Source organism: Bacteroidales bacterium (assembly GCA_035342335.1).
In the GTDB taxonomy this organism is placed as follows: Bacteria; Bacteroidota; Bacteroidia; order Bacteroidales; family JAGONC01; genus JAGONC01.
The window spans coordinates 1-57,671 of sequence record DAOQWY010000008.1 but is presented as its reverse complement, the minus strand read 5'-3'; the positions used below and the strand labels follow the sequence as shown (position 1 = coordinate 57,671).

46 protein-coding genes and 1 tRNA gene are annotated in these 57,671 nt (G+C 49.2%); 34 read left to right on the top strand and 13 right to left on the bottom strand.

All coding sequences use genetic code 11. The annotated features are described in order from the left end of the window. The first annotated feature begins 8 nt into the window (after positions 1–8). From PKI34_05810 to PKI34_05765, 10 genes are all read left to right on the top strand, one after another. The gene (locus PKI34_05810; GenBank protein HNS17318.1) at positions 9–797 is read left to right on the top strand and encodes an ABC transporter permease; all 789 of its coding nucleotides are present in this window, start codon (positions 9–11) and stop codon (positions 795–797) included. Next, positions 784–1,851 (top strand): ATP-binding cassette domain-containing protein, encoded by a 1,068-nt coding sequence (locus tag PKI34_05805; protein HNS17317.1) that lies wholly within the window; start codon positions 784–786, stop codon positions 1,849–1,851. The genes PKI34_05810 and PKI34_05805 overlap by 14 nt, the downstream gene beginning before the upstream one ends. Before the next feature lie 54 nt (positions 1,852–1,905). Beyond that, a complete protein-coding gene (locus PKI34_05800) occupies positions 1,906–3,231 on the top strand; it encodes a hypothetical protein (GenBank protein HNS17316.1) in 1,326 nt (441 codons plus the stop codon). 142 nt (positions 3,232–3,373) lie between these two features. Then, entirely contained in the window at positions 3,374–5,026 is a 1,653-nt protein-coding gene (gene ggt / locus PKI34_05795; GenBank protein ID HNS17315.1) for a gamma-glutamyltransferase, read from the top strand. A 90-nt stretch (positions 5,027–5,116) separates the two neighbouring features. Further along, on the top strand, positions 5,117–6,601 hold the full coding sequence (gene araA / locus PKI34_05790; protein HNS17314.1) for an L-arabinose isomerase: 1,485 nt from the start codon (positions 5,117–5,119) through the stop codon (positions 6,599–6,601). Positions 6,602–6,628: 27 nt separating this feature from the next. Further along, positions 6,629–8,293 (top strand): sodium:solute symporter, encoded by a 1,665-nt coding sequence (locus PKI34_05785; protein ID HNS17313.1) that lies wholly within the window; start codon positions 6,629–6,631, stop codon positions 8,291–8,293. 24 nt (positions 8,294–8,317) lie between these two features. After that, positions 8,318–9,001, top strand: a complete 684-nt coding sequence (locus tag PKI34_05780; GenBank protein ID HNS17312.1) for an L-ribulose-5-phosphate 4-epimerase — start codon at positions 8,318–8,320, stop codon at positions 8,999–9,001. After that, positions 8,991–10,670, top strand: a complete 1,680-nt coding sequence (locus PKI34_05775) for a ribulokinase (GenBank protein HNS17311.1) — start codon at positions 8,991–8,993, stop codon at positions 10,668–10,670. The genes PKI34_05780 and PKI34_05775 overlap by 11 nt, the downstream gene beginning before the upstream one ends. A gap of 82 nt (positions 10,671–10,752) precedes the next feature. Beyond that, positions 10,753–11,529 (top strand): hypothetical protein, encoded by a 777-nt coding sequence (locus PKI34_05770; GenBank protein HNS17310.1) that lies wholly within the window; start codon positions 10,753–10,755, stop codon positions 11,527–11,529. Then, positions 11,526–12,125: a hypothetical protein gene (locus tag PKI34_05765; protein ID HNS17309.1), complete on the top strand. Its 600-nt coding sequence runs from the start codon at positions 11,526–11,528 to the stop codon at positions 12,123–12,125. The genes PKI34_05770 and PKI34_05765 overlap by 4 nt, the downstream gene beginning before the upstream one ends. Positions 12,126–12,210: 85 nt before the next feature. Here PKI34_05765 and PKI34_05760 read toward each other — a convergent pair whose 3' ends face one another. From PKI34_05760 to PKI34_05750, 3 genes are all read right to left on the bottom strand, one after another. Beyond that, positions 12,211–12,528: a hypothetical protein gene (locus tag PKI34_05760; protein ID HNS17308.1), complete on the bottom strand. Its 318-nt coding sequence runs from the start codon at positions 12,526–12,528 to the stop codon at positions 12,211–12,213. Positions 12,529–12,696: 168 nt separating this feature from the next. Beyond that, complete coding sequence (locus tag PKI34_05755; GenBank protein HNS17307.1) at positions 12,697–14,058, bottom strand: sigma-54 dependent transcriptional regulator; 1,362 nt, start codon at positions 14,056–14,058, stop codon at positions 12,697–12,699. Next, the gene (locus tag PKI34_05750) at positions 14,055–16,646 is read right to left on the bottom strand and encodes an ATP-binding protein (protein ID HNS17306.1); all 2,592 of its coding nucleotides are present in this window, start codon (positions 16,644–16,646) and stop codon (positions 14,055–14,057) included. The genes PKI34_05755 and PKI34_05750 overlap by 4 nt, the downstream gene beginning before the upstream one ends. Positions 16,647–16,763: 117 nt before the next feature. Here PKI34_05750 and PKI34_05745 point away from each other — a divergent pair, with 117 nt between their 5' ends. The 10 genes from PKI34_05745 (at position 16,764) to PKI34_05700 (ending at position 25,490) form a co-directional block, all read left to right on the top strand. Further along, positions 16,764–17,012: a hypothetical protein gene (locus PKI34_05745; GenBank protein HNS17305.1), complete on the top strand. Its 249-nt coding sequence runs from the start codon at positions 16,764–16,766 to the stop codon at positions 17,010–17,012. 87 nt (positions 17,013–17,099) lie between these two features. Next, a complete protein-coding gene (locus tag PKI34_05740; GenBank protein ID HNS17304.1) occupies positions 17,100–17,318 on the top strand; it encodes a hypothetical protein in 219 nt (72 codons plus the stop codon). A gap of 43 nt (positions 17,319–17,361) precedes the next feature. Further along, positions 17,362–18,849 carry an FGGY family carbohydrate kinase gene (locus tag PKI34_05735; protein HNS17303.1) on the top strand — a complete coding sequence of 496 codons (1,488 nt, stop codon included), beginning with the start codon at positions 17,362–17,364 and terminating at the stop codon, positions 18,847–18,849. 33 nt (positions 18,850–18,882) lie between these two features. Beyond that, positions 18,883–20,208: a xylose isomerase gene (xylA, locus tag PKI34_05730; GenBank protein HNS17302.1), complete on the top strand. Its 1,326-nt coding sequence runs from the start codon at positions 18,883–18,885 to the stop codon at positions 20,206–20,208. Positions 20,209–20,345: 137 nt separating this feature from the next. Continuing rightward, positions 20,346–20,555, top strand: coding sequence for a DUF2892 domain-containing protein (locus tag PKI34_05725; protein HNS17301.1), 210 nt, complete (start codon positions 20,346–20,348; stop codon positions 20,553–20,555). 49 nt (positions 20,556–20,604) lie between these two features. Then, entirely contained in the window at positions 20,605–21,627 is a 1,023-nt protein-coding gene (fbp, locus tag PKI34_05720) for a class 1 fructose-bisphosphatase (GenBank protein HNS17300.1), read from the top strand. A 99-nt stretch (positions 21,628–21,726) separates the two neighbouring features. Beyond that, positions 21,727–21,818, top strand: a tRNA-Sec gene (locus PKI34_05715). A gap of 14 nt (positions 21,819–21,832) precedes the next feature. Further along, positions 21,833–23,269 carry an L-seryl-tRNA(Sec) selenium transferase gene (gene selA, locus PKI34_05710; GenBank protein HNS17299.1) on the top strand — a complete coding sequence of 479 codons (1,437 nt, stop codon included), beginning with the start codon at positions 21,833–21,835 and terminating at the stop codon, positions 23,267–23,269. Beyond that, entirely contained in the window at positions 23,266–23,445 is a 180-nt protein-coding gene (locus tag PKI34_05705) for a hypothetical protein (protein HNS17298.1), read from the top strand. The genes selA and PKI34_05705 overlap by 4 nt, the downstream gene beginning before the upstream one ends. A gap of 311 nt (positions 23,446–23,756) precedes the next feature. Beyond that, positions 23,757–25,490, top strand: coding sequence for an aromatic amino acid hydroxylase (locus PKI34_05700; GenBank protein ID HNS17297.1), 1,734 nt, complete (start codon positions 23,757–23,759; stop codon positions 25,488–25,490). Between the two features lie 76 nt (positions 25,491–25,566). Here the strand turns inward: PKI34_05700 and PKI34_05695 are convergent, their stop codons facing one another. Then, on the bottom strand, positions 25,567–27,066 hold the full coding sequence (locus tag PKI34_05695; protein HNS17296.1) for an ATP-binding protein: 1,500 nt from the start codon (positions 27,064–27,066) through the stop codon (positions 25,567–25,569). Positions 27,067–27,206: 140 nt separating this feature from the next. On the opposite strand from PKI34_05695, the gene PKI34_05690 reads away from it, so the two are divergent. The 4 genes from PKI34_05690 to PKI34_05675 all read left to right on the top strand — a co-directional run bounded on the left by PKI34_05690 (position 27,207) and on the right by PKI34_05675 (position 35,246). Continuing rightward, positions 27,207–30,854, top strand: coding sequence for a PKD domain-containing protein (locus PKI34_05690; GenBank protein ID HNS17295.1), 3,648 nt, complete (start codon positions 27,207–27,209; stop codon positions 30,852–30,854). Between the two features lie 81 nt (positions 30,855–30,935). Then, a complete protein-coding gene (locus tag PKI34_05685) occupies positions 30,936–33,845 on the top strand; it encodes a PKD domain-containing protein (GenBank protein ID HNS17294.1) in 2,910 nt (969 codons plus the stop codon). Positions 33,846–33,865: 20 nt separating this feature from the next. Further along, on the top strand, positions 33,866–34,567 hold the full coding sequence (locus PKI34_05680; protein ID HNS17293.1) for a 16S rRNA (uracil(1498)-N(3))-methyltransferase: 702 nt from the start codon (positions 33,866–33,868) through the stop codon (positions 34,565–34,567). A 4-nt stretch (positions 34,568–34,571) separates the two neighbouring features. Next, positions 34,572–35,246 (top strand): DUF4159 domain-containing protein, encoded by a 675-nt coding sequence (locus PKI34_05675; GenBank protein ID HNS17292.1) that lies wholly within the window; start codon positions 34,572–34,574, stop codon positions 35,244–35,246. 36 nt (positions 35,247–35,282) lie between these two features. Here PKI34_05675 and PKI34_05670 read toward each other — a convergent pair whose 3' ends face one another. From PKI34_05670 to dnaE, 4 genes are all read right to left on the bottom strand, one after another. Then, positions 35,283–37,925, bottom strand: a complete 2,643-nt coding sequence (locus PKI34_05670) for a valine--tRNA ligase (protein HNS17291.1) — start codon at positions 37,923–37,925, stop codon at positions 35,283–35,285. 137 nt (positions 37,926–38,062) lie between these two features. Continuing rightward, complete coding sequence (locus PKI34_05665; protein HNS17290.1) at positions 38,063–38,998, bottom strand: DUF58 domain-containing protein; 936 nt, start codon at positions 38,996–38,998, stop codon at positions 38,063–38,065. A gap of 42 nt (positions 38,999–39,040) precedes the next feature. After that, complete coding sequence (gene trxA, locus PKI34_05660) at positions 39,041–39,358, bottom strand: thioredoxin (protein ID HNS17289.1); 318 nt, start codon at positions 39,356–39,358, stop codon at positions 39,041–39,043. 50 nt (positions 39,359–39,408) lie between these two features. After that, positions 39,409–42,876 carry a DNA polymerase III subunit alpha gene (dnaE, locus tag PKI34_05655; GenBank protein HNS17288.1) on the bottom strand — a complete coding sequence of 1,156 codons (3,468 nt, stop codon included), beginning with the start codon at positions 42,874–42,876 and terminating at the stop codon, positions 39,409–39,411. Positions 42,877–43,145: 269 nt separating this feature from the next. Between dnaE and rpsP the strand changes: the two genes are divergently transcribed. Together rpsP and rimM are read left to right on the top strand one after the other, a co-directional pair. Further along, positions 43,146–43,712 carry a 30S ribosomal protein S16 gene (gene rpsP / locus PKI34_05650; GenBank protein ID HNS17287.1) on the top strand — a complete coding sequence of 189 codons (567 nt, stop codon included), beginning with the start codon at positions 43,146–43,148 and terminating at the stop codon, positions 43,710–43,712. Positions 43,713–43,741: 29 nt separating this feature from the next. Continuing rightward, positions 43,742–44,266 (top strand): ribosome maturation factor RimM, encoded by a 525-nt coding sequence (gene rimM / locus PKI34_05645; GenBank protein ID HNS17286.1) that lies wholly within the window; start codon positions 43,742–43,744, stop codon positions 44,264–44,266. Here rimM and prmC read toward each other — a convergent pair whose 3' ends face one another. Next, a complete protein-coding gene (gene prmC / locus PKI34_05640; protein HNS17285.1) occupies positions 44,267–45,160 on the bottom strand; it encodes a peptide chain release factor N(5)-glutamine methyltransferase in 894 nt (297 codons plus the stop codon). A 73-nt stretch (positions 45,161–45,233) separates the two neighbouring features. On the opposite strand from prmC, the gene PKI34_05635 reads away from it, so the two are divergent. The 8 genes from PKI34_05635 to PKI34_05600 all read left to right on the top strand — a co-directional run bounded on the left by PKI34_05635 (position 45,234) and on the right by PKI34_05600 (position 52,370). Next, complete coding sequence (locus PKI34_05635) at positions 45,234–45,377, top strand: hypothetical protein (protein ID HNS17284.1); 144 nt, start codon at positions 45,234–45,236, stop codon at positions 45,375–45,377. 322 nt (positions 45,378–45,699) lie between these two features. After that, a complete protein-coding gene (locus PKI34_05630) occupies positions 45,700–46,401 on the top strand; it encodes a protein-L-isoaspartate(D-aspartate) O-methyltransferase (protein HNS17283.1) in 702 nt (233 codons plus the stop codon). Positions 46,402–46,448: 47 nt separating this feature from the next. Next, positions 46,449–47,066, top strand: coding sequence for a YigZ family protein (locus tag PKI34_05625; GenBank protein HNS17282.1), 618 nt, complete (start codon positions 46,449–46,451; stop codon positions 47,064–47,066). Between the two features lie 408 nt (positions 47,067–47,474). Next, a complete protein-coding gene (gene dnaA, locus PKI34_05620) occupies positions 47,475–48,911 on the top strand; it encodes a chromosomal replication initiator protein DnaA (protein HNS17281.1) in 1,437 nt (478 codons plus the stop codon). Between the two features lie 46 nt (positions 48,912–48,957). Continuing rightward, entirely contained in the window at positions 48,958–49,920 is a 963-nt protein-coding gene (locus PKI34_05615) for a pyridoxal-phosphate dependent enzyme (GenBank protein ID HNS17280.1), read from the top strand. Positions 49,921–49,937: 17 nt separating this feature from the next. Continuing rightward, on the top strand, positions 49,938–50,648 hold the full coding sequence (locus PKI34_05610) for an SAM-dependent methyltransferase (GenBank protein HNS17279.1): 711 nt from the start codon (positions 49,938–49,940) through the stop codon (positions 50,646–50,648). Positions 50,649–50,661: 13 nt separating this feature from the next. Then, positions 50,662–51,561 carry an ABC transporter ATP-binding protein gene (locus PKI34_05605; protein HNS17278.1) on the top strand — a complete coding sequence of 300 codons (900 nt, stop codon included), beginning with the start codon at positions 50,662–50,664 and terminating at the stop codon, positions 51,559–51,561. After that, the gene (locus tag PKI34_05600) at positions 51,558–52,370 is read left to right on the top strand and encodes an ABC transporter permease (protein HNS17277.1); all 813 of its coding nucleotides are present in this window, start codon (positions 51,558–51,560) and stop codon (positions 52,368–52,370) included. Before PKI34_05605 ends, PKI34_05600 begins: the two co-directional genes overlap by 4 nt. Positions 52,371–52,461: 91 nt before the next feature. Here PKI34_05600 and PKI34_05595 read toward each other — a convergent pair whose 3' ends face one another. From PKI34_05595 to PKI34_05580, 4 genes are all read right to left on the bottom strand, one after another. After that, the gene (locus tag PKI34_05595) at positions 52,462–53,721 is read right to left on the bottom strand and encodes a M48 family metallopeptidase (GenBank protein ID HNS17276.1); all 1,260 of its coding nucleotides are present in this window, start codon (positions 53,719–53,721) and stop codon (positions 52,462–52,464) included. 87 nt (positions 53,722–53,808) lie between these two features. Beyond that, positions 53,809–54,576 carry a YdcF family protein gene (locus tag PKI34_05590; protein ID HNS17275.1) on the bottom strand — a complete coding sequence of 256 codons (768 nt, stop codon included), beginning with the start codon at positions 54,574–54,576 and terminating at the stop codon, positions 53,809–53,811. Positions 54,577–54,623: 47 nt separating this feature from the next. After that, entirely contained in the window at positions 54,624–56,720 is a 2,097-nt protein-coding gene (locus PKI34_05585) for a hypothetical protein (GenBank protein HNS17274.1), read from the bottom strand. A gap of 36 nt (positions 56,721–56,756) precedes the next feature. Beyond that, positions 56,757–57,455 (bottom strand): hypothetical protein, encoded by a 699-nt coding sequence (locus tag PKI34_05580; protein ID HNS17273.1) that lies wholly within the window; start codon positions 57,453–57,455, stop codon positions 56,757–56,759. Between the last annotated feature and the right edge of the window lie 216 nt (positions 57,456–57,671).

Genomic DNA, 57,671 nt, shown 5'->3' with positions numbered 1-57,671 from the left:
TTGATTTCATGAAAACCACCGGTCTCTTCCAACTCATCCTCATCATCCTCGGGGGACTGGTTTTGCTTTTCATCATCGCTCCCCTTCTGGGGATGTTTCTAAAGACGACACCCGGCAATCTGTTTGAGACCAGCCAGGATCCGGAGGTCATGAGGAGTGTTTGGCTGACCCTGTGGACCAGTATGGCCGCAACCCTGATCTTTGCCATTGGGGCCATTCCTCTTGCTTACCTGCTCGTCAGAAGGAATTTCCGGTTCAAGCCAATGGTGCTTGGCATCATCAACCTGCCTGTGGTCATCCCGCATTCTGCTGCCGGGATCGCCATCCTGGGTTTCATTTCAAGGGACACCGTGATCGGAAAGGCCGCATCGCTGGCAGGATTCGATTTTGTAAGCACTCCTGCAGGCATTGCACTGGCCATGGCATTTGTGAGCCTACCATTTCTGGTCAATTCGGCTATGGATGGCTTTGCGGGTGTGCCCGTCAGACTTGAAAATGCAGGCCTCAACCTGGGAGCATCCCCCGCGCGGGTTTTTTTTACGGTTTCACTGCCTCTGGCCTGGAGGAACGTAGTCACTGGCCTGATCCTGATGTTTGCACGCGGGATGAGCGAATTTGGCGCGGTGGTCATCGTGGCTTATCACCCCATGATCACGCCGGTGCTTATCTTTGAGCGTTTCGGAGCATTCGGACTCAAGTATGCACGGCCTGTGGCCGTACTGTTCATTCTGGTCTCCCTGGCGGTATTTATCGTCCTTCGCCTGCTAACGAAAGATAAGAGCCATGCTAAGAATTGAGCGGCTTTCGGTGAATCTGGGAGAATTCTCTCTGCAGAATATTGAGATGCAGGTGGACCGCGGTGATTATTTCGTTGTCCTGGGGATTTCAGGCGCCGGCAAATCGGTGCTTCTGGAAAGCATTGCGGGCATTGTCAGGCCCATCAGCGGGCATATCTATCTCAACGATAGGGAGATCACCCGGCAAAAGATCCAGTCCAGGGGGGTTGGTCTTGTTTACCAGGATCATGCCCTTTTCCCACATCTCACTGTACACGAAAATATTGCCTATCCCCTGAAAAGCCGGGGCGTGAATAAAGCATCGGCAGAGCCTGTCATTTCGAAACTCGCCGTGCAAATGAACATCAGCCATCTATTGCACCGCAAACCAGGCACATTGTCCGGAGGAGAGCAGCAACGTGTAGCCCTGGCCCGGACGCTTGCCCTGAATCCCTCCGTGCTCCTGCTGGATGAACCGCTGGCCTCTCTCGACGTTGAACTGAAAAAGGAACTGCGGAAACTTCTCCGGAAGATCAACCAGGATGGGATGACAATTCTGCACGTGACACACGACTATGAAGAAGCCATCACCCTGGGCAACAAAGTGGCAGTTCTGAATGATGGTGAGATCATCCAGTCAGGTACCATTGCCGATGTATTTCAACATCCACGGAATGCGTTTACCGCAAGCTTCATCGGAATCAAGAACTTTTTTTCTGTCTACGTGACCCCCCCGGGTGATCAGGAAGGGAGCACGCTATGCAGGGCCCGGATTACGGATGAACTGTGCTTCTTCATCCAGGATCAGGAACGGACAGGAAGCGGTTTTGTCATCCTCCGTGCGGAGGACGTCATCCTGAGCCGCATACAGACCGATTCCAGTGCACGGAATAATTTTGCGGGCATTGTACTGGACATCTCACCGTGCATCAGGGGGTTTGAGGTCACCGTGGATATCGGGGTCCATATTCTTGCAGTCATCACCCAGGATGCGCTCTCCAGCCTTCAACTGCGTGAAGGCGACATCTTGTGGGTGTCTTTCAAAGCATCAGCTGTGAATTTCATTGAAGGATAGCATCAGCCTCCACATTTGGCAAAAATGACGTAATTTTACGAGAAAATCCAGGGCATGCATTTCAGGATATTCATTTGCATTACCGTTGTCATCATCTCCCTTACAGGAAGAAACCTGCATTCTCAGCCCGAAACGTATCCCTACTTAGCCCCTGGAGCCCAGCCTCTTAAGGACACCATAAAGCTTCTTGACTCCCTGTATTCCTATTTCTGGAGAACCAACATCGGATACTGGGTCAATGAGGATCTGGATCTGTTTTATTACGACAACAACACGGATCTGATCAAACTGAACAGAAAGCACTGGGACGAGTCATACGGATATTTTTGGTATGACGATTCCAGGGTTCTGTACACGCTAAAAAACAGCCTGCGGATCGAAGAACTGAAACAGGAATATGAACTTATAGCACAAAAGTGGAATAATTATACGCTGTTTACCTTTGTTTACGATGATCAGGGAAAAAGGACCGAGTGGAAATGGCAAAGATGGTCACCGGACATCAGCGACTGGGTCAATTTCCGTTTGAATCAATACCTCTTCGATAGTGCTGACAAGCAGATTCAATCCATCTCCTTGACCTGGGATCCGGAATCGTCAGGATGGCTTTTCTCTCAGAAAATTGAAACGCTGTATAACAGCACCGGAAATGACTCCATTATCCTGACCTCCTACTGGAAATCATCTGATTCAGCCTGGTTGAACCTTAGCAAGAAGACAAGCCTGTACGATCTTTCAGGCAACCTGGTCAATGAGCTCATGCAGGTTTGGGATGATGGTTCAGAGAAATGGATCCCTTCCAGCAACAGCCTTTCCCTGTATGACAATGATCATCACATTCTGGAAACAGTCTACCAGCACTGGAATGTCAATCAGTCTGGCTGGGAGAATAAAACCCGGACGGAATACATTTACAATGAGCTCGGATTGATCAGTTATGCCGTAAACTCTTTATGGAATCCTCCCGACTCAGTCTGGGAAAACACATCGAGAAATATCTATTCGTACGATTTGGAAGGCGACCAGGTGGATTACGTCCTGCAAAACCGGACACAGGACCAGAAATGGGAAAATTCTCTACGGAAACAGTTCGTTTACAAGAAAGTTCTTTCCATTCCGGAAGTCATGACTGCCGACTGTATCTCCTGCAGATGGGAAACCATTTCTTCTTCAGCCAGATCCATCAGCTGTATTGGATTGAAGGATAATGCGACTTATTTATTTTCCCTTTACTCAATGCAGGGGAGCCACATTTCATCGCAGGTGATCAGTGGGAATCAGCCCATCAGGATCAGGGGAGAAATCCCCGCAGGAATCTATTTGATGACCATAGCCAGCAAAGATCACCCGGTGCATCAGGAAAAAGTCTTCATTCCCTGATCTTACAGCAGGTCAACTGCTTCAATGGGGATCATTAACAAAACTGTTAAATTGCATAAAAACCTTGATTAATTTATAAATTTGCTAAAATTGAAAGTTGCTTCTCATGAAGCAGAAGGTTGTTATTTCATTCTACTTGTTTATGAATCTGTTTGGACATGCCCAGGACAGGATCACCGGGCTGCCTTTTGCTACCCGTTCGGAAGTCATAGCTCAGCATGGAATGGCAGCCACGAGTCAGCCGTTGGCAACCCAGGTCGCACTGGATATTCTAAAAGCGGGTGGAAATGCAGTTGATGCAGCCATTGCCGCCAACGCTGTCCTCGGCCTGATGGAACCGACAGGGTGCGGAATTGGCGGTGACCTGTTCGCTATCATTTGGGATGCAAATTCCAACCAGCTGTATGGGTTAAATGCCAGTGGCCGTTCCCCGGCTTCTTTGTCCCTTTCCTATTTTAAAGAAAAAGGTCTCGACAAAATACCCTCCCTGGGCCCCCTTCCGGTATCGGTGCCGGGCTGTGTGGACGGATGGTTTGAGATGCACGACCGTTTCGGTTCCCTCCCCATGACCCATATCCTTCAACCTGCCATTGCTTATGCCCGAAATGGATTTCCTGTCTCGGAACTGATTGCCTATTACTGGGGAAAAAATGGTGAAATTTTAAAAAGCTTCCCGGGCTTTGCCGAAATATTCCTGCCTGATGGAAGGGCCCCTAAAAAAGGAGAGGTTTTTAAAAATCCCTGCCTGGCTGCTACACTCGAAAAAATAGCGGTCCTCGGCCGGGAAATTTTCTATACAGGTGAGATTGCAGACAGCATTGAAGCCTATATGAAACGTCACGGAGGTTTCCTGACGAAAAAGGACCTGGAAAGTCACACGTCAGAGTGGGTTCAACCGGTATCGGTCAATTACCGTGGGTATGATGTTTGGGAATTACCTCCAAATGGTCAGGGCATTGCCGCTTTGCAGATACTGAATCTCCTTGAGGGCTACGACCTGCAATCGCTGGGATTCGGAAATTCCGCCTATGTTCACCTACTGGTGGAGGCTATCAAGCTTGCTTTCGAGGACCGCGCAAACTTCTATGCAGATCCCTCCTTTGCCGATATCCCTGTCGGATGGCTTATTTCAAAGGAATATGCATTTAAAAGAAGGAAGTTGATTAATTTAGATTCAGCCGCACGAAGTGTAGCACCGGGTGATCCTGAACACGGCAACACGATTTACCTTACGGTGGCCGACGAACAGGGGAATATGGTATCCCTGATTCAGAGCAACTACCGGGGCATGGGAAGTGGCATGACTCCAGGAAAGCTTGGCTTTGTCCTTCAGGACAGGGGTGAGCTTTTCAGCCTTCAGCAAGGACATCCGAATGTTTTCGAATCTGGGAAACGGCCATTCCATACGATCATCCCAGCCTTCATCACAAAAGACGGCCGGCCCTTTATGAGTTTTGGCGTTATGGGAGGCTCCATGCAACCACAGGGACATGTACAGATCGTGGTTAATCTGATCGATTTCGGCATGAACCTGCAGGAGGCGGGTGACGCACCCCGCATCCGACACGGTGGTTCCTCCGAACCAACCGGAAAAAAAATGTCGGACGGGGGGATCTTGTTCATGGAATCGGGATTCCCTCAGCAAACCATTGACGAATTAAAAAGCAAAGGACACATCATCCGCTTTTCAGACGGGAATTTCGGCGGATACCAGGCTATCATGCGGGATCCTGCAACAGGAATCTATCATGGAGCTTCAGAATCCAGAAAAGATGGACAGGCAGCGGGGTATTAAGGCAGATGTTGGTTGACAGTAAACAATTGAACAATTGAACGACGAACGATGTATAACCATTTAGCAATCTGACAATTTATCATAAAAAAAGTGAATTTCAGTAAGATACAAAATTACGAACTATGGTTCGTTACCGGCAGCCAGGATTTGTACGGTGATGAAACCCTTCGGAAAGTGAAGGAAGATTCCCTGGCAATTGCCGGATCATTGAATGCCTCGGATAAAATTCCCGTGATGGTCGTTTTCAAACCCGTGGTGACCACACCCTCCGAAATCACAGACCTCTGTCAATTGGCAAATACCAGCAGCAGCTGTGTGGGTATCATCACCTGGATGCACACATTTTCACCTGCCAAAATGTGGATCACAGGACTCGGCATTCTAACCAAACCATTGCTTCACCTGCACACACAGTTCAACAGGGATATCCCCTGGGATGAAATCGACATGGATTTTATGAACCTGAACCAGTCGGCACACGGTGACCGTGAATTTGGGTTCATCTGCACACGGCTGCGCATTCACCGTAAGGTGGTCGTTGGACACTGGCAGGATGAAAAAGTACTGGATGCGATCGGGATCTGGTCACGGGCCGCGATCGGGTATCACGAATCCAGAAAATTGAAAATCTGCCGTTTTGGCGACAATATGCGCTCTGTAGCCGTAACCGAAGGAGATAAGGTAGAGGCTCAGAAGATCTTCGGCTGGCAGGTCAATTATCATGGCATCGGAGAGCTTGTGGAGAGCATGAAAGCAGTATCAGGGGCAGAGGTGGAATGGCTGATCAGCGAATACCAGGAAAAATACACATTCAATACAAGGCAAGTCGACCGGGTTCGCTACCAGGCCCGCATTGAACTGGGAATGAAGGCATTCTTCGAGTTGAACGGTTACAGGGCCTTCACCACCAACTTTGAGGATCTTTTCGGTCTGGAACAGCTCCCCGGCCTGGCAGTCCAACGGTTGATGGAACAGGGCTGGGGATTTGGAGCGGAGGGTGACTGGAAACAATCAGCGCTGGTACGGATCATGAAAGTCATGGCAGAAGGGATGACGGGAGGATGCTCCTTCATGGAAGACTATACGTATCACCTGGATCCGGAGCAGCCTGCGGTTCTGAATGCCCACATGCTGGAAATATGTCCGTCGCTCGCAGCGGATAAACCTACGATCGAGGTTCATCCGCTGGGTATCGGAGGCAAAGAAGCCCCGGCGAGGTTCGTCTTCACGGTTCCGGCAGGCAGGGGGATCGTGGCCACACTGGTTGACCTTGGAGGACGAATGAGAATGATCGTCAATCCGGTGAACGTGATCACTCCGAAACCCCTGCCCATGTTACCCATCGCCCGCGCCCTGTGGGTACCCGAACCCGATCTGCACACCAGTGCCCACGCCTGGATCCTTGCCGGAGGCGCTCACCATACCAGCTTCAGCATGGCACTGACAAAGGAATACATGGAAGACCTGGCTGAAATGTTCGGGACTGAGCTGGTCATCATTGACACAAACACAACGATCCCTGACTTTAAGAAGGAGCTCAGGTTTAATCATGCCTACTATCAAAAAGGGATCTAATGCTCAAATGATCAAAATCTACCGAACATGACGACACTGGATTGGATTGTCTTGTGTTCCTTTATTGCTGCCCTGGCAGGGATCATTGCCTGGGTACTGTTGAAGAAAGACAAAGATACCTCCGATTATTTTCTGGCCGGACGTGATGCCACCTGGCTGGCAATCGGTGCGTCAATCTTTGCATCGAACATCGGATCGGAACACCTGGTCGGATTGGCAGGCGCGGGTGCAGAAAGCGGAATGGCGATGGCTCACTGGGAAATGCACGGATGGCTCATCCTGATGCTGGGATGGCTGTTTGTGCCTTTCTATTCCCGGAGTAAAGTCTTTACAATGCCTGAATTCCTGGAGCGAAGATATAATCCCCAATCCCGGTCATTCTTGTCCGTAATCTCCCTGGTCAGCTACGTACTGACAAAAGTCGCAGTCACGGTCTATGCCGGAGGGGTTGTGTTCAAGGATGTTTTTGGGATCGAAGCCATCCGGCTGTTCGGACAGGAAATCGATTTCTTCTGGGTAAGCGCAGTGGGCCTTGTCGCCCTGACCGGCCTTTATACGACCCTGGGAGGGATGAAAGCCGTACTCTATACCTCTGTGCTGCAAACGCCTGTGCTGTTACTGGGTTCCATACTGGTACTGGTCATTGGTTTGAATAAAATCGGGGGATGGTCTGAGATGATGGAAGTCGTGAGGGCCGCTCCGGTAAATGATTATGGCGACAGCATGGCAAACCTCATACGTTCCCCCCACGATGCGGAATTTCCATGGACCGGGGTATTGCTGGGTTCCGCCATCATCGGCTTCTGGTACTGGTGCACCGACCAGTATATTGTACAGCGGGTCCTCTCAGCACGGAATATGACACAGGCAAGAAGGGGATCCATTTTCGGCGCCTACCTGAAACTAACCCCCGTTTTCATATTCCTGATCCCTGGTATGATTGCCTATGTCATGAACCAGAAAGGAATGATACAGCTTTCGAGTAACGACGCTGCATTCTCCACTTTGGTGAAAGAGCTGCTTCCCATGGGATTCAAAGGTGTTGTGGTCGGTGGCTTGCTGGCTGCCCTGATGAGCTCCCTGGCTTCCCTGTTCAACTCATCTGCCATGCTTTTTACGATAGATTTTTATAAAAAATACAAACCCAACGCGAGTGAGCGGCACTATGTCCTGGTCGGGAAGATTGCCACGGCAGTGGTCGTGATACTGGGGATTCTATGGATTCCCATCATGAGAGGCCTGGGAAAGGTACTGTACGCCTATTTACAGGATGTTCAATCACTGCTGGCGCCAGGCATTGCAGCTGTGTTCCTCCTGGGTATCCTATCCAAAAGGACTACCCCGAAAGCAGGCCTCTATGGATTGATCGTTGGATTTGTCCTGGGTATGTTACGACTCGGGTTGAAATTATTTGCCGATACAATGAATCCCGATGGGATCATCTACAGGATATTTTTGGCTCCCAACTGGTTGCACTATGAAATCGCCCTGTTCTTTATCGTTATTGTCCTGATGATCATCATCAGCTCCTTTACAAAGCCAAAAGATTTTGCCAGTTTAAAGGGGCTCACCCTGGCTTCGGTGACCCCGGAACAGCTTGCCGAGGTAAAAAACAGCTACAGCAAATGGGATATCCTGAATACAGCGATCATCATCGGAGTCATTGTTGCATTTTATGTCTATTTCTGGTAAAATAAGTTATGAATCACCTGCATCATGCTCAACGAACTGAAAGAAAACGTTTATCGCGCAAATCTTGACCTTGTGAACCACGGACTTGTTTTATTCACCTTTGGCAATGCCAGTGGAATTGACAGGGAAAAAGGATGGGTTGTCATCAAACCAAGCGGTGTAGATTACAAGCATATGAGGGCCAGGGATATGGTTGTGGTGGATCTTGACGGCAAAGTAGTGGAAGGTCGTTATAAACCCTCCACCGACACACCCACGCATCTTCAGTTGTATAAGGCTTTTCCTGAAGCAGGAGGAATTGCGCACACCCATTCGACCTATGCCACTTCGTGGGCACAGGCTGGAAAGAATATTCCCATTCTGGGCACTACGCATGCCGATCATTTCGCTCAGCCGATTCCCTGTACAGCCGTAATGGCTCCGGAGCAGGTGGAGGGCGAGTACGAGAAAGACACGGGCCGTTTGATCGTCCGTACCTTCAGTGAAATGAATTATTTGCAGGTTCCGGGTGTCCTGGTGAGAAGCCACGGTCCCTTTACCTGGGGCAAAGATCCGGCGGAGGCGGTCTATCACAGCGTCATACTTGAAGAGCTGGCACACATTGCGCTTTTGACCCTGATGATCAACCCGGAGTCAGCCATGAACAAAGCACTCATCTCGAAACATTACGGTCGTAAGCACGGAAAGGATTCGTATTATGGGCAGTAGAACACCGAGCTATGTGATCGGAATTGATTTCGGAACCGATTCAGCACGTGCGCTGGTCGTTGACGCCCATACAGGCGAGGAACTGGCCACCTCAGTCAGTTATTATCCCAGGTGGTCCGAAAGGAAATATTGCGATCCGGTGAAAAACCAGTACCGCCAGCATCCAATGGATTACATTGAAACATTGGAACACACGGTCCGCGGGGCGCTGGCAGCCTGTCCGTTCGAACTTGCTGAACATGTCGTTGGCATATCGATGGATACGACAGGCAGCACACCGGTGCTGACCTGCGCTGATGGCATTCCCCTTGCCCTGAGCCCGGGATTCGAAGAGAATCCGAATGCCATGTTCATTCTCTGGAAAGACCATACCGCCGTCAAGGAAGCAGAAGAGATCAACCACCTGGCAAAAAGCCAGGAAGTGGATTATACAAAATATGCCGGGGGTGTCTACTCATCGGAGTGGGTTTGGGCGAAGGTGCTCCATGTGATCCGTCAGGACGAACGTGTGAGGCTGGCAGCCGTTTCCTGGATCGAACACTGCGACTGGATGCCCGCGCTGTTATGTGGCCGCCAGCAACCGGCAGAAGTCATTCGCAGCCGCTGCGCCGCAGGGCATAAAGCACTCTGGCATCCCGAATGGAACGGACTTCCTCCCGCCAGCTTTTTTTCAAGGCTGGATCCCGATCTGGGTCGCATTCGGCAAAACCTTTTCAGCAAAACTTATCCATCGGATGTGAAGGTCGGGTGCCTCACACCGGAATGGGCCTGTCGGCTTGGGCTCACAACGCAAGTTACCGTGGGCACCGGCGCATTTGACTGCCACATGGGAGCTGTCGGCGGTCAGGCCACACCGAATGTCCTGACCCGGACCATCGGAACCTCCACCTGCGATATCATGACAGCCCGCTATGAAGATGTCGGCGAAAAATTAATTGCCGGCATTTGCGGACAGGTTGACGGATCGGTGATCCCGGGATATGTTGGCCTTGAAGCAGGCCAGTCTGGATTCGGGGACATCTATGCGTGGTTTAAAAATGTTCTGGCATGGCCCGTCGAAAATCTACTGTCAAACACAACCCTTGTCCAACCTGAAATGAAAGAAAAACTGAAGGAAGAGATCCTGGAGCAGATCATTCCAAAGCTCAGTGCTTCAGCTGCCAGGATACCCGCAGAGGAGTCAGCCATCGTTGCCCTGGACTGGATGAACGGCCGCAGAACTCCGGATGCCAACCAGGAGGTCAAAGGGGCCATCACGGGGCTGACACTTGGCAGTGACGCTCCACGGATATTCAAGGCCCTGGTGGAAGCCACAGCCTTTGGTTCCAGATCCATCGTTGAACGGTTTACCAGGGAGGGAGTTCAGATTAAGGAAATCATCGCGCTGGGCGGTGTGGCTAAAAAATCTCCCTTTGTAATGCAAACCATGTCCAATGTCCTAAATATGCCCATCAAGGTCGCATCAACAGAGCAAACCTGTGCCTTCGGCGCTGCCATGTTTGCGGCCGTTGCAGCCGGCATTTATGAGAAGGTGGAAGATGCCCAGAAAGCCATGGGAAAAGGATTCGATAAAGTGTACTATCCGGACAAGGCTACTGCCGAAACTTACCAGCATATCTACCAAAAATACCTCAGCCTCGGCAGGTTTGCCGAAAGCGCATCCGCCTGAGATCATCAGCACCTGGATGAAAAATAGTATCTTTGCACTGAAGTAGCAGGAAAAACAATATTCATTCTTAATAGTTGAAACGATGAAAAAGATTCTTGTCACCCTGGGAGCGGTGGTATTGCTGGTGGGTATTACCACGCAGCAGGCTTCATCCCAGAACCTTATGGAAAAAATGAAGAAAAAAGCGGAGGAAACGATCCTTAAAAAAGCTCCGGGAGGGGATCAGCCAAACGAATCCGAAACGGTCACGGAAAAGAATTCGGCAGGCTCCGGCGGTCCTTCCAATACAAAGGGAGGCGGACTGAGCAGCAAACCGATCGATGTGAAACAGAACATAACCGATGCCCAGACCGCATTTGCATCTCAAAAATATACCGACGCCAAGTATTCGATCCGTCAGGCCATCCTCGGGATTGAACTGGAAATCGGTAAAAACATCCTGAAGGGGCTTCCCGAGAAGATCGCCAGTCTGTCAATCGCACCGGAAGAAGATAATGTCACCAGCTCAGGCATTGGCTTTGTCGGACTGGTCATAAACCGGGTTTACCGCGATGGAGATCAGCAGTTCTCCGTAACGATTGGCAATGATGCTGCCATGCTGTCGGCAGTGAACATGTACCTGGCATCGGGAGCCTATGCGTCAAGTGCCCAGCAGGAAAACATCCAGCAAACGAAATTTAAGGAATACAGAGCGATCATTGAGTATGATGCATCCTCCGGATACAAATTAAGCGTCCCATTCGGGCAATCCTCCATACTGGTTACGGAGGGAGTCAATTTCAGCTCGGAGGATGAATTCATGAACGCTTCATTGACCATTGATATTGAGAACATTAAAAAGCAACTGGGGGAACAATGAGAACAGTACTATTTTCTTTTTTGATGATCCTGTCGTTGCTTGCCATTCAGGCAGGCGCACAGGATGTAAACGGACAATTGAACACCGCCACAGCATCCTATGCTTCCGGTGATCTGGAGAATGCCCGCTTCATGCTTCAGGAGTCACTCAACGGCGTCAACCAGGCCCTGGGCAAGGAAATACTTGAACTGCTGCCTGCCACCCTCGGGGGAATGAATGCTTTGACAGATGCAGATGATGTGGCGGGTGACAACATGGGTTTTGCCGGATTGTATGTGAGCCGTGACTATCAAAATGAGTCGCGCGATGCCTCTTTGGAGATCATCAGCGATTCTCCCCTACTGGCATCCGTGAATTCCATTTTAACCATGTCCACCATGTTTTCGTCCGATCCGAATCAGAAACGGATCAAAGTCGGCAGCTATAAGGCTTTGCTGACAAAAAGCGAAAGCACTGATCTTATTTCCTACGACATTCAGATGCCTTTCGGAAGTTCTTTGCTGACATTCAAAACAACGGGAATACCTGATGAGGCTGAGGTTACGGGACTGGTCAACGCACTGCCCATTGCCGATATCGTCAGGCTTGCCCAGTGACATTTTACAAATCGGGGGGCCTTTCCCTTCGTAGAGAAAAAAGCCGGGTGGCGGCAGGAAACGCCACCCGGGGGAGATATATAGACTACCTGGCTTCCGCCAGTTCGGGGTTTTGATCCCGAACGACGACGACCAGGTATTTGGTCTTTCCCAAAAACCTCTCCGGGTCGGTGATCCTGATCGACCCTACCCTTCCCTGGCTTTCTTCAAGCCGGTAGGACGAAGGATCCTGATCCGTAATGATCTCGCAATGCCTGGCATCCACAGGGATCTCCGTGACCACCCGGGTATCGATCCTGTGGAACTGCCCGGATACGAATTCATTGCTGAGCATCTTGACTTGGTTCATACCAAGGAATCCCCCTTCTTTCTCCACGATCTTTTTATTATCCTGAGATTCCATTCCGATCTGTTTAGGTATTAAAAACTAATACGGCGGAATGGCTAATCCTGTGCCATTTTTATAAATTAATCATAATATTCTGATGATCAATTAGTTACGAAAATTTAAAATTATGGGGGTAATCAAAATCGAAAAGAAAGTATCAAAATGATAATCTGCGGGTGGGAATTACATTTCCTTGAGCATGCGGTAAACGGTGGCCTGGCCTATCCCAAGTTTTTTTGCGACGAGTTTGATATTGTCAGAATATTTACTCAGATAGAATTTCAATATGGTCTTTTCGTATTCTTTAAGTGTCATTTCATCCGACAGGATATCCGCCATCAGATCCGAGTGGCTGAGCATGATGTCCGAAGCAGTCAATGTATCGCCTGAGCTCATGACGATGGCCAGCTCGATCACCGATTTCAGTTCCCTTACGTTACCCGGCCAGGGGTAGCTCAAAATCCGGTTTTTCGCCTCCTCCGACAGGAGTTTACCCGAAAGGTGGTTCTCCTGGCAATATGCATCCATAAAATGACGGGCCAGGATCAGCACATCGTTCTGCCTTTCGCGCAGGGGAGGCAGGTCGATTTGTAATCCAAACAACCGGTAATAGAGATCCCGCCGCAATGTTCCGTTTTTGACCTCGTTCTGGAGATTGCGGTTGCTGGCAACAATGATGCGACAATCGAATTTGATGATCTCATTGCTTCCGATCCTGCTGATCTCTCGTTCCTGCAGAGCCCTGAGAAGCTTGGGCTGGAAATTGATATCGGTGTCGGCAATTTCATCCAGGAATAAGGTACCGCCGTGTGCCTCTTCCAGTTTACCGATGCGGCGAACTGTAGCACCGGTGAACGATCCTTTTTCGAATCCAAAGAATTCACTCTCAAATAGTTCTGAAGGTACGGCACTCATATTGACCGCAACAAATGGTTTGTCCCTTCGTGGTGAATGAAAATGGATGGCCTTGGCAATCACTTCTTTTCCGGTTCCGGTTTCTCCGGTAACGGTAACGGTAATGTTGTTTGCCACTGCTTTTCCCATCAGCTGTAACACCTTCTTCATGGCAGGACTGTTCCCCACAACCACCTTCTCAAAATCATATTTGGTGATCACTTCCTGCTCCAGCACGCTGATCCGCTTCTTTAATCGGGCACTTTTTTCAATCTTATGGATGGCATTGTGCAACCGCTGCCTAATCTCTTCGTTTTTCACCAGATAATCAAACGCTCCCTCGTGAAGCAGATCAACGGCAGTTTGGACATCTTCCTGTTCAGAAACAATGATCACTTCGATCCCGTCATCAAACTCCCTGATTTGTCTCAACAGGTCAGACCCTTTTGTGTCAGGTAACCGGTAATCCAGCGTGATGATATCGGGCCGTTCGTGCAAATGGGCGAGCAACTCCTTGCCATTGAGAAAACTTTTAACCACATACCCGGGATCGATGTCCAGATGGTGAACCAGTAACCGGTTATACCATTCGTTATCTTCAACGACAAAGATTGTAACCTGTTCGTCCTGCATGGTCTTTTCGTTACTCATTTTAATTCATCCGGTGCGCCAAGGTCAGCCCTGATCAGTTCAAACTCCTCAACAGCCTGAAGGATCACTTCAGCCGACATCCAGTACTTATCCGGCTCATTCAGGAGCGCTTCCGCCTCTTTTAACAAACGGTATAGGTTTTCCGCTTTGAGATGGCGGCAGGGAGCACTGATCTTATGTATAATTTCGGCAGCTTGTGTCCACTCCTGCCGTGCCAGGCAATCCGTGATCTCTTCCAGACCCCGGTCCGTATCCGAAATGAAAAGCTGCACCATCTCCCTGAAGAAAACCTGGTCTCCCGCACTTGTCTCCCGTAAGGAGGCAAGGTCATAAACCGGCTGCCCATCTTTGGTAAGGCCACGAACCGGTAGCTCCTCCTTCACGATGTCTTGAGCCGGTCGTTCCTTATGGACAGGTGCATCCTGCAGGACTTGCATTATTTCGGGAGCAGCTTCCGTGATCTTCGGTTTCGGATGGCGCGAGATGGCCTTTTGAATGGACCGGATCAGCTGATCCTCCTCGAAGGGTTTGGGAATGCAGTCCTCAATCCCCATCTGCCTATATGCATCCCTGCTGTCGGAAGTGACTGCTGCGCTTATAAGGATGATGGGGATGGCGGTACCCTTCTTTGCTGTCAGGCTATGGATCTCAAGGGCTGTTTTGTCACCGCTCATCCCGGGGAGGTGCAGATCCATCAAAATGAGGTCAACAGCCTGCTGTTCAACCCGCTGCAGTGCATCCTCGCCGCTCCTGGCTTCCATCGTTTTGCATCCATACCGCTCCAGGATGACCTTCAGCAACTTTAAATTGTATTCTTCATCGTCCACCACCAGGACCTTGAGATCGTTAAGGTGCTCTCTGCCCTCAGTATCCACTGTTTCCTTGTTAATCACCTCTCCTTTTGCTTTCCTGTAAGGAATGCTGGCGCTGAAGCTGGATCCTGTCCCGGGCTCACTTTCGACTTTCAGGCTGCCCCCGTGTAACTCGATCAGTTTCCGTGTGATCGCCAGCCCCAGACCGGTCCCTCCCGAATTCTGCCTTTTTTGCCCACTCCCCTGCTCAAACTCATCAAAAATCTTTTTGATATCCCCGGGATTGATGCCAATGCCTGTATCGTTCACTTCAAAAACGACAAGCACTTTATCATCGGTGATCTCCCTTGGAAAGGCTTTAATGGAAACCTCGCCTTTTTCAGTGAACTTGAATGCATTTCCGGTCAGGTTGAACAGGATCTGCCGCAGCCGAACCGGATCACCGGTCACCAGCTGAGGAACGCCAGGCCCGACCCAGGCATTCAGCTGTATGTTTTTTTCAATGGCAACCGGCTCAAACCACCGTTTCATGTCATCAATGACCTCGCGGATGCTGAAGGGTTCCTGCACCAGCCCAAGCTTACCTGCCTGAAGCTTCGACAGGTCAAGCAGATCGTTCAGGACGCCCAGCAGATGGTCGGATGACTTTTTCACCATCACAAGCTGCTCGTGCTGATCCTTTTCCAGCCTGCTTTTCAGGAGCTGACCAACAAAACCTGAAATAATGTTCATGGGCGTCCGGATCTCGTGGCTCATATTGGCATAAAATCGTTCCTTTGTCCGCGACAAATCTTCTGCTTCATCCCTGGCCCTTTGGAGTGCCTTCTGGTACAGGTTGTTCTTCCTGACATAGCGAAAGATCACCAGGCCTGCCATCAGAAGCAACAAGGAAGCCGAAATCCCGAAAGCAAAAATGATCTGCTTGACCTCACCGGCCTTTTTTTCGGTATCCGCAGTCCGTTCCGCCAGTCTGTCCTTTTCAGCGGTTTCCATTTGTGCAAGGACCTGACGGATCCGGTCCATGACATCCCTGTCCTGTTGCATAAGGTTCCACTCCTCCTGCCGGAGCTTTTTTTCCCTGACCAGAGCCTCCTGCCGGACAACCTTCACCTGCTCACTGATCTCTTCAAAGGAAACTTCAGGGGGTTGGGTCGTCGTGATGAGGACCGTATCCGGCTGGATCTGATCCTTCAACTGTTTTCGCCGAAAGATACGCGAGAAAAAACTGCCCTTTTTCGTGGTATCACTCACCACGACCGTATCCGAAACGGGAGGGAGTTCCGGCATCTTTTCTTTTTGGATCCGGTCCATCACTTGGTTCATGGCCTGCTGAACCCTGAATTCATCCTGGATGGCAAGCAACCGGTCAAGAACCATGAATTTTTCTTCCACCAGACTGTCCAGGGTGATGACCAGAGAAGACGAGGGATCGTCACGGCCACACATCTGCTTGAGCTCATCAAAACGTTCTCCGGTAGTATTCACGAGGTTATAAAACCGGTCCAATTCTTCTTTATTCCGTGTGAGGGAATACGATTTAACGCTGTTTTCTGCTTCAGACAGGTCGTTGTAAATCTCCTTGACCAGGATCAGCTGCTGGTCGGGTCTGATGGCGGAATTCACGGTTTGGATGATCTGGTCAAGTCGGATGTACGAAAGCACCCCGGTGGCAATAACCAGAAGAAAAACCAAAAACAATGCGATCGTAACCAGGATCTCGAGGGCATTCTGTTTTTTGGGTTCTTTGCCTGATTTGATCGCTTGATTGTACTCCACGGCGTCGTAAGATTCAAACAAACTAAATTACAAAAATAAATGTAACTTTACCGTGTAAGAGAAAAAGTTCAGTTGGGTCATCAAGTCAACTCCCCGGTAAAACCTTAATCCTATCTTTTGAAACATGACAACAACTATTTATCAGATTCAGATTGCCTTAAGGGGCTCCAAGCCAAAGGTCTGGAGGCGGTTGTGGGTGAAATGAAATGTCCTCCGGAAGACTGCGGAGGCGTATGGGGTTATGCAGAAATGCTGGAGATTCTTAAACAGCCTGATCATGAGGAATATGAAAGCAATCTCGAGTGGCTGGGGGATGAGTTCGATCCGGAATATTTCAATAAAGATGAAGTGAATAAGTGGTTATGAAATAAAAAATTCATGAAAAACCTCATTCAACTGTTATCATTGGTTTTCCTCCTATTGGTAATGGTTTCCTGTAATCAAAAGACTGAAATGAATTCCACCGGAAATTACAAGGAAGAGATTCGCCAAACCGAACATCAATTTTATGACCATCCAGTTTACCGGCAGGCAATCGTTGACTGGGAGCCCGACTTCATTGAGGTATCGGCAACTGGGGATCTGGGATACAGCTACGGAAAATACCTCTGGCAGATAAAGGATTCGACAGGAAGAATCAGTGAATATAAAGGGGTATATATGACGATCTGATAACGGCAATACGACGGAACGTGGAAGTACGTATGGGACTGAAATGAAAACACTGGGACTTGATATTGGAAGTTCGTTCATCAAGGCAGCCATTTACGATGTTGAATCGGGTGTGTGCCTTGCCAGGTCACAGACACCTGATCAGGAGATGCCGATCATTGCTCCACAGAAAGGGTGGGCAGAACAATCCCCTGAATCCTGGTTGGAGCATGCCAAAGCAGCCATCCGTCACGTCATTCTGCAGGCAGGGAACGAAGCCAAAGGGATCAGAGCCATCGGCATCACCTATCAGATGCACGGGCTTGTTTGTCTGGACGAAGCAGGCGCACCGCTGAGACCTTCCATCATCTGGTGCGACAGCCGGGCGGTGGATACCGGCAACCGGATCGCTGAACAGCTTGGAAATGAGTATTGCAGAATGCATCTTCTCAATTCACCTGGAAATTTCACGGCTTCGAAGCTCCTTTGGGTGATGGTGAATGAACCTGACCTTTTCCGCAGAATTCACCGCATCATGTTGCCGGGCGATTACCTTGCCTTTAAGCTGACCGGCCTGATGAATACGACCGTCCCAGGATTGTCAGAAGGAATCTTCTGGGATTTTAAAAAGGAAAGCATCTCTGACGAGCTTCTCAAAAAAACGGGAATTCAAAGGGAACTGCTCCCCTCCGTCGCACCCACCTTTGGCCAGCAGGGTAACCTGCTGCCTGTCCTTGCCCGGAACCTTGGTCTGAAGCCCGGCATTCCGGTGACCTACCGTGCCGGTGACCAGCCGAACAATGCCTTTTCGCTGAATGTCCTCCAACCGGGTGAAGTCGCTGCAACGGCTGGCACATCCGGGGTTGTGTACGCTGTGACCGACCGGCTGATCTCCGATCCGCTTTCACGGATCAACACATTCGCCCACGTCAACCACCGGCCAGATAGGCCAAGACTGGGCGTCCTGCTGTGCATCAACGGAACCGGGATACTCAATTCGTGGATCAAAAAAAACATCGCATCCGGATTGGACTATGAGGCCATGAACGCCCGGGCTGCGCTGATCCCTGAAGGTTCCGACGGCTTGCTGGTCTTTCCCTTTGGGAATGGAGCCGAACGGGTACTTCAAAACCACGATATCGGTTGCAGTATCCACGGGATCAACTTCAACCTTCATACGCCCGCACATCTTTTCAGGGCGTCACAGGAAGGGATTGCATTCGCCCTGAACTATGGCCTGGAGGTCATGGGAGAATTGGGGCTACGACCATCCGCGATCAGGGCAGGATTTGCCAATATGTTTCTGAGTAGCGTTTTCAGGCAGGCACTTGCTGATGTTTCGGGCATCCCGGTCCATCTTTTCGACACCGACGGGGCATTGGGTGCTGCCATGGGAGCCGCGGTCGGAGCAGGATTTGTTGAAAATACAGAGGTTGTTTTCAGAAAAATGAACAGGTTGTTCCAAATCACTCCATCCAGAAAGAAAGATACCCTTGAACAGGCCTACAATAACTGGAAAAATCATTTACCTCCTGATCTGATCACGGTATAATACATAAAATTAATATATATAGATCAAATAATTATGAATATAATGACTGGGCACAAAGAATATTTTCCCGGAATTAAAAAGATCATTTTCGAGGGAGTTGCATCAAAAAATCCCATGGCATTCCACTGGTACGACGAAAATCAGGCAGTGGCCGGTAAAACCCTGAAGGAGCATCTTCGTTTTTCAATGGCGTACTGGCATACCCTATGCAACACCGGCAACGATCCATTCGGTCAGGGCACGAAAGTATTTCCCTGGGAGGCTGCTCCTTCCCTGATGCAGCGCAACCGCGACCGGATGGATGCCGCTTTTGAGTTCATGACCAAAGCAGGGATCCCGTTCTGGTGCTTTCATGATACGGACCTTACAGGAGATGGGACCGTGGCTGAGAATGAAGAACGGCTGGGACAAATGGTGGAATATGCACGGGAAAAGCAGCGCGTTTCGGGTGTCAGGCTGCTGTGGGGAACGGCAAACGTTTTCGGGAATCCGCGCTACATGAACGGTGCAGCAACCAATCCCGACTTTTTGGCCGTCGCCCACGCAGGCTCCCAGGTTAAGAATGCGCTGGATGCCACCATCGCCCTTGGAGGGGAAAATTACGTATTCTGGGGAGGACGCGAAGGATATCTATCCCTGCTCAACACGAACACAAAACGGGAAAAAGAGCACCTCGCCCGTTTCCTCACCATGGCACGGGACTATGCCCGCAGCAAAGGATTCAAAGGTACCTTCCTAATCGAGCCCAAACCGATGGAACCCACCAAGCACCAGTATGATTTTGATGCGGAAACGGTTATCGGCTTCCTGCGGCATCATGGTTTGGATAAGGACTTCAAGCTGAACATCGAGGTGAACCATGCCACCCTGGCTGGCCATACCTTTGAACACGAGTTGCAGATGGCAGCTGATGCAGGCCTTCTGGGCAGCATCGACGCCAACCGCGGCGACAACCAGAACGGGTGGGATACCGACCAGTTTACGGTAAATCTCTACGAAACCGTTGAAGCGATGCTGGTCATACTCCAGGCAGGTGGCCTTGCACCGGGGGGTATCAATTTCGACGCCAAGATGCGCCGCAACTCCACCGACCTGGAAGATATCTTCGTTGCCCATATCACGGCCATGGATACCTTTGCCAGAGCGCTCATCCTTGCCGACAGGATCCTGAAAGAATCGGATTATTTGAAACTCCGGCAGGAGCGGTATGCTTCCTTTGATTCGGGCAAAGGGAAAGAGTTTGAAGACGGACGCCTCACACTGGAGGATTTGCGGGAAATAGCACGCAGCCAGGGAGAACCCCGCCAGATCAGTGGCAAGCAGGAACTGTTCGAACGGATGATCAACCTCTATTGTTGACTTTAGAGGTATGAACGAATGATAATCATTAAAATTCCAAACTCATTGTTTCCCTTTAAGGAGTAAACCGGATCGTGCTTGTAAAAATAATTTCATATCTTCGTTCAATCGTTTACAGTCATTTAAAACCTACTACTATGAAAAAAAACATGGGATGGGCCGACAGGATCATCAGAATCGTGATCGCGGCCATTTTCGCAATTCTTTTCTTCACCAAAGTGATCACGGGAGGATGGGGGATCGTCTTCCTGATCATTGCCATCATCTTCTTCGTGACAGGTATCATTGGTCATTGCCCCCTCTACACGGTTTTCAAGTGCAATACGTTCTGTGCAAAGAAAAAATAATGTTCATACGCGGAAAAAGGCAGAAAATTGATTGAAAAGTCAGTCCTCAATGAAAACATTGATCGAGTTCATCAACGAAAAGCAGGAGTCTTTTCCCGGAGCGACAGGTGACCTATCGCGGTTGCTCAATGATATCGGGATCGCAGCGAAAATTGTCAACCGTGATATCAACCGTGCCGGGCTTGCCAATATACTTGGACTGGAGGGCAGTACCAATGTGCAGGGGGAAGAGCAGAAGAAGCTGGATGTATTTGCCAATAAGCATTTCACGAGGGCGCTGCGCAGCGGGGGACAGTGCTGTGCTATTGTATCCGAGGAAAATGAAGAGCTGATCACCTTCGACACCGAGCTTTCCCGGAAAGGAAAGTATGTGGTGGCCATGGATCCCCTGGATGGTTCCTCCAATATCGATGTAAATGTTTCCATTGGCACCATCTTTTCCATTTGGCGCCGGATTTCACCCGCTGGAAATCCAGGTACGACAGAAGATTTTCTACAACCCGGCACTGACCTGATTGCCGCTGGGTATGTTATTTATGGTTCATCAACGATGCTGGTATACTCCACCGGCATTGGGGTTCACGCATTCACCTATGATCCCACGGTTGGATTGTTCATCCTTTCAGAGGAAACCATGCGCATCCCTGAAGGGGGAAATATTTATTCCATCAATGAGGCGAATTATATCTATTTCCCGGAAGGAGTCAAAGAGTACCTCCGCTATTGCCAGGAAGACCATCCTGAATCGAACAGACCTTACACTACACGGTACATAGGCTCCCTGGTCGCCGACTTCCACCGCAACCTGATTCGCGGAGGGATCTATCTATACCCCGGAACCAAGAAAAACCGACAGGGAAAACTTCGCCTGTTATATGAATGCATTCCCATCGCCTTCCTGGCCGAGCAGGCAGGCGGAAAAGCGTCCGACGGATTCCGGCGAATCCTGGATATCAAGCCTGAAAAAATCCACGAGCGAAGCCCACTGTTCGTCGGTTCGGCTCATATGGTGGAAAAAGCAGAATATTTTATGAATTACTACTCGAAGGACTTTGCTGCGCAGAGAATGTGATTGCTCTGTCATAAGCCGGTAAAGAAAATCCCGGACAATTAAACTTGAATTTCTTTGTGTACATTTGTAATTAATAGGGCATGGCCGTTCAAAATCACTAGAGAGGTCGGGACTGGTGTTCCAGTTGGTCTTCAAAACCAATGACAGGCGGATAAAACCGGCTGTGGCAGGTTCGATCCCTGCCCTCTCTGCAAAACGACCACCTGTGCCCGCAAAGAATGGTAACATGAACCCTGTGGAGGGATCATTCAGACAGCTTCCCGGCGTGGGCACCCTGCTCACTTCCGACGAAATAAAGAACCTGCTTCAGATCCATTCAAGGGAAATGGTCCTGTATGCCATTCACGCTACCCTGGATCATTTCAGGGATCAGATCAGGAATGGTTCGCCTGCTCCATCCCAGGAGGAAATTCATAAAATGATTATTAAGTCCCTGGATGAGGTCAGTCAGCACAGTCTTCGCCGGGTGATCAATGCCACCGGGGTGATCATTCACACCAACATCGGGCGGGCGCCTGTCGGTGAACAGATCCTGGATGAGGTAAGAGATGTCCTGACCGGTTATTGCAATCTCGAATTCGACCTGGCTGAAGCGAAGCGGGGCTCCAGGTATGTCCACGTGACAGGAATTTTACGATATCTGACCGGTGCTGAGGATATTCTGGTGGTCAACAATAATGCTGCGGCAGTGTTACTGATCCTGCGCACCCTGGCCCGGAAAAAAGAAGTCATCGTCTCCCGGGGTGAGCTGATCGAGATCGGTGGGTCGTTCCGGTTGCCGGATATCATGAAAACATCGGATTGCCGCCTGATCGAAGTGGGGACCACGAACAAGACCCGGCTGGAAGATTATGAGCAGGCGATCACACCCAGAACTGCTTTGCTGATGAAGGCACACCGATCCAACTATGTGATCAGGGGATTCACCGACCAGCCATCGTTGAGAGAACTGGTTGAACTGGGGAAGAAATATTCCGTAACGGTGGTTTACGATATGGGTTCAGGGTTGCTGCGCAAGACCGGCGTTCAACTTTTAAAAGATGAGCCCGATGTACGGCAGACCCTTGCAGAAGGAGCCGATCTGGTCAGTTTCAGCTGTGATAAGTTACTTGGAGGTCCGCAGGCAGGGATCATTGCCGGCAAGAAAGAGCTCATTGCCCGGCTGAAAAAGGATCCGCTGACCAGGGCTTTGCGGGTGGGGAAAACCACACTTGCCTTCCTTGAAGCGACCTGCCTGCACTATCCCGATGAAGACCAACTGATGATGACGAATCCTGTTTTCCGGATGTTGCGGGAAACACCCGAACAGCTCCGCGACAAAGCCATTTCACTGCAGAAAGCTCTTCTTGAATTTAGCATCGAATCCAGTGTCATGCCCGATATGGCCTCGACAGGAGGAGGATCGCTCCCGGATGCTGAAATTCCCGGTTATGCCGTTCGGATCACGGGTCCATACAAAACAAACAGGGAACGAACCCAGTTTGCTGAACAATTTTACCGCCGGCTTTTGCTTCAGGACCTGCCCATTCTGGCCATCCTTCGTCAGGGGCGCGTCTTTTTCAACGTACTGACCATCCCTGACCACGAAATCGCCCTGGTTGCAAAAATCATCAATCCGGTCTATCATTCCCTCTATCCATGAGCCGTCACCTGATCCTGGGGACAGCCGGCCACGCGGACAGGGCAGCGCTGATACAGATTCATCTTGACAGACCAGCCATTCTGATGAACCAGGATCACTACATCATCCGTAATTCATCCATCGACACTACGATTGGGGGGAGGTATCGTGTTGAATATAAACTCTTTGCATCATAAGAAGCGGACAACAAAGCTGGCAGGTTATCATAAGGATCTCAGGGAGGCAGAAAAATTAGCGTGGCTGAAAGTTGAAATGATGAAGGAGTCAGGGCCTGTTCTTCTTGAAATCCTGGCAGCAAAACTCAATGCATCCCCGTCTGATAGAGAGGAATATTCGCGCTGGAGTGTTCGATAACGAAACAATCGTTCTATCTGAGGATCATGGAGAAAGGGAAAATGCTGCTCACCTGAACAAAACCACAGTTATTATGTTTATTGTTACGGGATACAGGTTGCGGGTTTACTTGCAACATGTAACCTTTTACCCCATGTACGAATCCAATGAAATCCTCGACCGGCTGCCCCGACACCTGTTGGATCTGGTGATCGAACAACCCTATAATGACTATACGGCTCAGGATCACGCAGTCTGGCGTTACGTGATGCGCCGGAATGTCCGTTACCTCAGCCGTGTAGCCCATGGCTCCTATCTTGATGGGCTGCGAAGAACCGGAATCAGCATTGAGCAAATCCCCCACATGTACGGCATGAACCGCATCCTGAAGGAGATCGGCTGGGCTGCCGTGGCAGTGGACGGATTCATCCCCCCTTCTGCCTTTATGGAATTCCAGGCCTGCAAGGTACTGGTGATAGCCGCCGATATCCGCCCCATCGACCAGATCAACTATACTCCATCACCGGATATCATCCACGAAGCAGCAGGCCATGCACCCATCATTGCGGACGACCATTATGCAGAATACCTGCGTTTATTCGGAGAGATCGGCAGCAAAGCATTCTCCTCGGCCAGGGATTATGAACTTTATGGGGCGGTCAGACACCTTTCCATCCTGAAAGCAGACCCCTACACTCCCGCCGATGAGATTGAAAGGGCGGAACGGGAACTGACTTACATCGAACAAAACCTGGGTACACCCAGCGAAATGGCCAGGATCCGCAACCTTCACTGGTGGACGGTGGAATACGGCCTGGTGGGTGACCTTAAAAATCCAAGGATTTATGGTGCCGGACTTCTTTCCTCTATCGGTGAAAGCCAGAATTGCCTGCAAGACCACGTCAGAAAGATACCTTACTCGGTTGAAACCGCAGATGTCAATTTCGACATTACCACCATGCAGCCTCAGCTGTTTGTCACACCCGATTTTGATCACCTGACCTTTGTGCTGAATCAGTTTGCCGAAGGGATGGCCCTCCGCAAAGGAGGATTGTACGGCCTCCGGCAGGCCATAAACTCAGGCAATACAGCCACCTGTGTCTGCAGTTCAGGCCTTCAGGTCTCAGGTACCTTTACCGAGGTCATCGTGGAACAAGCAGATCCGGTATATTTCAAAACCACAGGTCCCACGGCTCTTGCGTTCGACAACAAACAACTTGAGGGACACGGCAAAGAATATCACAACCATGGATTTGGATCACCGGTCGGGAAAATAAAAGCTTCCTCCATGCCACTTGAAGTAATGCAGGTAGATGACCTGATGCGGTTAGGGATCATCACCGGCCAACATTGCTCACTGGATTTTACGTCAGGGGTGCGCGTTAAGGGAAAACTGGAGGGTATTACGCAAAAGAATGGTAATAACATTCTGTTCTCGTTTACAGAATGCAAAGTTACCTATCTTGACCAGGTTTTATTTGATCCCGCCTGGGGCAGCTACGACATGGCAGTCGGAGAGAAAATAACATCGGCATTCTCAGGACCAGCCGATCCGGATGCATTTGGACTGCGTTATCCCGTACCGACTGAAAAAACACACAAGATCATCCACACGGATGAAGCAAGGAAGGTACATGCCCTTTATCAGAAGGTAAGGGATATCCGGGAATCAGGAGAAGGTTTAGAGATGCTACCGGGAGTCTGGCATGAAATGAAGAATTTAAATGAAGTCGAATGGCTGCTTTGCCTGGAGATTTATGAACTAGGCCATAAAGAACCAATTTTGCAGGAGCTTTCCGAAGATATCTATGACCACATGAAACAATTCAAAATAAAAAATGAAGAGTTCCGTGCCCTTATGGATAACGGATTGGAACTCATTATATGATTAATGTACGATGCCTTCGGCATCGATATGATTCACCGGATTGCTTTTCTATATACATTCAATCCCTTCGGGATTTTCACAGATTTTCATTCGGATCATGCGCCCTTACGTACGCTAAAATCTCCCTGGTAGAATCCTGATGGATCACCAGTTTGGCATAGTCAAACTCCACATTATTGAGATACTGCAATATAAGTGCATCCCCGATCATCGTATCCGGCAGGATACCTGCAAAGAAAAATCCCATTTTCTCAACTTCTTCCGTCAAATGACAGGTGACCGGATCCGTAAGTTTGAGGAACAGGATGATGGACGAGACCTGCCTGACACAGAAGCTTCGCAGAGCTTTCCTGATTTCGTCGAGGATGTTTTCGCCAAAATTCATAACGAAGATCTCTCCGCAACCTTCCAGTTCATTCATATCTGTTGATAGGACAGATACGGGTGATTTGAATGAAACTATCTGTGATTCAACCTGGTGGTACTGATGGGATGCTCCAAGGGATTCATACAGGGCCATAATGATTTTCCGGTGTTGTTCCGGAGGATAGAGGATCAGCGAAGTGGGTTGATGCATGTAACGGAAACTAAGAACAACACTGATTCGCTGGGAAGTATCATCCGAAATGCCTTTGAACTTCCAGGAGGCGGGGCTGGTGGCAAGCAGGATGCCGCAATCTCTCAGCCCATATTTGCTCAGGGCTTTCTGTGAAAACACGTGATTGGCCACCGCATACGCATAGATACCTGTCAGCTTCCGCTTCTTGGGCACCTGCAGCAGGAACTCGGTCATCCTGTTCATAGCGCCTAGTCCCCTGTATTCCATGTTAACAAAAGCAAACGTCAACTCGGCGATGGTATCATCCTCGTGCTGAAAGTGCAGCGCCGTATGACCCATAAAATCGTTCTCCGTCGTAACAGCGACCACCGATATCATTTCCAAATTCCTGTTCATTTCAACCAGTCGTTCGGGATAATAGATATGATCGTCGAAGAAGGAATAGCCGTGGGATTTATAGGCACACCTGGAAACTTCAATGGCCTCATCCGGCAACATTCGTCTCACTTCGTAATCAATCGTTCCCCTGATGACCGCCGTTTCTTCCGTGACCACCATCTCTTCTTGGGACGAGGTAAGCGGAGATCCTGGCTGGGGCAGATTTTTCACCATATGGATCTCTTTACCGAGATGGCCAAGGTTCTTGAATGAAAGATCATCCACCACTTTATGCAGCATATAGATCCAGAGACCCTCCGTCTCCATGTCCTCAATGTTTTTAGTGATGTTGAAACGGGCAATTTGGTTTGGATCGAAAGGAATACCCATATCCTTGACAATGATCTTCATTCCTCCCACCAATCTTTGGCAGGTGATCTCCACGGTTTTGCTTTCCTCCTTGTCATACGTTTGTTTCATGACAAAGGTCACACTCTCTTCCAAGGCTATCTCGATCTGATTAAGTGTATTGCCCATAAATCCTATCTTTCTCGCCATTTCCCTGACGAACAGCTGCGCCAGGTCAAAATAGGCCAGTTCATGGGGGATAATGAGTGTTGCCGATTCCGTGGTTTGCATGGGGAATTCTTTAAATGACAGCTCGAAAGATAATGATATTTCTATCTTTCTCAACATCAGATCCGTTAAAATGTCACCGTTCTGATGAAATGTATGGTGTATTAATTCGTACCTTTGCATTGGTCATATAGTTTTGGATAATGAAAAGATTTCTACGCCTCTTTTTACTCATTGCCACACTGGTTTCCTTTCGTGAAATCATTGCGCAGCAACCAGATACAACGGATTATCCCTACTGGATCGGAATGATGCAGGATCCATCGGCGAATTTCTATGATGTGCAACGGGCATTCAATGTCTACTGGGCCAACCGCGAGATCACCAGGGGCAGCGGGTGGAAGCCGTTCAAAAGGTGGGAATACATGGCACAGAACAGGATCCTGCCTGATGGTACCCGACACGACCCTGATCATGTCTGGAATGAATATCAAGCTTATGTACAAAAGCACAGTGACCGCGACAATCAGGGCGACTGGGTGAACCTCGGTCCTTTTACCGTGCCGCTGGCACGGGGTTACCAGGGCCTGGGCAGGATCAACGCCATCGCATTCGATCCGGCCGATCCCAACGTTATCTACATCGGAGCACCTTCCGGCGGATTATGGCGATCCCCCGATAACGGAGAAACCTGGGAATGTTTGACCGACGAACTGCCAACTTTGGGAGTATCCTCCATCGTGATTGATTTCAACGATCCGGATGTCATCTATCTCGGAACGGGTGACCGCGACGCTGGTGATGCGGCAGGTCTGGGCGTTATGAAATCGACCGATGGCGGGATCACCTGGATGTGCACCAATTCAGGAATGGATAACAAAACCGTTGGCAAACTGATCATGCATCCCGGTGATCCCAGTACCATCCTGGCGGCAACCAGCGGTGGTGCATACAAAACGATCGACGGGGGACAAAGCTGGTACCGCACACTTGCAGGTGACCATAAGGACATTGTTTTCAAAATCGACAACCCGGATGTTGTTTTTACCACAACAAGCGGGAAATTATTTGCCTCCTTTGACCTTGGCGAGACCTGGTCGCAGGTAACCAATGGCATCACGGCAGGTTACCGGGGCGCCATCGGTGTCACACCGGCCGACCCCAATGTGGTCTATTTCTTCACCACGACATCCTCTTCCTACAAGGGGATCTTCCGTTCGACGGACGGGGGAAACTCCTTTGCGCTCATGTCCACATCTCCAAACATCATGAGCTGGGGATGCAACGACAGCGCTGAGGGAGGCCAGGCCTGGTATGACCTGGACATCGCTGTGGATGAACAGGATCCGAATACGGTATATGCAGGAGGTGTCAACTGTTTCAAGACAACGGACGGCGGTGCCACCTGGTTCATTGTATCCCACTGGTGGGGCGACTGCGGAGTGCCCGCTGTCCACGCCGACCTCCACATACTGGAGTATCATCCCCACGACGGAAGGCTTTTCGCCGGTAATGACGGAGGCATCTATTTTTCATCCGATGATGGCGGGACCTGGACAGAGATCTCCAATGGCCTTGCCATCAGTCAGACCTACCGGCTGGGCCAGAGTGCAACCAGCAGAAACCTGGTCATCAACGGATACCAGGATAACGGAACTTCGACCTACACGGGTGAGGCCTGGTTGAATGTCTACGGCGGAGACGGAATGGAGTGCGCCTTTGATTACCAGGATTCCAGGTATAGCTACGCGACACTTTACTACGGAAGCATCTTCCGTCTTTTCAATCACGGTAACTCAAGCCAGATCGCCGGAGAGGGTGTGAACGGGATCACGGAAGGAGGAGCCTGGGTAACCCCCTTTATCCTGAGTGAAGCAAACCCGGCCGCCATGTTCGCGGGTTATAAAAATATCTGGTACTGCGACAATGTCAAAGCAGGCACGATCCAGTGGAAAAAGATATCAGAAGGAGAAACAGCAGATGTCAATGTACTGGAACAATCCCCGGCAGATCCGAACATTCTGTATGCCGCACGCGGCAATTCACTGGTGCGCACCGACCAGGCTTTTGGAGATGCCGTTGAATGGATCAGTCTTAACAATTTTCTCCCCAACTCAAGCTCCATTAGCGATATTGAAGCTCACCCCTTTGATCCCGATGTGGTTTACATGACCCAGGGTAATCACGCCTACCGGTCATCCGACAGGGGCCTTGGCTGGATTGACATAACGGGCTCGCTGCCGAATATTTACTTCAGCGGAATCACTTATTATAAAAACAGCCAGGAAGGATTGTATCTGGGCACGGATGCCGGTATTTATTACAGGGATCTGTCGATGGATGACTGGATTCAGTATTCCGGCGGTTTCCCCGTGGCCGGAAGGGTCTCCGAGATCGATATTTTTTATGATCCGGTCAATCCGGAGGGCGATATGCTGAAAGCCTCTACCTATGGCCGCGGATTATGGGAATCAGCCCCCTACCATGGCATCCCCTCCGCTGATTTTGTGGTTGACCAAACCCTGATACCGGCGGGCTGTGAGGTTAATTTTACAGACCGGTCGCTGGGCGTCCCGACCTCCTGGCACTGGACATTTGATGGTGCCAGCAACCCTTCCTCCACCGAAAGGAATCCATCCGGGATCGTTTATGAGAATGAAGGGATCTACTCCGTCAAGCTGGTGACCAGCAATTCCCTGGGTTGCGACTCCCTGATCAGGACAGACTATATCACTGTCAGCGAAGCCATCACACCCCTGGCCGATTTTTCAGCCCCGGTGAGAAGTTTCTGCAGCGGCGAAGCTGTTGCCACGTTTTACGACTCTTCCCTCTATTGCCCGATTGCGTGGGATTGGAGTTTTCAGCCTGCATCGGTTACCTTCCTGGAAGGCACATCCAGCACATCCCGGAATCCTGTTGTCTCATTCGAAGAACCAGGCAGCTATGCGGTCACCTTAACGGTTTCCAACCTGAATGGATCCAGTTCCGTGACCAAGGAAAACTATATCATGGTCGGTGGCGAATTCCTGCCATTTACCGAAGACTTTGAAACCGGCACCTTCACATCACGTTCCTGGGATATACAAAACCCCGATGGGTACAAGACCTGGGAGATCGTTTCAGTAGCAGGCACGACTCCCGGTGACAAGGCAGCCAGGGTCAATATTTACCAATACAATGTCATCCCCGGTCAGCGTGACAGATTGATCAGCCCGCCGCTGAACCTGACCGGTTATGTCAACGCCTACCTGAGCTTCCAGCATGCATATGCACAGGAATATACAATGATATCCGACTCACTGATCATTTCCATTTCAACGGATTGCGGCACAACGTGGACCCGCCTGCTGGAACTGGGAGAATGCGGTATCGGCAATTTTGTCACCCATCCGCCAACCTCAGAGGAATTCATTCCCCAGGGCGCGGAGGACTGGTGCGGCGGGGGTTACGGCAGCGATTGCAATACCGTTGATCTTTCAGCGTGGGTGGGCCTGCAGGACGTCAGGATCAGGTTCGAATCGTACAATTTCCTGGGTAACAATCTGTATATCGACAATATCACTTTGTTCACCACGGTTGCCATCGACCAGCCACAACAGGAAGAGGTCTCTGTTATCGTGTTTCCCAATCCGACCAACGGAGAATTTACCCTCGTGGTAAATCATGCGCCCTCAGAGGTCAGCCTGAAGATCCTGAACCTTGCCGGGCAGGCTGCACTTGAGGAAAAACTTGTCAACCCAAAAGGAAATCTTATAAAACAATTCAATCTTGCCCATCTGCCAAAAGGAATTTATCTGGTGGAGGTCAAAGGGGATCACTTTCTTCAGAACCGAAAACTGGTGCTTGATTGACATAAATGTAAGTCCAGTTTTACCTTTATTAAACAGATATTCGTAATTTTGATATACGTAACATAAACCTTCTTCCTTCTCATGAAAAAAAGTCTGTTTCTATTACTGGCCATCTGGGTTTGTTGCGCAACAGCCGTGCATTCACAGGCACTGATGCAAACATCCGGTAAGGCTCACCGGCACGTCAAAGTACACTTTGACCAGATCAAAAAATACGATGCTGCTCATCCGTGTGATTCGACAGCCAGGATAAAAAAACCAAAACCATTATGGGTACCTCCTACCTTCCCCATCAACCCCGATGAAGTCATTTACAGAGAACCTCCACGGGATGATTCACCTGTGACACTCCCACTGGAAAGTTCGCCGGCTCCCACCTTGGATTTCCAGGGAGTGGGCGACAACCAAACCGCCATTCCTCCCGATACCAAAGGATGCGTGGGTTTGAACCATCTCATGGTGACCCTCAACACCGAGGTCAGGATCCAGGATAAAGCAGGCAATAACCTCTCGACGGTTTCGCTCAGCAGTTTCTGGAGTGAACTGCCCGGATCCAGCGGAGCATTCGATCCCAACCTTATGTTCGATCCCTATGAAAACCGGTGGATCTTTGTAACGGTGAAGAATTCAACTCCTGCCACTTCGGAAATATTTGTTGCAGTTTCGGCTTCAGAAGACCCCATGGGTGAATGGAACATGTACGCCATTCATTCGGATCCGCTGAATTACACCTGGTGTGATTTTCCCAGCATCGGCTTCAATAAACACTGGGTCGTGGTATCCGGTAATATGTTCACGGCAGGTAACAGTTATCAGAATGCAGCCATCTGGGTCCTTGAAAAGGATGAGCTGTATGCCGGCGTTCCCGAGCCGGGGTATGCAAGGATTGTCCCCTCCAATGGATTCACTATTGCTCCTGCAATGACCTTTGACCCCGAAATGGAAAATATTTACCTGATCACCAACTACGACGGAAGTGTTGGCGGCAGCGGATACCTGCGCAAGTACCGCATCAAACCCGGTGTTTTCGGAGAGCCCATCCTTGAGAACCAGGGAACCATCTCTGCAGCGGATCCCTGGGGTGACAATTATCCACAGAACAATGGCAATATTTCACCTCAGCTTGGAACATCCCAGCGCATCGACGGAGGAGACAGCAGGATCCATGAGTTAACCTACAGAAATGGATACCTCTGGTTCGCACATACGGTCTTTTTGCCCGCCAACAATCCTTCCAGATGTTCGGTGCAATGGTGGCAGGTGGACACAAACGGAACCATCATCCAGAGAGGAAGGGTGGACGATCCCACGGGTACCATGTTCTATTCTTACCCTTCCCTTAGTGTGAATGGGATCAATGAGGTTCTGGTAGGTTATTCCAGTTTCTCTTCCAGCCAGTATGCCAGTGCCAATTACTCCCTGCGTACAGAAGATGATCCCCTGAACACCCTGAGGGAGACCTATCTTTTTAAAAATGGCACAGCTCCTTACTATAAAACATACGGTGATGTCAGAAACAGATGGGGCGATTATTCGGCAACGTGCGTGGATCCAAGTAATAGTCTGGATTTCTGGACCCTCCAGGAATATGCTTCAAGTCCGGCCAACACCTGGGGTACGTGGTGGGCCATGCTGGAAAGAGCGGCAGCCCCCCTGCCGCAGTTTAAAGCCAATATCACCACAGTACCGGTTACTACCGGTGTCAATTTCACAGACGAGACCCTTTACGAACCAACCTCCTGGCTTTGGGAATTCGAAGGAGCTGAACCCTCGGTCTCCACAGAACAAAATCCGTCCAATATCATCTATTACATTGCCGGTGCATACGACGTAAGCCTGACGGTCAGCAATGCCCTGGGCACCAACACCCTTACAAAACAGAATTACATCACCGCCAGCACAACCATTCTGCCTGAAATTGATTTCTCCGTCGAAGAATCCATCGTCTGCCTGGGAGACACCATCACGATCACCGACCTGACCATCTATAATCCCCAATCGTGGAACTGGAGCATTACACCGGGGGATTTCATGTACGTGAATGGGACCACTGCTTCTTCACAAAATCCCCAGGTGGTTTTCACAAGCCCGGGTGTTTTCACGATTGCACTGACAGCAACCAATCCCAATGGAAGTTCCACCCTGACCAAAGATAACTTCATTTCTGCCGGAGGCACACCACTCAATTTTGAAGAAAATTTTGAAGGAGGCTTCACCGCAAAGGGATGGAGCATCCAAAATCCTGATGGCAAGATTACCTGGGATATTACTACCATATCAGGCACTACTCCGGGCAATAAAGCTGCCTATATGGATATCCGATCCTATAGCGAACTAAGGGAACGCGACCGGCTGGTCTCTCCTCCGCTCGACTTCTCAGGATTTGATTACATTACACTGACGTTCCAGCATGCCTATACACAGTATTATACAAGTATCTCCGACTCCCTGATCGTTTACCTCTCGGATGACTGCCAGGAAACCTGGACACGGATACTTGCACTCGGTGAGGATGGTTCAGGTAATTTCATCACCCATCCACCCATGAACACAGAATTTTTGCCTCAGAATGCCGAAGACTGGTGCGGCGGATCATCAGGACCAGCCTGCAGCTATCTCGACCTTACACCCTGGGCGGGAAAAACCGATATCAGGATCATGTTTGAATGTTATAGTTTCTTTGGAAATAATCTTTACCTCGACAACATCGTCGTTTACAACTCGGTTGGTATCGACAATCCTGACCAGAGCTCGGAGCTGACCGTTTTCCCAAATCCTTCAACCGGACTTTTAAATGTAAATTTCGGAGAAGTCAGGGAAAAAGCCTGGCTTCGCATAGTGAATTTACAGGGGCAAAGGATTAGGGAATCAACCATACAACCCGGTATACGATCCCTGCAGGTTGACCTTTCAGAGTGTCCAAGGGGATTGTACCTGCTGGAATTCATCAACGACAGGACGATAACCACCAGGAAGCTGATGCTCGAATAGACATCCGGTTCTGCCATAAGATGCATTTATTCTACACGCCGGATATACGTTCAGGAGATTCCTATACACTCAGTGAAGAAGAATCGAAGCACTGTTCACGGGTACTTCGCCTGAAGAAAGGAGATACCGTTTATCTGACAGACGGGAAAGGTATGTTATTTGAATCAGTCGTTGACTCGGATTCACTAAAAAAAACGACCGTAAGGGTAACCAGGATCTGTACAGATTGGGGTGCCCGTTCCTATAGCTTGCATATGGCCATTGCTCCGACAAAATCCATCGACCGGTTTGGATGGTTCCTGGAGAAGGCGACGGAAATCGGAATCGATCAGGTCACACCGATCATCTGTGAACATTCTGAAAGAAAATCCATACCCGTGGAGCGCATGAACAGGATCATGATCGCAGCATTGAAACAATCCATCAAGGCCACTTTGCCTGTGCTCAATGCCCCGGTCCCGTTTCACTCATTTGTCACAAAATCCGGTTCTGATAAAAAATTCATTGCCCATTACGATCTCCGGAATGGTCACCTCAGGGACAATTATTCCAGGGGAGAAAGCGTTCTGATTCTGATCGGTCCCGAAGGCGACTTCAGTCAGCCGGAGATCCGGCAGGCCTGTGATGCTGGTTTTGTACAGGTAAACCTGGGATCAGCCAGGCTAAGGACTGAAACAGCGGGCGTTGTGGCCTGCAGTATGATCAATGTTTCAAATGAATGATTTTATGATAGTAAACTGTCGGCTGAAAAGAATTTGCTTTCTGTTCGTCATCACGTTGCTTGGTCCCGGAGCTGTATTCTCCCAATCCAGGATCCAAATCGCATTGCTTAAATACAGCGGAGGCGGCGACTGGTATGCCAATCCCACATCCCTGCCCAACCTGATAAAATTTTGCAATGCGAACCTCGGAACATCTCTTGATCCGGAATATGCTACCGTTTCACCAGGCGACCCGGAAATTTTCAATTATCCCTTCGTCCATATGACAGGGCACGGTAATGTCATCTTCCCGGACGACGAGGTACGGAATCTCAGAAAATATCTTCTGGCAGGTGGGTTTCTTCATATTGACGACAATTATGGCCTGGATGCCTATGTGCGTCCCCAGATGAAAAAAGTTTTCCCGGAACTGGATTTTATCGAATTACCCTTCGATCATCCGGTATATCATCAAAAATACGAATTCCCGACCGGTCTTCCCAAGATACACGAACACGATGGGAAAGCGCCGCAGGGCTTCGGACTGATTCACGAGGGAAGGCTTATATGTTTTTATACCTACGAATGTGATCTGGGAGATGGATGGGAAGATCCCCTGGTCCACAAAGACTCGGAAGAAACCCGCCTGAAGGCGCTCAGGATGGGTGCGAACCTCATTACTTATGTATTCCGGCAATAAGATGGCCTGAAGACCTTTGAACCTGAAGACTGTGCATTAATCTCTTCTCAGCAACGCCAGCTGTTCCTCGATCACCTTGATGCGGGCTTCGGCATCGGCTTTCTTCCTGCGCTCCTTTTCCACCACTGCAGAGGGTGCACTGCTGACAAACCTTTCGTTGCTGAGTTTTCGGTCCACCCCTTCCAGAAATCCCAGCTGATAACTACGTTCTTCCTCCAATTTTTGAATCTCGGCCGCAGAATCAACGGAAGCAGAGGAGAATGGAATGTAAAACTCAGTGGATCGTATGATGAAGGAAAGGGCATTGGAAGGTTTTTCGTCAACATAGCTTATTCCGGTAAGATTACACAGTTTACAGATAATGGGATCAAAAGCTGTGATGGGCTCTTCACCGAAGTTCTTCTTTACCGACAACTCCAGTGCCTGTTTCTGGGGTATCTTTTTTTCTTTTCGGACACTTCGCAGGGCGATGATAACATCCCGTTCATCATCAAAACGTTGAAGAATTTTGTGATTGATCCGTTTTCGCGATGGCACCCTCGACACCATGATGCAATCCGTTTCCTCCCGGTCCCTTAACCGGTGCCAGATCTCTTCGGTGATGAAGGGCATGAAGGGGTGAAGTATCTGCATCTGTTTCTCAAAAAGCTGGATAGTGACCTCATAGGTTGCCGCGTCGATGGGTTTTTCAAATTCCGGCTTGATCATCTCAAGGTACCAGGAACAGAAATCATCCCAGATCAGCTTGTATACCAGCATTAATGCTTCGGATATCCTGTATTTCCGGTAGAGATCGTCAAGGTGATACAGTGCCTGATTGAAGCGAGACTCAAACCAGGTCACGGCAATTTTATTTGCAGGGCTTTGCCGGAGGGACTCATCAACCTGCCATCCCTTGATCAACCGCAACGCATTCCATACCTTGTTGCTGAAATTTCGGCCCTGCTCGCAGAGCACTTCTTCAAACGGAAGATCATTGCCAGCCGGAGATGTCAGAAGCATACCCACGCGGGTTCCGTCGGCCCCGTATTTTTCCATGAGCTGGATCGGATCAGGTGAATTACCAAGGGATTTTGACATTTTACGCCCCAGTTTGTCGCGCACGATCCCTGTCAGGTAAACGTTGTGGAAGGGCACCTCCCGGCGGTACTCCAGCCCGGCCATGATCATCCGTGCCACCCAGAAAAAGAGAATCTCCGGTGCTGTGATCAGGTCATTGGTTGGATAATAATACCGGATATCCGGATTATCGGGATACCGGATGCCATCAAAAACCGAAATCGGCCATAACCAGGATGAGAACCAGGTATCCAGGACGTCTTCATCCTGCCGAAGGTCATCCAGGTTAATGTTCCTTTCAGGAAATTTTGCGTTCGCCAGATACAAGGCTTCTTCTTTCGATTTCGCTACAATTACCTCATTATCAGGAAGATAATATGCGGGGATGCGATGCCCCCACCACAGCTGGCGAGAAATACACCAGTCCCTCACATTCTCCATCCAGTGCCGGTACGTATTTTTAAATTTGGCAGGGTGGAACTTAACGGTATTGTTGATCACCACTTCCAGGGCCGGGGGTGCGAGTGCTTCCATTTTAAGGAACCATTGCAACGACAGCCGAGGCTCGATGGCCACATTCGTACGTTCGGAAAATCCCACACGGTTGATGTAATCCTCAATTTTGACCATATGTCCACGGGCAGCAAGCTCATCCGATATTTTATCACGGACAATGAACCGGTCCTCGCCTATGTAAAGCTGTGCAGCCTGACTCATGGTTCCGTCATCATTGAATACGTCGATCACCGGCAGGTTGTGCTTCACGCCGATCCTGTAGTCTTCCATGTCGTGAGCAGGGGTGATCTTGAGGCAGCCGGTGCCAAACTCCGTATCCACGTATTCATCAAAGATGATGGGTATGGAACGATGAATGAGCGGCACGAGCACACGGCGGCCGGCCAGGTGCCTGTACCGTCTGTCGGCAGGGTTCACGCAAACAGCCGTATCACCCAGTATGGTCTCCGGCCGCGTAGTTGCCACAGTAATCCACTCATCCTCCGTATTTTCAATCCTGTACCGCACATAATACAGCTTGGATTTCATTTCCTGGGGCCTGACTTCCTCATCGCTGACGGCCGTCAGGGCTTTCGGATCCCAGTTGATCATCCTGACACCACGGTAAATGAGCCCCTTTTCGTACAGGTCAATGAACACATCGATCACGGATTCATAAAGTGACTCATCCATGGTGAAGCGTGTTCTTTCCCAGTCGCAGGATGCTCCCAGTTTTTTCAACTGCTCCAGGATGATCCCGCCGTGCTTGTCCCTCCATTCCCAGGCGTACTGCAGAAACTCCTCCCGCGAAATATCGCTCTTTTGCACTCCCCTTTCCCTGAGCATGCCCACCACTTTGGCTTCCGTGGCTATGGAGGCGTGGTCGGTGCCCGGAAGCCACAGGGCATTCTTTCCCAGCATCCGGGCCCTGCGGACCAGTATGTCCTGAATCGTATTGTTGAGAATATGCCCCATATGAAGGACGCCGGTGACGTTCGGAGGGGGTATGACAATGCAATAAGGCTCCCGCTCGTCTGGAACCGAACGGAAATAGCTATTTTGCATCCAGACAGCGTACCATTTGTCCTCTGTCAATGCAGGATCGTATTTTGACGGGATCTCCATGAAACTCAAAAAATAGGTGGGTAATGAGATTTGTTGTGCAAAATTAAAAAAGATCAAAGAGCAAATGGCAATTAGCAAAATGCAAAGCGTAAAAAGCAAAGGTTTGATTTTTACTCTTTCCTGTGTGCTTTTTGATCTTAAAAAAGCTTTTCCCGTTTGAGTAGGTACGGTAGCAGGATCTGGTCAAAGCCCTTGTTGATGTCTGCTTCTATGAAATCAATCCGGTACCTGGCACATCGCAGTTTCAGCTCCTTGCGATAGGCGGTGACGGTCTTCACATATTCATCCCTTACCTCGTATGGATTCAGCCTCACTTCATCCCCGGATTCCATATCGATAAAACGGTACGGTCTGTTTTCGTAATCAAAATCCAGCTCCTTAGTTTTTTCGATGACATGGAAAAGGATCACCTCATGCTTATTGTAGCGAAGATGCTGCAATGCGGAGAACAGCTCATTCACGGGATTCCCTGAATCCATCATATCGCTGAAAATGACAACCAGCGAGCGTTTATGAATCCGCTCGGCGATCTCGTGCAGTGCTTCCGTAGCCAGGGTATGCTTCTTTTCAGTAAGAGCCAAAGGTTGAAGCATTTTCTCCAGGTTGTTGATCACATACTTATGATGGACCGAACTGGACCTGGCTTCCGTATGCATTTCAATGCTGTCGGAAAAAACGCTGAGCCCGACGGCATCCCGCTGGCCTTTGAGCATGTGCATCAAAGCGGCAGTGGCATAAATGCTGAACGTAATCTTATTGGGCTGATCGAACGTCGGGGATTCCAGCACCGGAAAATACATGGAAGATGAATTATCCAAAATGAACTGGCACCGGAGGTTTGTTTCTTCTTCGAATCGTTTTGTGTAGAGCCGGTCAGTCCTACCATAAAGTTTCCAGTCAATATGCTTGATGGATTCTCCCTGGTTATACTGCCGGTGTTCGGCAAATTCGACCGAAAAACCATGGAACGGGCTTTTGTGCAAGCCGGTGATGAATCCCGCCACAACCTGTTTTGCAAGGAAATCAAGGGATCCGTAATGCTCAATCCTGTTCCGGTCAAGTTTATAATCCATGACTGAGGGCAGCTTTATGAAGAAATAACTGAGGGTGAATGGTTACAGCAGTTTTTCAAGTTTACTGACCAGGACAGATTTGGGTACTGCACCTACCTGTTTATCGACAACCTGTCCATTCCTGAAAAATAAAATGGTGGGGATGCTGCGTACGCCAAACCGGGTGGTCGTTTTAGGGTTACCATCCACGTCCAGCTTCCCGACGATCGCCTTGCCGTCATATTCTTTCCCGATTTCTTCGATAATGGGTCCGACCAGCCGGCACGGACCGCACCAGACAGCCCATAAATCAAGAATGACGGGTTTATCTGCCTTCAAAACGATCTCTTCAAAGTTTGCATCAGTTATTTCCATTGCCATGGTGAACGATTTATTTAATGAATAATGAGGGGCAAAATTATGAAAAATTTTTAAGCGAGTTTATAGCTGATCCTCGGAATATCCTTTATTTCATGAAGGAATTCCTTACAGGGAACATGGTATTTCCCTGAGAGCAACTCGATCGACAGGTTGTCCTCGGGATCATGAACGATGAATTTCACGGTACATTTTCCCTTCATCTTTTTTACAAGCTTCAGGATCAGCTCCGTAAGCTGAGGTTGAACGACTGAAAGCTGAAAACGGACCGTGATCTCCTTCACCAGTTTTTCAACAGCTTCCGACAGTAACATCATATTTAAGATTTTCACCTCCAGCTGAGAATCCGAGTTGAATCTGGGCAGGACCTTTGCTTTGATCAGAACAGCAGTCCCGTTGATCAGCAGATGCCTGAACCTGAGGTATTCCTCCGAGAAAAGGACCATTCGGTAGGAATCGGTGAAGTCTTCGAGCATGAACGAACCCATCGGATTGCCTTTTTGTGTGGTTCCCTGCTTCACTTCGGTTACCATACCCCCGATGGTCAGGTCCCTGCCCCTGAATGGGTTGAGGTTCTGCTGGATTTCTTCCAGGGTTATGGTGCAGAGGTTATCCATTTCAAGTCTGAAATCGTCGAGGGGATGGCCGGAGATATAGAACCCGGTAACCTCTTTCTCAGAAGTGATCGTGATCATCTTATTCCAGGGATCACAATGCGGTAGCTGGATATCCGGCAGCCGCGTCAACGGTTCGTCGCCGAAAAGGCTTGCCTGTGAAGCCATCTGACGATTTTGATAATTCAGGGCATGCCGGAGTACTTTTTCAAGGAAGTTGGTTTCTTCGCCTGGTTCCTTATAAAAATACTGTGCGCGGTGAGAATCCCTGAAACTATCAAAAGCACCCGCCATGGCTAGGGCTTCCAGGCTGCGCTTGTTCACTGCCCGCGGATTGATCCTCCGGGCAAGATCGAATATGTCCTGATAGGGCCCGCCTTGGTCCCGCTCTTCAATGATACTTTCAACAGCTGCCTCACCGATACCTTTAATGGCTGCCATTCCAAACCGTATGGATCCAGCCTTGTTGACGGTAAAATTCAACTCACTTTCATTGATGTCGGGACCCAGTACATCAATTTTCTGGCGCCGGCATTCATCAATGAAGAACGTGATTTTTTTGATATCGCTGAGGTTATGCGTCAATACACCCGCCATGTACTCCGGTGCGTAATTCGCTTTCAGGAAGGCTGTCTGGTAGGCGATCAGTGAGTAAGCGGCGGAGTGGGAACGGTTAAATCCGTAGTTCGCAAAATCCAGCATGATATTGAAGATCTCAATGGCTTTTTCTTCGGTGATCCCATTGTTCAAAGCTCCCTGTATGAAATCGACCCTCAGCTTTTCCATCTCTGCTTTTTCTTTCTTTCCCATTGCACGGCGTAATACGTCTGCCTTGCCGAGCGTGAAATTTCCCATTCGTTGTGCCACCTGCATGATCTGTTCCTGATAGACCATGATCCCGTAGGTCGGTTTCAGGATGTCTTCCAGCAATGGATGGGGAAACTCCACCTTCTCCCGGTTGTGCTTCCGGTTGATGTAAGAGGGGATGAATTGCATGGGGCCCGGTCGGTGCAGTGCATTCATTGCAATGAGGTCTTCCAGGTTGGAAGGTTTGAGGTCCTTCAGGTACGCCCGCATTCCATCCGATTCAAACTGAAACGTAGCGACGGTGTCACCCCGCTGGTATAACTCAAAGGTTTTAGGATCATCCAGTGGAAGATTGTCGATGTCGATCGTGATCCCATGGCGTTTACGGACCAGCTCGAGGGTATCCTTGACGATCGACAGGGTCTTCAGACCCAGAAAATCCATCTTCAGCATGCCAACATTTTCCACAAGCTTACCTTCGTATTGTGTCACCATCATAGCAGAATCCTTGGCGATCGCCAGGGGCACGTGCTCGATCAGGTCATCAGGGCCAATGATCACTCCGCAGGCATGTGTGCTGGTATGGCGATTGGATCCTTCCAGGATTTCGGCGAATGTCAGCATCTTTCGGATGTTCTCCGGACCGTTTTTTTTCAGATCAGCCAGTTCCGGTACATCCTTGAACGCTTTCATCAAGGTGACACCAGGTTTTTCCGGAACCAGTTTGGCGATTTTATCAACCTCCTCCAGGGGGACCTTCAGTACGCGTCCGACATCGCGTATGGCTGAACGTGCTGCCATTGTCCCAAAAGTAATGATCTGCGCCACCCGTTCCTCCCCATACTTTTTCACAACATACTTCATGACACGGTCACGGCCTTCATCATCGAAATCTACGTCAATGTCAGGCATGGTGACCCGCTCCGGATTCAGAAACCTTTCAAACAAAAGGTTATATTGAATGGGGTCGATGTTGGTGATCCCGGTGCAAAAAGCCACCGCCGATCCTGCTGCCGAACCCCGGCCAGGGCCGACAACCACCCCCATCCGCCTGGCAGCGTTAATGAAATCCTGGACGATGAGAAAATAACCTACAAATCCTTCCCTGTTTATCTCATATAATTCATAATCAAGACGTTCCCTGATCTCCGGCGTAATCTCAGGGTAACGTTTGCGCGCCCCTTCATAGGTCAGATCGCGTAAATAATCGTATTCGGACGTATGCGTGTCAGGGAGGGGAAAGTGGGGCACAATGACCTTGTCGGTAGTGATCAGGTAATCCTCAACCTTTTCGACGATTTCCCGCGTGTTGGACAGCACTTCAGGCATTCCTGGAAAAAGAAGCGCCATTTCATCGGGCGACTTTAAATATTCCTGCCCGGTGTAATGCATGCCTTCCTCCGCCTCCATTTCTTTGCCCGTATTCAGGCAGATCAGAATATGGTGTGCTTCGTGATCTTCCCTGTTGATAAAGTGGACATCGTTGGATGCGATCAACTTGACACCAAATCTCATCGAGAGATTCAACATTGATTTATTGACCTGCTCCTGCTCCTTCAATCCATGGTTTTGCATTTCCAGGTAAAAATCCTCGCCGAAAATGTCGAGGTATTCTTCAAGGACCAGTGCCGCCCTTTCCTCTCCGTGGAGAAGGATTGTGGAGGGTATCTCCCCGCCCAGGCATGCCGACGAGGCAATCAGTCCTTCGTGGTATTGCCGTAGTAATTGCTTGTCGATCCTTGGTGTATAATAAAAATTTTCCCGCCGATAGCCCAGTGAGCTCAGTTTGGAAAGATTCCTGTATCCCTGCAGGTTTTTCGCCAGTAAAATCAGGTGGTACCCGCTCCGGTCAACCTTGGAAGTCTTCTCCGCCCGGGAACGCCTGGCAACATAAATTTCACAACCCAGGATCGGTTTAATGCTGAATTTATCCCGTGCAGCCTTGAAAAATCTGACCAGGCCAAAAAGATTTCCATGATCCGTTAGCGCCAGGGAATCCATTTCCAATTCCCTGGTCCTTTTGAGGAGTCCCTCGATCTTGGCGGCCCCATCAAGGATGGAGAACTGTGAATGTACATGTAAGTGCGTGAAATCCAGCATGCGTAATGATCAACCCCAATGATTTGTATTCATTTATAAAAATACTCAGTTCTATCAAACGACCGGTGAATGTTGAAAAGTTTTGGAAATTTGACAATGACGCAAATAAATGACTGACGTGCTTTGATATGTGAGGAAAATAACCGATCTTTGCAGACCTTTTTTCTACAAGATTCCATATCATCAAAACCATTTGACAATTTGACCATATAACAGTTTAACAGTTTAACAGTTTAATCACTTAAGATTTAAGAATTATGCCAGCAAGAATGAGATTACAACGGTTCGGAAAAAAGGGAAGAGCTTTTTTCCACATTGTAATAGCGGATGGTCGTGCACCACGTGACGGCAGGTATGTTGAAAAAATTGGCACTTACAATCCCCTGACACAGCCTGCGGAAATTAACCTGGATGTGGATAAGGCGTTGGAGTGGCTCAAAAATGGAGCTCAACCCTCTGAAACAGTCAGGGCGATTCTGTCGTACAAGGGAGTCCTTTATAAGAAACATTTACTGAAGGGAGTCGAAAAAGGAGCCCTTACCCTGGCACAGGCCGAGGCGAAATACAATGAGTGGATCGTTGAAAAAGAGGCCAAGATCAGTGCGGTTGTGAAAACAAAAGAGCTCCAGGGTAGAGAGTTGCTTAAAAAACGGACCGAAGAGGAACTGAAGGTGATGGAAGCCATTTCAGCAAAGATCACTCAAAAGCGTGCAAAGGAATTGAAAGCGGAAGCTGAAGAAGTCGAAGCACGTGCTGAAGAAGCCGTTGAACAGGTAACCGAACCCGAACAGCCCGATTCCCGCATGCCCGATGAGCCTCACGCCCCCCTGGTGTGATCCGCTTTTTACCGTAATCCTCCCCGTTGATGGAAAAAAACGACTGCTGCTACGTTGGCAGGATCGTCAAATCCTTTGGGTACAAGGGACAGGTGATGGTTTTATTCAATCAGGACACTGCAGAGACCTTCGCTGCCATCCCCTCTCTTTTCATTGAGCTGGAAGGCGAACTGGTACCCTTCTTCCTGGAAGATTTCCAGATTAGAGGTGATGATACGGCCCTGGTCCGATTTGATGACATTTCTTCGGAAAGCCAGGCAAAGCACCTGCTGAACCGTGACCTCTACATCCCCAGGGATGCCCTGCCCGGAAGGGATCATGCACCAAAGCTGGCCACCTGGATCGAAGGCTATAAGGTCTTTGACCAGCGTCAGGGGTACATCGGGGATGTGCGGGATCTGATCAGCTTGAAGGAACAGGAACTTCTTAAAGTGGCCGGCCCGGTAAAAGAAATCCTCATCCCTGCCGTGGAACCCTTCATTATCCGGATCGACAAACGACGCAGGGAGATCCACCTGGATCTGCCCGAAGGACTTCTGGATCTCAATCCATGATCACCCCCTGACCGTCCCTTCCCTGCCTCCAACCCGTATCATCCTGATTTTATCGTGTATATCCCTTCTCAGGATCGTCTCCTGATATCCCGCAGACCTGAACAACCCGCAGACCTGTGATCCCATCCGCTCATTAACCTCAAGATAGATATTCCCTCCCGGTGACAGATATCGCAATGCAAACGATACAATGGCCTCATAGAAGATCAGCGGCCTTTCGTCTTCAACAAAAAGTGCCAGGGCAGGCTCGTGATCAAGCACATTCAAACCCATCCAGGCTTTGTCCGACTGTAATACATAGGGAGGATTGCTGACAATGACATCAAACGAACTTGGAAAGTCCCATTGGTCCGGATTCAAAATATCCGTTTGTACAAACTGAACGTCTGATTTCAGAGTTTGTGCATTCAACCGGGCAATATCAAGAGCCTGTTGACTGATATCCAGGGCGGCGATCATTGAATCGGGGATATTCCTTTTCAGCGCAATGGCAATGCATCCGCTGCCGGTACCGATATCCAGGATCTTGACGAAATGCGCGTTATCCGCGGCTGAATGGTCATCAAGGATCCATTTGACCAGCTCCCCGGTTTCCTGGCGGGGAATCAGCACCTGCTCATTGACGATGAAATCCAGCTCATAAAAATGTGCTTTACCCAGAATGTACTGAACCGGAACATGTTGCTTCAGCTGATGGATGGCTCTTTGAACACGTGAAACAACCTCACCGGATACGGATAAATCCGGGTCAGAACGAAAGGTGATCCGCGGCTGTCCGAGATAATCCCCGAGGATCAGATCCACGATGCTGTTCAGTTCACGGATCTCATAGATGTCATCCAGTTGTTGCTTCATCAGGGCAATAACCTGGCCGACAGTTCTGTTGGGAACCATTTTAATGAAATGAAAACAGAACGAATTTACAAAAAGATGTTTACTTTTAGACCCTGTTCAAAAATTGTTACTTATGAGCCTGAAGTCTTTTCCCGTCATCATTTTACCGTGCATCCTTTATTTGTCTGCATGCGCCCCGCATCCGGATCATCCCCTGGTTGTCGTTGAGACGGAAGCCGGCGCGATTCAGGTTGAACTGTACCCTGACAAGGCGTGATCTCCATGGCCAGGTACGGACCGGGGACTGCCACATCGGAGTTTTTATCTGCATCGGTGACCAGCCAGCCTTGGATTCCGGAGGAAAAAGAAATCCGGATGGTTACGGATTTGCCGCATTTGGAAGGGTGACGAAGGGGATGGAGGTGGTGACTAACATCCACCAGGGAGCCACAACTGGGGATTTCCAGCGGTTGAAGAGTCCAGTATTGCTCAAAAGGATGAATCGGGTGAAGTGATGTGGGAATAGGTTCTTGGTTGTGCTCAGGATTCCATTTAATTCGTACCTTTATCCTTACTTACTTTGAAGTAATCCCAGCCCTATGACAATCGTTACGTGGATAATCATCCCGCTGATGTTTTTCCTGTTCCAGGATCCGTATGCCGCCAAACGGGACGCTATGGTACGCGACCAGATCCAGGCACGCGGAGTTCATCACCAAGCCACGCTACGGGCGATGCGAACAGTGCCCCGTCATCTTTTCGTTCCGGAAAACCTGCGAAGGTATGCCTATGAGGATCATCCATTGTCAATAGGATACGGTCAGACGATCTCGCAGCCCTATATCGTGGCTTATATGACCTCGGTCATTACTCCTGCATCAAACGCCAAAGTACTTGAGGTCGGGACCGGTTCCGGTTACCAGGCAGCAGTACTGGCTGAGATCGTCGACAGCGTTTACACTATCGAAATCGTTAAAGCACTGGCCATCCAGGCCGAACAGAGGCTCAGGCAGATGCAGTACACGAACGTAGTGGTCAGGCACGGTGATGGCTATGCCGGATGGGAAGAACACGCCCCTTTCGACGGCATCGTTGTCACAGCAGGCGCTGAGGAAATCCCTCCTCCCCTGTTTGAACAGCTGAAAGAAGGCGGTAAAATGGTGATCCCCATCGGGCCCGCCCATGCCGTACAATCCCTGATCCTGGTCACCAAAAAGAACGGTAAACTGGTCAAGACAAATCTGATGCCGGTAAGGTTCGTGCCATTTACAAGGGACGGGCAGATGGAGAATGAAGAATGAAAAATGAAGAATGAAAAATAAAGGATGAAAAATATTCAGGGGATCTGATGAATAGGACAGAGCCAGATAATTACCAGACAATTCTTGATCCCGTATCCGGTTCGTTCAGGGACAGGGGTAGCAAGTTTCTTGGATTTGCCTATCCGGTCACCTCGGAGGAACAAATCAGAGAACACCTGACACTTATAAAAAAACACTACCACGATGCCCATCATCATTGTTACGCCTGGGCACTGGGGCCCGACAGATCCCTTTACCGGATCAACGATGACGGAGAACCTTCAGGAAGTGCCGGAAAACCCATTTATGGGCAAATGCTTTCAAGAAACCTGAGTGATCTGCTGGTCGTTGTGGTGAGGTACTTTGGGGGAACAAAGCTGGGCATTCCCGGACTCATCAACGCCTACCGGACGGCAGCCGCGGAGGCGCTCAGCCAGGCGGAGATCGTCACGAAAACCGTCACTTCTGCCTTTCGGATCCGGTGCGCCTATGCACTGCTTCAGCAAGTCATGCACATCATAAAAGATAAAAACCTTATCCTGACAGAAAACCATTTTGAGGAAGATTGCCTCCTGATCGTCCATGTGCCTAAAAGTCAGACCGTTGAGCTTTTTGCGAAATTCAATTCCATTCACGGAGTAAACATATCTGTCGTAAATTCCTGATTAATAACGATTAATTGCCAGGGAGGCTCCTTTCCGATATTTATATTCATTCTAAATGGATTTTTGTTTAAGATCTCAGGGATTTTCCCTAATTTAGAAAATCCGTTTCAGGAAAGACAAACTCAATAAAAATTTTCAGCAGAAAGAATTTAAAATACTGATTAACACTATTTTATATGCTTTTAAAATTTTTATGACAGAAAGGGCCGTTAAGAAAAACTTTTAAAAAAACAAGAGCAAAAAAATTTTTTTCTTAACTTTTTTTATTTCATTTTTGTTAACTAATATACTTATCTCCTCAGAAAATTTAACTCGTTAACAATCAGCCTTGAGACGTTTTATCAAGTGAGAGACACCAAAAAGTAATTAAGACAAGGATTTTTTGACTCAGGAATACAGGTTCGACAGATGAAAATGGATCATTTGGAGGTGTGGGAGGATTGCCTTAAAATTATAAAGGATAATATCAATTATCAGAGTTTTAAGACATGGTTCGAGCCAATAAAGCCCCTGAAGCTGGAAAAAAGTGTTCTCACGATACAGGTCCCGAGCCAGTTTTTCTACGAATGGCTGGAGGAGCATTATATCAATCTGCTGAAAAAAACCATCCGGCACGAACTGGGTACTACCGGGCAACTGGAATACAGTATCATCATGGATCAGTCTTCCGGTGATGATGACTCCCTGACCATCAAAGTACCTACGACACACAGAAAAGCGGTCAAGAATCCGGCCATAGCCATGCCCATTGATCTGAACAGGGGCACTACCAAGGAAATACCCAATCCCTTCATCATTCCGGGACTGAAAAAGATCAAAGTGAACTCCCAGCTGATCGATACGTACTCGTTTGATACATTTATTGAAGGGGATTGCAACCGGCTGGCCAGATCGGCCGGCTATGCCGTGGGCAACAACCCCGGAAAAACCTCCTTTAACCCACTTTTTATTTACAGCAATGTCGGTCTTGGCAAAACACACCTGGCTCATGCCATTGGCCTCCAGGTAAAGAACAATTTCCCGGAACTGACGGTCCTGTATGTTTCAACAGAACAATTTATCAATCAATTCATCGACTCCGTCAAGAACAACAGTCAGAATGATTTTGTCCATTTTTACCAGATGATCGATGTACTGATCCTGGATGACATTCATTTCCTTTCGGGAAAAGAAAAGACCCAGGATGTGTTCTTCCATATTTTCAATCACCTGCATCAGAATAAAAAACAGCTTATTTTAACTGCCGACAAACCTCCCGTTGAAATGCAGGGGATCGAACCCCGCCTGCTGTCAAGATTCAAATGGGGTCTGGCAGCTGATCTTCAGGTGCCCGACCTGGAAACCCGTATCGCCATACTGGAAAAAAGACTCTACAACGACGGCATTGAGATGCCCGTCGACGTGATTGAATACCTTGCCTACAGCATCACCACCAACATCAGGGAACTGGAAGGTGCACTCATCTCCATCCTGGCCCAGTCATCCCTCAATAAAAAAGCAATCACCATCGAGCTCGCCAAACAGATGGTGGATAAATTCGTAAAAAACACAACCCGGGAGATCTCCATCGATTACATCCAGAAGGTCATTTGCGATTATTTCGGACTGGCATCCGATGCCATCCATTCAAAGACACGCAAGCGCGAGATCGTGCAGGCCAGACAGCTTGCGATGTATTTTGCCAAAAAGCATACAAAATCTTCCCTCGCCACCATCGGACTGCAATGCGGCAACAAAGATCACGCAACGGTGCTCCACGCCTGCCGTACGGTGAATAATCTCATTGAAACCGATAAACAGTTCAGGATCTATGTGGAAGAGCTTGATAAAAAAATCAAGCTATGAAATCTGACGCGTTTTTTAATCTTTGGATTGAAAATCCCAACGGGAGATGATCCCTGATGATCAAACCATACGCAGCACCGCCAACCGGATCAGGGATCACATACACCGTACGCCCGTTCTCACGTGCCAGACTTTAAACCATCTCCTTCAGGCTGAAGTTTTTTTTAAATGTGAAAACTTCCAGAAGGCCGGGGCCTTTAAATTCAGAGGTGCCACCAACGGTGTGCTTTCCCTGGAAGAATCTGAAGTCCACAACGGCGTCTGCACCCATTCATCCGGTAACCACGCGCAGGCACTTTCGCTGGCTGCCCGCAACCGCGGCATCCCCGCCTATATCGTCATGCCGGAAACGTCTTCGCGGGTGAAAACAGAAGCCGTACTGAATTATGGAGGAAAGATCACCTTCTGCAAGCCAACCCTCGCCGCGAGGGAGGAAACCCTGGAAAAGATCCGGTTGCAGACCGGTGCCATTGAAATACATCCCTACAATGATTACAGGACCATTGCAGGCCAGGCTACTGCTGCCCTTGAACTGATCCAGGATACGGAACACCTCAGCGTGATCCTTGCACCGGTCGGCGGAGGCGGATTGCTGAGCGGAACGGCACTTTCCGCCTATTATTTCTCCCCTGCAACAAAAGTAATCGCTGCCGAACCCGCCATGGCCGACGATGCCTTTCGCTCCTTTTACTCCGGACAGCTGATCCCTTCAACCAATCCGACAACCATTGCCGACGGATTGCTCACATCTCTGGGCAGCCTGACCTTCCCGATCATCCGGCAACATGTGCATCAAATCGTCACTGTCGGGGAGGAATCCATCATCAAAGCCATGCGTTTCATCTGGGAACGGATGAAGATCATCATCGAGCCCTCTTCAGCAGTCCCCGTGGCTGCACTGTTTGACAGCGCTTCTAAAAATGACGGGAACGGATTCCTTACACCTGGCATTCGCATCGGGGTGATCCTTTCAGGAGGGAATACCGACCTGTCGAAGCTACCCTGGTAATACGCCACACCCATCCCATGCAAACCAAAGGCAGATTATACCTCATCCCCGTAACACTGGGTGAAACATCCCCTGAGACGGTGATCCCCGGTGGCTCCCTGGAAATCCTGCACAGGCTGAACGAATTTGTCGCAGAGGATATCCACTCGGCACGCCGACACCTTCACAGGGCAAGATACTCAGGTGATCTGAATACGGTTACGTTCCACCTTTACAATGAACACAGCCAGCCTGCCGATATCGTACCCGTCATCAACGCTCTTTCATCGGGGCACGATATCGGACTGCTTTCCGAGGCGGGCCTCCCCTGCGTGGCTGACCCGGGCAGTGCAATCGTTCAAGAGGCTCACCGGAAAGGCCTGCAGGTGATCCCGCTGACCGGCCCTTCCTCGGTAATGCTGGCACTGATGGCATCGGGATTCAATGGACAGAATTTTACTTTCCACGGATACCTTCCCGTCAGGTCCCAGGAAAGAATACGGCAGATCAGGCTGCTTGAAAAAATGATCCTCCGGAACGACCAGACCCAGATCTTTATGGAAGCACCCTATCGTAACCTGCAACTTTTTGAAGATATCCTTAGAACATGTTCGGATGAGATTTATCTTTGTGTGGCCTGTGACCTGACCCTGGATACGGAATGGATACGGTCGCAACCGGTCAGGGAATGGAAAAAGGATCATCCGGCGATCCATAAACGACCTGCTGTTTTCCTGCTTTATAAATGATATGAACCGTCCAATGTCCGAAACGATCCTGTCGCTGCAACACCTCACCAAACACTACGGACGCATTCACGCGGTGAATGATCTTTCGCTTGAAGTGAACAAAGGCGAAGTTTACGGTATCCTTGGACCAAACGGAAGCGGCAAGACCACCACCCTGGGCATGATCCTCGACGTGGTAAATCCTACCAGCGGAACCTATTCATGGTTCGGACAGCCTCCCTCCCACACGCATCGCAAACGCATCGGTTCGATCCTGGAACAGCCCATTTTTTATCCCTATCTGACCCCCCTGCAGAACCTGAAGATCGTTTCCCTGATCAAAGAAGTCCCTGCATCCAATGCTGAAGAATTACTGAAAATGGTGGGCTTATACGAACGAAGGCACAGTAAATTCAGCACATTCTCGTATGGGATGCGTCAGCGAATGGCGCTCGCTGCCTCCCTGCTGTGCAATCCGGAGGTGCTGATACTGGATGAGCCGACCAATGGCCTTGACCCTCAGGGCATCGCTGAAGTTCGGGAACTGATCAGGACAGTCGCAGCCAGAGGGGTCACCATCATCCTGGCCAGTCACCTGCTGGATGAGGTGCAAAAGACCTGTTCATCGGTCTGTGTACTCGACAAAGGTAAACGTCTTTTTGCAGGCAACGTGGAGGAAGTGCTCCGGGAAACCATCCTGGTGGAGGTTGCGGCGGCAGACCCTGCCAAACTGGAACAGGCACTCGCCGGATCGCCACTCATCAAGTCGGTTGAACGCCAGCATGACGTACTCCTTATCAAATTGGAAGAAAATGTGACCGCCGGGGATCTTAACGCTGCGCTCCACGCACAGGGAATTGTGCTGAGCCACCTTGTCCAGCGGAAAAAGACCCTGGAAAATTATTTCCTGGAACTCCTAAAGACCGCCGAATGATCCGACTGATCAAAATAGAATTCAAAAAAATCCTCTCCTACAGGGTGTTCTGGTTACTCGTTGGATTTTATGCGGTATCGCTCACCTTCATGCTGATTGTCGCCCAGGTGATCATTAACGAGATCCTGAGGGAGGCCGGACAATCCGCCCCGATCCCTCTGCTGAAGATCTCACTGTACCAGTTCCCCAGGATTTGGAATAACCTCACCTATATGGCGGGTTTTCTGACGCTCTTTCTGGCCATTATTGTCATTTTCTTCGTCTGCAATGAATATTCCAATAAAACCTTCCGGCAGAACATCATCAACGGATTGAGCCGTAACGAATTCGTGCTTTCCAAACTGTATTTCATCCTGATCATCAGCCTGGCCGCAACCCTGCTGATCCTGGTTGTGGGGCTGGTCCTGGGACTGATACACACAAAAGATGTGGATTTTGGGGATATCTTCAACAGTAAGCTCCAGTTTATAGCCGGATATTTTGTGGAGGCATTCTGCTATCTGCTCTTTGCATTTTTCATTGCTTTTTTACTCAAAAAAGCAGGTTTGGCAGTGATCACACTGCTGTTCTATACCATGATTGAGCAGATCCTGATCTGGTGGAAAATTCCGGCAGAATATGTTAAATTTTTTCCGATGAAGGCTTTTGGCAGGCTGGTCCATTTTCCGAAGATCCCTCTGCCAGAGATCAACGGATCCAGCATTCACTTCCAGGATCATGTCTCCCTGGCCGATACCGGAATCGCACTTCTCTACGCTGGCATCCTTATCTTTTTGATTTACAGGATAATGCACAAAAGAGATATCTGATTAACGATTAACTGATATTTGATTTACCAACATGTCATCCCTATGGGATGAATCGATTGTCAGTCATTGACCGCCGACCGCCAATCCACCGTCACTGGGTTCCTCGGGACGTACTGCCGACTATTTTTTCAAGTGCCTCCAGCCGCTTCAGCACCGGGGGATGTGAATAATAGACGAATACGCAGGCCGGATGAGGACGAAGGTTAGATAAATTATTGACAGATAGCTTTTTAAGTGCTTCCTGCAGAGGACCGGCACTGAAATTTTCACCCGCATACCGGTCAGCTTCGTATTCGTGTTTTCGGGAGAGATAATTCAACCCCAGTCCAATGATCGTTGAAAAGGGACTGTAAAGAATGCCAAAGGCGAGGATCCCCATATGGAAACTTCCTTCAGCGGCGCCCAGGGCCTGCGATAAAACCGGGTTTTGGATGAACAGGGATAAGATGAACAGCGTGAGCCCTGTCTGGGCTATCGAAAGCAAAATGCCTGTGCGGGTGTGTTTCTTTTTATAGTGACCCACCTCATGGGCAAGCACTGCCACAAGTTCATCCGTGGTGTGATCCGCGATCAGGGTATCAAACAGGACGATCCTCTTTTTCGCTCCCAGACCGCTGAAATAGGCGTTTGACTTGCTTGACCTTTTAGAACTATCGATCACAAAAATATTATCCAGCCTGAACCTGACCTTTTGAGCAAAACCTTCGATGGCATTCCTTAACTCCCCCTCTTCAAGGGGGGTTTGCTTATTGAACAGCGGAACGATCAGTGTCGAATAGAACATGGTCATGAAGACAGAAAACAGACTGATGGCTATCCAGGCAAAGATCCAGAACAGGTTCCCTGTTGCAAGATAGATCCAAACGATCAACGACAGGATGCCGCCGCCCAGTAGGGCACCCAGCAACCACCCTTTCAGCTTGTCGAGGATGAAGGTTTTTGGTGTGGTCTTATTGAATCCAAAACGTTCTTCAATGACAAAAGTACTGTAGACCGAAAACGGAGTGGCAAGAAGATCAGCTGCCAGGCCCAGAATCCCGAAAAAAAACAGGGCCAGAAGGATGGGATGGGTGGTTTGCTCTCTGACCAGGTTGTCAAGCCAGGCAAATCCGCCTGTAAGCAGCATCAGGAGCATGACCATAAGAGAAAAGGAATCCGTCAGGATGGAAAAACGCTGCTTCGTGCGAAGGTAGGCCTGGGATTTACGGTATTTCTCAGGGTCATAGATCCCCTTCAGCTCATCAGGCAACTCATCGCTCCAGTACGTGCTGTTCAGGTAGTCGAGGATCCTTTCAACGATGAAGCCGACTGCCAGGATGACGATGATCGCAATTCGTATCGATTGATCCATAGATATTTATGATTCAGTATTCCGTATTTATGATTTAGGAATTAATTTTTGATTTTAGAGTTAAGATCATTCATCCTTATTTTAGAATTAAAGGTATCCTTTCATTTTATAGACCCGGTAGCCGACCCGTTCGTGAATGAGCGCGTGCCAGTAGACAAAACTGACTGTCTGGGGTATTAGCAGATGTTCAATGTCGCTTCGGCGCTTGCCGGTAAGTTTGTTGGAAACGTACGGTGTCACATCCAGTCCCGCTTTTATTAAACAGCCTTCTGCACGGCGCATATGCAGCGCGGTGGTTATCAGCAGATACCTTCCTCCCGGGATTTTTTGTTTCAGGATGGCTGCACTGTTCTCTGCATTCTCAAAGGTGTTGTCGGATACTGAATCCACCAGGATCACCGAATCCGGCACACCGATCGACAGAAGGTACTTCCGCATATTAGCTGCTTCGTACTGATCACGGATGAAAAGATCTCCCGGCCCGCCCGAAAGCATCAGGCGCTTTACCCTTCCATTTTCATACAAGTCAATGGCCTGGAGGATCTTATCGGCATTTTCCCTGAAAATGAACCGGTGTGTCGGGTGGTCATAATTCAGAATATTGCCTCCCAGAACAATCGCCGCATCATAGGAAGAGTCGAAGGATGATTGCGTCTGCAAGGGATATTCCCACGAACGCAACGCCTCATCCACCAGAAAACGATTGGAAAACAGGTAAAAGAGAATCAATGATCCCAGAAAAAGCCATTTGAAGCTCCGGTGTTTCCTGACAAAAAAAACCAGCACGAAAAGGGAAAAGATCCAGAACAAAGGGCTGAGAAAGTAGGAGACGATCTTTGATAGTGTGAAGAACATTGGAACGTCAGATCAAGATTAACATCCTTAAACATTCCGGAGGAACATCAGTAGGATCCTTTGTATTTTCTGATGAACCATTCCGTTGCCAATAATGCGATGATTGCAACCAGTACCCAGATGACATTGTTCAGTTCGTTGTATGCTTTCCGTGAGTAGATCAATGTGTGTATATCATCACGCTCTTTGAGCAAAGCGGGCAACTGTGCAATCTGTTCCGGGAAGATCATCTCACCTCCGTGACGCTTCGCCAGGTTATAGAGCAGCGGATGATCCGCGCGGGTGGCAACGGATTCAATGTTTACCGCCTCAACGGAGAACTGACCTGTTTTCTCGTAAAGGTCATTCCCCACCTTCACTTTTGCCCTGTACGAATAATTACCCGGAGGATAATTCCCAACCTGCAGATGGTAGGCATTCCCCTTTCTCCCAAAGGTGTAGGGAAAACGGGTTCCCTCTTCATTTTCGATCACGATCTCTACGTCCGGCTCACTGGTGGGCTCATAACTTTTGGTATACACCTCCGCTTCCAGTTCGATGGTTTCATTCTCGTGATAAACTGAACGGGCCATCACCCGGAAAAAACCTTTCTCTTCCCTGACGGCAAGGTATTGTATTATTTTATTGATCAGTTGATTAAATACAATATGGTTTTCCCTTTCCATGTAATTGAACAGCCTCCACCTCCAGATTCCCTCCCCGGCAATGAAACCTGCTTTGCTATCCGCCATCTCCGTGAAAAAGATCAGGGGCATATCCGAGATCACCTTTCCGATCTTCTGGTAGGCCAGGACATTGGCTGTCGGAGGCAGATCATAGTTTCCGAACGGGCTGACCAGGGGCGGAAATTTTTCCAGCAGACTCCTGGTCTCCTCATCGGACCTGAACAGGATGAAATCCTTATTGACAACCGGTATCGCCTCGTTGACCATCCGTTCATTCTGTCTTATGACCAGACCCAGGTTCAACTGATTAAGGGCCTGTAAATCCGTTTGTTCACCAATGATGCACAAAACGGGCACCTTGCTGTCCTTGATCTTTGAGATGATCATTGCCTGATTTTGTGCGCGTGCAGGTACCTGATGCAGGACCACCAGGTTGAACCCTGATAATTCCCCCTGAAAATCATTGACCGGATGATCCTCAACTTCATAGTTATAATTTGTCTGGATGGCCGATTTGATAGCCGATAGGTCAGGATGCGGCGAAGAGTAAAGGATCAGGATCTTCTGGCGTGAATCCAAGACTTCGATGAAAATATCCGAGGCGTTATTTTCATAGCTGATCTCATCCGCCAGACCCGTCAGCGAGACACGATACCTGACCAGACCGGTCTTGCTGGCCTTGAGTTCAGCAATAAAACGCTCACTGTAAAGGTCGCTGGCAAAGTCAATGTTCTTGGCAAAGAGGATGCTGTCGCCCCTGCTCACCGTTAGCCTGCTTCGCTGACCGGCAAATTTGTGTGCTCCGGCAGTGATCTCCACCGGGAATTGATTTCCCAGGTAAGCGATGCGGTTATAGTTGATCCGTTGAAGCAGGATATCCCGCTGAAGATTGGTGTCGCCCAGGGCGATGGTATAAACAGGCGCTGCAATGTCCCTGGAGCTGTAAAGCGGATTCAATCCCCTGTTATAGATACCATCCGAGGCGAGAAGAATTGCACCAATGTTCCTGTTTGAATAACTGGATTCCACCTCTTGGAATACTGCTGACAGATCTGTTTGTTTATCACGAAAGGACAAGGATGATAATGACTGATCATCAATTAATTGCATTTTATCGCCCATTGAATAGATCCGCGTATCATACTCCCTGTTCAGGGCAGTGATCAGTTGGCCGAGATCCTGCCGGAATTCGGAAAGATAATATGCTGAGTCCTTGACCATGCGTACGGATTGAGAATTATCAATGGCCACGATGATCACCGGTTTTTCATACGTTCTGTTTATGGAACGGATCAGCGGTGATAGCAAAAGGAAGCTGATCAGCGATACGGCCAGAAAGCGTAAAACGGCCAGAAAGAGCATTAACCGGCGGGGAAGCTCATCTTTCCTGTTCCGGAAGTACAATAAAAGAGCAATTGCTGCACCGAGCAACAGACACAGTACAACAAACCAGACAGGATATTCGATCTGAATGCTCAATCCATGATCTTTTAACGCAACCGGATGGCAGGAAGATTAATCTTTGTAGTCTGTCAGCAAGGTATAGCCAGTCAGTTTACCTTTGTTATTGTACGACTCTGAGCGGACAGTGCCAACATTTTTGGCGTACCACTCCACGGATTTGATGTTAATTTTCATCATCATCTTTGTCTCGATGTCCGATGAAATCCTATAACAGCTAAACGTTCCGGCAGGGGTAGTGATATCTTCCATTGCTTCGACCTTGCGGTTGGTCACCCCGACGTTCATGCTGAACAGCTTCATCCCGCCGCTGCTGGCCGACACCGTTATCCGTGCATCCTTCAGGCTTTGCCCCACGTTAAGGCTGGAAGGGAACTCCATGTTTTCCGTTTCCATGGCGACTTCCATGTCCTTAAAGGATTCCATGGTTTGCTGGTCCAGGAACTTTTTCATGTCAATGTAAAAAACACCGTTCTCACAATAAAATTCCATTTGCGTGTTCATTTGTTCCTTTTCCTTGTCGTCATAACTTTTCACCTCGGCAATGACGCTGGTGCGAGCTCCGGAAGTCTGTTTTTGAAGTACGGTCATTTTCGAAATTCCCTGGAGCTTGTCTTTTGCATCATAGTTTCTGGTTTCCAGGTAAGCCCCTTCCTTCATTGGGAAATAAGCATCACAATCCTGGGAAAAAGCTGCGAATCCGATGATCGCGGTGAGGAAACCTGTAAGGGATAATCTACGTAATGTTTTCATTGTATATAAGTTTTGTTATTTGTTGTGGTCATTTGCTCGGCGCGGAGTTTATCCCGACGAAAGTCGATAGCGCCTTGCGTCATTCATTGTCATTCATTGTCATTCATTGTCATTCATTGTCGTTCGTTGTCATTCATTGCCATTCTCCTCTCTCCTCTCTCCTCTCTCCTCTCTCCTCTCTCCTCTCTCCTTTCTCCTCTCTCCTCTCTCCTCTCT

Bases quoted from the DNA above. Each gene is read 5' to 3' on its own strand.
- PKI34_05810 (HNS17318.1), top strand. From the start codon at position 9: ATGAAAACCACCGGTCTCTTCCAACTCATCCTCATCATCCTCGGGGGA.
- PKI34_05805 (HNS17317.1), top strand. From the start codon at position 784: ATGCTAAGAATTGAGCGGCTTTCGGTGAATCTGGGAGAATTCTCTCTG.
- PKI34_05800 (HNS17316.1), top strand. From the start codon at position 1,906: ATGCATTTCAGGATATTCATTTGCATTACCGTTGTCATCATCTCCCTT.
- ggt (HNS17315.1), top strand. From the start codon at position 3,374: ATGAATCTGTTTGGACATGCCCAGGACAGGATCACCGGGCTGCCTTTT.
- PKI34_05785 (HNS17313.1), top strand. From the start codon at position 6,629: ATGACGACACTGGATTGGATTGTCTTGTGTTCCTTTATTGCTGCCCTG.
- PKI34_05780 (HNS17312.1), top strand. From the start codon at position 8,318: ATGCTCAACGAACTGAAAGAAAACGTTTATCGCGCAAATCTTGACCTT.
- PKI34_05775 (HNS17311.1), top strand. From the start codon at position 8,991: ATGGGCAGTAGAACACCGAGCTATGTGATCGGAATTGATTTCGGAACC.
- PKI34_05770 (HNS17310.1), top strand. From the start codon at position 10,753: ATGAAAAAGATTCTTGTCACCCTGGGAGCGGTGGTATTGCTGGTGGGT.
- PKI34_05765 (HNS17309.1), top strand. From the start codon at position 11,526: ATGAGAACAGTACTATTTTCTTTTTTGATGATCCTGTCGTTGCTTGCC.
- PKI34_05760 (HNS17308.1), bottom strand. From the start codon at position 12,528: ATGGAATCTCAGGATAATAAAAAGATCGTGGAGAAAGAAGGGGGATTC.
- PKI34_05755 (HNS17307.1), bottom strand. From the start codon at position 14,058: ATGAGTAACGAAAAGACCATGCAGGACGAACAGGTTACAATCTTTGTC.
- PKI34_05740 (HNS17304.1), top strand. From the start codon at position 17,100: ATGAATTCCACCGGAAATTACAAGGAAGAGATTCGCCAAACCGAACAT.
- PKI34_05735 (HNS17303.1), top strand. From the start codon at position 17,362: ATGAAAACACTGGGACTTGATATTGGAAGTTCGTTCATCAAGGCAGCC.
- xylA (HNS17302.1), top strand. From the start codon at position 18,883: ATGAATATAATGACTGGGCACAAAGAATATTTTCCCGGAATTAAAAAG.
- PKI34_05725 (HNS17301.1), top strand. From the start codon at position 20,346: ATGAAAAAAAACATGGGATGGGCCGACAGGATCATCAGAATCGTGATC.
- fbp (HNS17300.1), top strand. From the start codon at position 20,605: ATGAAAACATTGATCGAGTTCATCAACGAAAAGCAGGAGTCTTTTCCC.
- PKI34_05705 (HNS17298.1), top strand. From the start codon at position 23,266: ATGAGCCGTCACCTGATCCTGGGGACAGCCGGCCACGCGGACAGGGCA.
- PKI34_05700 (HNS17297.1), top strand. From the start codon at position 23,757: ATGTACGAATCCAATGAAATCCTCGACCGGCTGCCCCGACACCTGTTG.
- PKI34_05695 (HNS17296.1), bottom strand. From the start codon at position 27,066: ATGCAAACCACGGAATCGGCAACACTCATTATCCCCCATGAACTGGCC.
- PKI34_05690 (HNS17295.1), top strand. From the start codon at position 27,207: ATGAAAAGATTTCTACGCCTCTTTTTACTCATTGCCACACTGGTTTCC.
- PKI34_05685 (HNS17294.1), top strand. From the start codon at position 30,936: ATGAAAAAAAGTCTGTTTCTATTACTGGCCATCTGGGTTTGTTGCGCA.
- PKI34_05680 (HNS17293.1), top strand. From the start codon at position 33,866: ATGCATTTATTCTACACGCCGGATATACGTTCAGGAGATTCCTATACA.
- PKI34_05675 (HNS17292.1), top strand. From the start codon at position 34,572: ATGATAGTAAACTGTCGGCTGAAAAGAATTTGCTTTCTGTTCGTCATC.
- PKI34_05670 (HNS17291.1), bottom strand. From the start codon at position 37,925: ATGGAGATCCCGTCAAAATACGATCCTGCATTGACAGAGGACAAATGG.
- PKI34_05665 (HNS17290.1), bottom strand. From the start codon at position 38,998: ATGGATTATAAACTTGACCGGAACAGGATTGAGCATTACGGATCCCTT.
- trxA (HNS17289.1), bottom strand. From the start codon at position 39,358: ATGGCAATGGAAATAACTGATGCAAACTTTGAAGAGATCGTTTTGAAG.
- dnaE (HNS17288.1), bottom strand. From the start codon at position 42,876: ATGCTGGATTTCACGCACTTACATGTACATTCACAGTTCTCCATCCTT.
- rpsP (HNS17287.1), top strand. From the start codon at position 43,146: ATGAGATTACAACGGTTCGGAAAAAAGGGAAGAGCTTTTTTCCACATT.
- rimM (HNS17286.1), top strand. From the start codon at position 43,742: ATGGAAAAAAACGACTGCTGCTACGTTGGCAGGATCGTCAAATCCTTT.
- prmC (HNS17285.1), bottom strand. From the start codon at position 45,160: ATGGTTCCCAACAGAACTGTCGGCCAGGTTATTGCCCTGATGAAGCAA.
- PKI34_05635 (HNS17284.1), top strand. From the start codon at position 45,234: ATGAGCCTGAAGTCTTTTCCCGTCATCATTTTACCGTGCATCCTTTAT.
- PKI34_05630 (HNS17283.1), top strand. From the start codon at position 45,700: ATGACAATCGTTACGTGGATAATCATCCCGCTGATGTTTTTCCTGTTC.
- PKI34_05625 (HNS17282.1), top strand. From the start codon at position 46,449: ATGAATAGGACAGAGCCAGATAATTACCAGACAATTCTTGATCCCGTA.
- dnaA (HNS17281.1), top strand. From the start codon at position 47,475: ATGAAAATGGATCATTTGGAGGTGTGGGAGGATTGCCTTAAAATTATA.
- PKI34_05615 (HNS17280.1), top strand. From the start codon at position 48,958: ATGATCCCTGATGATCAAACCATACGCAGCACCGCCAACCGGATCAGG.
- PKI34_05610 (HNS17279.1), top strand. From the start codon at position 49,938: ATGCAAACCAAAGGCAGATTATACCTCATCCCCGTAACACTGGGTGAA.
- PKI34_05605 (HNS17278.1), top strand. From the start codon at position 50,662: ATGTCCGAAACGATCCTGTCGCTGCAACACCTCACCAAACACTACGGA.
- PKI34_05600 (HNS17277.1), top strand. From the start codon at position 51,558: ATGATCCGACTGATCAAAATAGAATTCAAAAAAATCCTCTCCTACAGG.
- PKI34_05595 (HNS17276.1), bottom strand. From the start codon at position 53,721: ATGGATCAATCGATACGAATTGCGATCATCGTCATCCTGGCAGTCGGC.
- PKI34_05590 (HNS17275.1), bottom strand. From the start codon at position 54,576: ATGTTCTTCACACTATCAAAGATCGTCTCCTACTTTCTCAGCCCTTTG.
- PKI34_05580 (HNS17273.1), bottom strand. From the start codon at position 57,455: ATGAAAACATTACGTAGATTATCCCTTACAGGTTTCCTCACCGCGATC.